Source organism: Vibrio sp. 3-2(1), assembly GCF_963887575.1.
Classification (GTDB): domain Bacteria; phylum Pseudomonadota; class Gammaproteobacteria; order Enterobacterales; family Vibrionaceae; genus Vibrio; species Vibrio anguillarum.
Genome location: NZ_CAWPGB010000055.1, coordinates 1 through 57,671, shown reverse-complemented (window position 1 = coordinate 57,671; position 57,671 = coordinate 1). Strand labels below are relative to the sequence as shown.

The window sequence follows — 57,671 nt, the reverse complement described above, 5'->3', positions numbered from 1 at the left end:
TCGTGGTCGTGGTCGTGGTCGTGGTCGTGGTCGTGGTCGTGGTCGTGGTCGTGGTCGTGGTCGTGGTGCTCACCATTTAACGTATGGGCGATACGACTTTCTTCTAAATGACACTTGGCCGGAGCGGGCAGTTGGAAAATGCCATCGGCGTGGCTGAACTGCTCCAGGACTTTATTTAAGCGCTGTTGTTGTTCATCATTTTGTGGTGCATGTTCAAAGCCGACTACATCAGAGCCGGGGGCGGTGATTTCAATCAGTAAATCTTGCCCATCTTGAGCAATATTGAACTCGACGTGGCCATGTACATGAGCCTCATGTTGGCGAAACTCTTCATTTGCCAGTGCTGGCGTGCTTAAGATTAGGCCGATAGAGAGAGCGAGTTTACGTTGGATAAACATTAGGTGATTCCTTTTAAACATCAAAATAGCCCTTAGCGCGTTGGCTTTGGGTAACAAATCATAAATAACTAGATAAGACGTCTAAAAGTGAGGAGGCGAGCGAGCAAGATAAGCGTAATGAACTGAGGGGCGACGCTGAGTTTTCTCTACTGATGATCGAATTTCGCTGCCACTAACGGCAGGAAGGATAGGCAGCGCACTGCTTAGACCATTTTGAAAGCCAGAAAAAAGTTGGCAATGATGCTGCGCGTGATGCGCAGGATTAGTATCGAGGTGATGATCTACAGAAGCGACATTCAACCATAGCATCAGCAGCATGGCACATAATGCAATGCTTTGAGCTCGGTAATGGGGGCAATGTAGACGGGTAAACATCAAACCAATACAGTAGTAAAATGATAATTGTTATAATATAACAATATTGTGAGAATAAAGCGTACTCTTATTTTTATAAAAGCACCTTTCACCACGATATGTTTAGCAAAGGCAGCCGTGTTATCGGCCACCTAAGGTTATTATAAATTCTGTTTGATCAAGCCTAAAACCGTTTGAATTTCCTCATCACTCAATGCACCTTCCTTAACAAACAGTACCTTACCTTGCTTGTCTTGAACGATGATCGCTGATGATTCCTCTTTTAAATCCCACGCTTTGGCTACATTTCCCGCTTCATCTAGCACCATGGAAGACCACGGAAACTCTTTCTTGCTGTCTTGAGCGGAAGATTTGACAAACGATCCTGTGCCCCAAATCGCATCATCTTGGTTGATGATCGAGGTGGTTTGATAACTTTCTGCGGGAAATTGTGCGGCCGTAATGGCGGCCATCAATGGTGCATTTAACGCTTTAGCACTGCTGCGACCAGCAATGGCTTGAATGACGCGCACTTTGCCTAGCAGTTGTCTGGTATCCCAAGTTTGAAAGGCCGTTTTATCATCTTGTAGGATGATTTCACCATATTTTTCCACTGAAACATCAGCAACTTGCTGACCTTGGGTAATGTTGTGTGCCATGGCAAGCGCTGGACAGCAGGCCATTAGAATGGCGATCACTCGTTTACTTTTCATTGTAGGGGTCCCTTTTAGTTGAGCAACAAAGGTATAGCATAGAATCAATAAAACCACGAAAAGAGGCCATTAAACGGTTAACAAAATGCTAACAAAGCCTCAATTCTACACGCTTTATTCGCTGAGCTGGGGTGGGAAGCAGATGCCTGTTCCTCCTAACCCACAATAACCATTCGGATTTTTAGCTAAATATTGTTGATGATAGCTTTCGGCGTAGTAGTAAGGACCAGCGGGTGCAATTTCGGTGGTAATTAAGGCTCGTTGACTGGCTGACAACGCCTGCTGGTATCGCTGCTTTGAGGCTTGTGCTATTTGCTGTTGTTGTTCTGAATAGGTATAGATAGCGGAGCGATACTGAGTGCCTTTATCGTTACCTTGACGCATGCCTTGGGTCGGATCGTGCTTTTCCCAAAAATGACTTAATAGCTTTTCTAATGGCAAGCGCTGTGGATCAAAGATTACGCGTACCACTTCAGTATGGCCAGTTTCACCACTGCATACTTCTTCGTAAGTTGGGTTTGGGGTAAAGCCGCCAGCATAGCCTACTGAAGTCGACACCACACCATCGAGTTGCCAAAATAAGCGTTCAGCGCCCCAAAAACAGCCCATGCCAATCACTATTTGTTGCTGATGCTCATTAGGCTGCTCAGTGATGTTGCTGTGGTTAACGTAATGAATTTCCTCCACTGACATAGGGGTTTCTCGTCCTTTCAGTGCTGTTTGTGCGCTGACCATTGTTTGTTTATTGAGCATGATCTTTCCTTTTGTGTACCGATTTTTGGCTTTATTTATTGTTGTTGAGCCACTGTTTCACATTCAGCCCGAATAATTGACTGATTTCATACAGACGGAGCGTGCTATTGGCGGTATGATTTCCATCCATTAACGATCTGTTTACTCAACTGTTCCTTTAATTAAGCATGAGACGAAAATCATTACCAGTTCTATTCACGATGCTACTTATTTCCACTTCGGCGTATGCCAAGGTGGCGTTAACCATTAATGGTTTAGAGGGTGAATTAGAAAACAACGTTGAAGCCTATTTATCGTCGATTCCAGATAGCGACTATTCAACGCATCTTCGTTTTCAATCTCGTTTAGAGAAAAGCATGACGGAAGCGCTTGTCGCGCTGGGTTACTACCATCCTCAATTTGAGTTTGTGGTGGTGAGCGATGAGCAAGAGCTGATGGTCAATATCAATCCTGGACCGCTAACAACCATTAAAGAGATGGATGTGGTGATCAGCGGGGAAGCTGAATCTGATGCTGATTTTGCCAATCTCATTAACCGCAATGCCCTTAAAGTGGGCGCGGCGGTTAATCATGGCCAGTACGATGCTTTGAAATCGGGTATCCGTAACTTAGCGTTGCAAAAAGGTTATTTTAACGGGAATTTTGAATTAAGCCGTTTGGAAGTTGCGCCAGAGTTGAATGAAGCTTTCGTACGCCTTCATTTTAACAGTGGTATTCGTTACCATTTTGGTCCCTCGCTCATTACTGGCAGCCAAATTGAAGATCAGCGAGTTCGCTCACTTCAGCCCTATAAAACCAATGATCCTTACCTTGTTTCCAAGGTAGGGGAATATAACCAAAACTTATCCAATACCGATTGGTTTTCCTCTGTTTTTGTTGAACCCGATCTTAGCCAACTGGAGAACGGTCGCGAACTGCCGATGAAGGTTTCCCTTGCACCGCAAGCTCGAAATCAGCTTGAAACCGGTTTAGGTTACTCAACGGATGTGGGAGTGCGTGGTTCATTCAAGTGGAAGAAACCTTGGGTTAACAGCCTCGGCCACAGTTTTGATAGCAGTTTCTCCCTTTCTGCCCCAGAGCAGACCATTACCGCTGGCTACAAAATACCGCTAGAAGATGTGCGGCGTGAATATTATCGAATTCAGTATGGAATGAAGAATGTCGATAACCGTGATACGAAGAGTTTGGAGTCTAACTTATCGTTTGAACGCCACTGGTTGCGTGATGGTGGTTGGCATCGAACCCTATTCGTTCGTTATTTGATAGAAAACTACGAACAAGGTTTGCAAAGCGATGTCGGCCAGTTTGTATTACCGGGAGCGACCTATTCTCGTTCGCGTGTTCGTGGTGGTTCAATGCCGATGTGGGGCGATAAACAGAGCATCACACTTGAGTATGGCGATCCAAATTTCGTCTCTGAAACGCGTGTGGTGCGGTTGTTGGCGGGCACGGCTTGGATACGCAGCGCTGGGCAAAACCATCGTGGTTTATTGCGTTTAGACGGCGGCGCAAACTTCAGTGAAGAGTTTGACAAACTCTCGCCTTCTCTGCGCTTCTTTGCTGGTGGCGATAACAATTTGCGAGGGTATAGCTATCAATCTATCTCACCTAAAGATGCCAGCGGCGCACTGACTGGGGCCAAATACATCGCCACCAGTTCGTTGGAGTATCAATATCGCTTGGTTGGAAATTGGTGGGGCGCACTGTTTGTCGATTATGGCGATGCCTTTAATGACTCGCCTGATTGGAAAACCGGTGTGGGAGCCGGGATTCGCTGGGCTTCTCCGGTTGGACCGATCCGCTTAGATTTTGCATGGGGGCTTGACGCTAATCCCGGCGATGAATTTCAGCTGCATTTCACCTTGGGGCCTGAACTATGACCAAAGTGATGTTGAAGATAACCAAATGGGTATCGGCGATTTTATTCACCTTGTTGGGCGCGGTATTTATTACACTCGCAGCCTTGTTGTTTACCAACACAGGGCTTAACGGCCTGTTGTGGGGAGCGCAAAAAGCGCTGCCACAACTGCAGGTTGTCAGCGCTCAAGGTGCAATTTTTCCACGTTTCACGCTCAACCAAGTCACTTTTTCCGATGAAGCATTAAAGCTCGATCTCGATGTGCAGCGCGTGACATTAGCCATAAGTGCTAGCTGCTTATTGGAGCCTTCAATTTGCTTAAATGAACTTGCGATCAGTGGCTTAAGGCTGGCACTGCCAGAGCTTCCCCCTTCGACGCAAGGTGAGCCTTCGTCTGCCTCTGATCCCATTACGTCAATCTCAACGCCGGTGCCAATTAAGGTTGGCCGTGTGGAGCTCAATGATATTCAGCTGGATATTTTGGGCAATACGCTGGCATGGAAGCAATTTTCTACCCATGCCTCATTTCAAGGTAATCGCTTACGAATTGGCAAAACCAGTTGGAGCGATATTCAACTGAAGCTTGCGACCAATGAAGATGTCGATTCAGCCTCAAGCGCACAATCTAAATCCACTCCATCCACAACCGTATCATCGACGGCGGCACCTGCGGTGAAAACGCCCATCACCTTGCCAGAGGTGATCATTCCGCTGCAATTGGAAGTGGAGCGTTTTGATATCAACCAGTTTACTCTTCAGCAAGCTGAGCCTTTGGTTGTCAAGCATCTTGGTTTGGTCGCCAATGCTTATCAGAGCAGTGTTTCATTAAAATCACTTGAGCTTGAGCTGCCACAATTGATTGCCAACCTAAAAGCTGATGCGCAGTTGAAGGGAGACTATCCGCTCAATCTCTCTTTAAAAAGCACGCTCAAAATGGCCGAAGCTCAGGGGCAAACACTGGCACTAGAGGCTTCGGGGAGCTTGGGTGATTTAACGCTCAACGCGAAACTGGGCGGGCTTGCACAAGCAAACTTAAATGCGCAATTGGTGCTACTGCAACCTGAGATCCCGTTTGATATTTCGTTAGATGATGTTCAAGCACAGTGGCCATTGATTGGGCAAGGAGACTATTTTGTTCGCGTGCCGAGCTTAAAAACTAAAGGCTCACTCGACGGATATAGCGTGGTGCTCAATGGCCAATTGCAAGGTAAAGATCTGCCCGATGTGACGCTGGATGTTGCTGGTAAAGGTACTTTACAGCAAATCAACTTAGATTCTTTGCTAATCGACACCTTAGGGGGGCAAATTGCTGGCCAAGTGATGGCCAACTGGCAAGCCCCAATTCACTGGCAAGCGGCGCTGAATTTAGAACAGATTCAGCCGGGATTACAGTGGCCGCAAGCCGAAGGCGTGATCAGCGGTAAGCTCGAAACTACGGGTGAGCTGACCGAGCAGGGCGGTTGGAACGTTGCGCTGCCTATTTTGGATATTGAGGGTGTGTTGCGTGGCTACCCACTGAATATTGAAGGTCAATTAAACGCATCAGATATGACAGGGAAAGGCGCTTTTACTGTGTCGACCAGCGGCTTAACGTTAGCCCATGGACCCAACCAGATTACGGCCAAAGGTGAGCTGGATAAAGAGTGGCGTATGGGCTTATCGGTTGATTTTGCGGATCTGGTGAAAAGTGTTCCTGATTTGCACGGCAAAGTAATTGGCGATATTTATCTGCGTGGTGATTTACAGCAGCCACAAATCAAGCTGCGCCTCAATGCAAATGATCTTGCTTGGCAGCAACAAGCGACCCTAAAGCAGGTGACTTTAACTGGTGATGTTACGCCACTTCCTGTGCCACAAGCCGAAGTGAAATTGCAGGCGAGCCAGTTGAGCTACCAGCAGCAGTTAGTTGATAGTGTGGACTTGCGTTTTTCAGGTACCCAAGCGCAGCATCAACTGAGCTTAGACGTCATTTCAAATCTGATTTCAACCAGCTTGGCGATCAGCGGATCTTTTGAAGATAAGCCGACGATGCAGTGGCAAGGTGCGCTGGAACGAGTACAACTGTCCACAGAACAAGGGCCGTGGCTATTAAACCAAGCGACACCTGTTGCGGTTAATATCGAGAAACAACAAGCCACGATTGCCGCGCATTGTTGGCAGCAAGAGGGAGCATCGCTCTGCTTAGATAAAGACGCGACTGTGGGGCAAAGTGGTGCGGCCGAGCTCTCTCTCAACCATTTTGATTTTCAGCAAATCGCAATGTTTTTACCGCAAGAGACTCAACTTAAAGGCCAAGCCGATGTCAGTCTCACAGCTCAATGGGCGCCCAATACTGCGCCTCAAGCGAAAGTGTCACTCAGCTTAAGCCAAGGTGCAGTCACGCAGCACATCGACCAAGCCATTACTTTAGGTTGGGATAGCGTCACTATTGAAAGTACGCTTGAACAGAACAAGCTGTTTGCTCGTTGGCTAGTGGATGTGACCGATAATGGCGATCTGTCGGGGCAAATCACTATTGCGGATCTAATGGCAAAAGAAAAAATGATGGATGGCGCATTAACGCTTTCCACTTTTAATATTGATTTTCTACAGCCGCTGCTTGGGGATTATAGCCAAGCGAAATCGAAGATTAGCAGTCAACTTGCCTTCAGTGGGCCGATGTTGCACCCGAAAGTGATGGGCAGAGTGGTGGTGGATGACATTGTCGTCAAAGGCGATATTTCGCCGCTGGATGTTACCTCGGGCCGAGTGGCGATGGACTTTAATGGTTACCAAGCCTTGCTCAATGCAGCGATTCAAACTGCGGATGGCGAGTTGAGTATCAAGGGGGATGCCGACTGGCAGAAAATGGAGCAGTGGCGTGCCAACCTGCGCGTGTTGGCCGATGAGCTATTGGTGGATCTGCCGCCTATCGTCAAGATTAAAGTTATCCCAGACATGAGCATCACACTAGAACCTCAACTGGCCACTGTGACAGGGAATATTAACCTGCCTTGGGGACGTATCGTGGTAGAAGAGTTGCCTCCGAGCGCGATTGGTGTCTCCAAAGATCAAGTGATATTGGACGCGGCTTTACAGCCTGTGAGCGAGCAAAGCGCCATGCCATTTAACGTTGAAACGAATGTAAACATCTCGATTGGTGATGATTTCCGGCTCAGTGCCTTTGGTTTGCAAGGCGGCTTGATTGGCCGCCTCAATGTGGCGCAAAAGGATAAAGGTCCTTTTATTACTGGAGAAGTAAACATCCAAAATGGTTCGTATCGATCCTTTGGACAAGATTTGCTGATCCAAGAAGGCAAAATTTTAATGAATGGACCGGTTGATCAACCTTATGTTTCGATTAAAGCGGTGCGCAACCCGGATAACACACAAGATGGCGTGATTGCAGGGGTAAAAGTGACCGGCTCTGCCGATGAACCCGCAGTCTCCATTTTTTCAGAACCCGCGATGCCACAAGCCAATGCACTTTCTTACCTACTTCGTGGTCAGAATATTGATGGCGAGGCGGGTGGCAATGCGATGACCACTGCACTGATTGGTTTGAGCTTGGCACAAAGCGGTAAGGTGGTGGGCGAAATTGGTCAAGCCTTCGGTGTGCAAGATCTACAATTGGATACGGCCGGTTCCGGTGATGATTCACAAGTGACGGTAAGCGGCTATATTTTACCGGGGCTACAAGTGAAATATGGTGTTGGTATTTTCAGCTCGGTGGGCGAATTTACCGTGCGTTACCGCTTGATGAGGGATTTGTACGTTGAAGCGGTATCCGGCTTAGATAGCGCGGTGGATCTTTTGTATCAGTTTGAATTTAACTAGGGACAGTCATATGCAACATCTGGTTTTTGTCTACGGCACATTACGCCGTGGTGAAAGTAATGCGCATCTGCTTGAGACAAGCGAAATGTTAGGATCGTTCTACACGCCAGCTGACTATGCGCTGTATGATCTAGGTCCATATCCTGGCTTGGCTCAGGGACAGCAATCGATAGTTGGTGAGGTATATCGAGTGGATGAGCAAACACTAGCAAAACTCGATCTTTTAGAAGATATTCCCATCGAATATCGCCGTGAAACGATCGAAACCCCATTTGGCCGTGCGTGGATTTATCTCTATCAAGATCACAGCCGTCTTACTGCTGTGATTAATTCTGGAGATTGGTGCCAACGGGTGTAACGAACGGCGTTGAAAATGGAAATAAAAAGCCACATCGCGCATTAGCAGGATGTGGCTTTTTATTTATAACGACACTTATACCCTTCCTACTTGAAGCTGCAGCGGTGTTGGCTACGTTCGTTCACCCCAATCACATAGTTTGCCTATGCTCATGGGGACTCACTCACTTGCCGCCTACCTGCAACTCCAAGTTGTTTGGGTATATAACTATCGTGACTGTTTAATTATGGTGGCTATTTTTGGGCGCGTTCAAATGAAGTCAGGATTTCAGCTCGCGCGGCAGCGGCATCTTCCCATCCATCGACTTTGACCCATTTGCCCGCTTCAAGCTCTTTATAGCGTTCAAAGAACTGTGTAATTTGCGCCTTCAGTAGTGCTGGCAGGTCATTTACGTCTTGAATGTGGTCGTACTCTTTGGTGAGCTTGGAGTGAGGAACCGCCACCACTTTGGCATCTTCACCAGACTCATCGGTCATCTTCAATACGCCAACTGGGCGGCAACGAATCACCGAGCCTGGCATGAGCGGATAAGGCGTGGGCACCAACACATCGACAGGATCGCCATCGAGCGATAAGGTGTGATTCACATAACCGTAGTTGCATGGGTAGAACATAGGTGAAGACATGAAACGGTCCACAAATACCGCGCCAGATTCTTTGTCGACTTCGTATTTGATTGGGTCGGCGTTGGCTGGAATTTCGATCACCACGTAAATATCATCAGGCAGTGATTTTCCTGCCGGAACGTTGTTTAAGCTCATTTAGCATTTCCTTTTTCGTCGCTGGACTTGAATTGTTTTGGGTTGATTAACAGAACGTAAACGCTTGTGTTGCAACTTTAGCGGTAAATAGGAAACGGTGTAAACCGTAAAAAGAGAGTCTTGCCTCATATTTATCGATAAAAAAAGCGCCTAGAGTTAGGCGCTCATTGAGCTGATTTAATCGCGATTGAGTTCCAAGAACTCTTCCAATTTATGGACCATATTTTTTGAACCGCAGAAGAATGGCACACGTTGATGCAGTTCTGTCGGCTTAATATCCAACACGCGATTGACACCGTCAGAAGCAATACCGCCTGCTTGTTCAATCAAAAACGCCATAGGATTGCATTCATACAATAGACGCAGCTTGCCGTTTGGATGGCTTTGCGTGCTTGGGTATAGATAGATCCCACCTTTGAGCAGGTTACGGTGAAAATCCGCCACTAGCGAACCAATGTAACGTGACGTGTAAGGGCGATTATCTTCAGGCACATTCTCTTGGCAATATTTAATGTATTTTTTGACGCCGGTTGGGAAGCGGATGTAGTTACCTTCATTGATGGAGTAAATTTTACCATCATCGAAGGTCATCATATTGGGGTGTGAAAGATAGAAAGTGCCGAGTGACGGATCATAAGTAAAGCCATTCACGCCGTTGCCAGTGGTATACACCAACATGGTTGAAGAGCCGTAAATAACATAACCAGCCGCAACCTGTTTATTACCGGGTTGTAAGAAGTCTTCTTGTGTTGGTGGCGTGCCGACTGGCGATACGCGGCGATAAATAGAAAAAATCGTGCCGACAGAGACATTGACATCGATGTTAGATGAGCCGTCCAGCGGGTCCATCAACACCACGTATTTTGCGTTTTTGTTGAGCTCCTTGCTGAACGCAACCGCTTCATCTTCTTCTTCACTGGCGACACCACACACTTGATCGCGCGCTTCAAGCGCCGCTTTAAATTTTTCGTTGGCGTACACATCGAGTTTTTGTTGTTCTTCGCCTTGAATATTATCCGTACCAACTGCACCGGTAATATCAGCAAGGCCTGCTTTGTTGATTTCTCTATTAACAATTTTTGCCGCAAGACGAATAGAGGACAACAGAGATGAAAGATCACCGCTTGCGTGGGGGAAGTCATGTTGTTTCTCAACAATAAACTCGCCAAGAGTGCGAATCTCAGACATGTTATTTCCTTAACATAGCTATATAGGGGGGAGTGATTGTTTCACAACGCATCCTCTTGTTGGGATGTCGGCCGAAACGAGTGACCCATTTGATAACGTTTGGGTAACACTGCGATTTTAGGGCTTAGATCTTTTTAATGGTAATGAAGTAACAGATTGAGATCTCAATTTGTTTGTCGACTTTTTAGAAGTTGCAAACATGCTCGCTTTTCTTAAATGGATGGTGATAATGGAGACAATCACTCACAACGCCATGTGCGAGGCTAGGATTTATGCATATTCACATTCTTGGGATTTGCGGTACGTTTATGGGCGGTGTTGCCGTTTTAGCGCGGCAATTAGGTCATAAAGTTACCGGCAGCGACGCCAACGTTTACCCACCGATGAGTACGTTATTGGAGTCTCAAGGGATCGAGATTATCGAAGGCTTTGACCCTGCTCAATTAGAGCCCAAGCCTGATTTGGTGGTGATTGGCAACGCCATGAGTCGCGGCAATCCGTGTGTTGAATATGTGCTGAACCACAACTTGCGTTACACCTCTGGCCCGCAATGGTTGCAAGAGTTCCTGTTGCATGACCGCTGGGTTCTTGCGGTGGCTGGTACACACGGTAAAACCACCACGTCGAGCATGTTGGCGTGGATCTTAGAAGATTGCGGTTACCAACCGGGCTTTTTGGTGGGAGGCGTACTTGGCAACTTTGGCATTTCTGCGCGTTTGGGCGAAAGCATGTTTTTTGTGGTTGAAGCCGATGAATATGACAGTGCTTTTTTCGATAAGCGTTCTAAGTTTGTCCATTATCATCCACGCACTTTAGTGTTGAATAATTTAGAGTTTGATCATGCGGACATTTTTGACGATCTTGAAGCGATTAAGCGCCAATTTCATCATCTAGTGCGTACTGTTCCGGGCAATGGTCGTATTTTTGCTCCGCAAAAAGAGCGCGCATTAGCGGATGTTCTCGCACGTGGCTGCTGGAGCGAAACCGAGTTTACCGGCGAGCAAGTGCAGTGGAAAGCTGAAAAAATCACGCGTGATGGTTCGCAATTTGATGTGTTCTTTGACAATGAACGCGTGGGGCGCGTGACTTGGGATTTGGTTGGCGATCATAATGTCGATAACGCCTTAATGGCGATTGGCGCGGCGCGTCACGTGGGGGTCACACCAGATTTAGCCTGTCAAGCTTTGGGCAAATTTATCAATACCAAACGTCGTTTAGAGCTCAAAGGTGAAGTGAACGGTATTACGTTGTATGACGATTTTGCTCATCATCCAACGGCCATTGAACTTACTTTGGGTGGTTTACGTAACAAGGTAGGCGATCAGAAAATTATCGCGGTTTTAGAGCCTCGTTCGGCTACGATGAAGTTGGGCGTACATAAGCAAACTTTAGCGGCGTCATTACAGCAAGCCGATTCAGTTTATCTCTATCAGCCGAACAATCTTGCTTGGTCGGTGCAGGATGTAGCTGATCAATGCTTACAACCAGCGCAAGTGCATGATGATATTGATGCTTTCGTCGCGCAAATTGCGCAGGAAGCCCAGCCGGGCGATCACATTTTGGTGATGAGCAATGGTGGCTTTGAAGGTATTCATAACAAGCTCCTACTTGCATTAAATTAAGCCATGTAATGCCAGCGACACAAACGAAATAGAGAGTTATGACAATACAACAGAAAGCCATCACTTTAGCCTTTACTGGCGCTTCAGGTGCTCCTTACGGACTTCGTCTGTTGGAGTGTTTATTGGCTGCAGATTACCGAGTGTATCTGCTGATCTCTTCGGCCGCGCGCGTTGTGCTTGCAACCGAGCAGGGTTTAAAGTTGCCCAGTGGGACTGAGGCAGCCAAAACAGCGTTGGTGGAACATTTACACTGTGATGCCTCACAGCTTGTCGTGTGCGGCAAAGAAGAATGGTTCTCTCCAGTGGCTTCGGGCTCTGCCGCGCCAAAACAGATGGTGGTGTGCCCATGTTCGGCAGGCAGCGTTGCGGCGATTGCCCATGGCATGTCCGATAATTTGATCGAACGTGCTGCCGATGTAGTGATGAAAGAGCGTGGCCAATTGGTGTTAGTGGTGCGCGAAACTCCGTTTTCCACCTTACATTTAGAAAACATGCTCAAGTTGTCGCAAATGGGCGTCACCATTATGCCCGCTGCCCCCGGTTTTTATCATCAGCCGCAGTCAATTGAAGACTTGGTCGATTTTATGGTGGCGCGTATTTTGGACCATTTAGGCGTTGAGCAAGGGCTTGTGCCACGTTGGGGATATGACTCACGCCCAACGGTGTAGCTTATTGCGTTAATTCCAATTACAATCCACCTCACTCAACGGGGAGCAAATCATTCATCTCAATGAATGCTGCTGAGATCAAGCGTGAGCTTGGGACCCGTAAACCTGAACCAGATAATGCTGGCGTAGGAATTGGGTTAGGATATCAGAATAGGAATAATGGAATATTCTCATCCTCCTCAAGCCTGTGCCGCTCAACCAAGGAGAGCGACCAGTTGAACACCACTCTTAATACCATTGCACTTGCCACCATCACCTCTTTTTCAGCGCATGCCGCTGACAATCTCCTTACCGTTTATACCTATGACTCGTTCGCATCAGAATGGGGCCCGGGACCGGCGATTGAAAAAGCATTCGAAGCACAATGCGCTTGCGATCTTCAGTTTGTGGCACTCGATGATGGGGTATCGATCCTAAACCGTTTGCGTCTTGAAGGTAATAACAGTAAAGCAGACATCGTACTCGGTTTAGACAACAACTTAATGGCCGAGGCCAAACAGACTGGCTTATTGGCAAATCATAATGTCGAGACGGGCCAAGTCACGCTACCCGGTGGTTGGAGTGATGAAACATTTGTTCCTTATGATTACGGCTATTTTGCCTTTGTTTACAATAAAGAGAAATTAGCAAACCCACCGAAAAGCTTAAAAGAGTTGGTAGAAAAGCGCGATGATCTTAAAGTGATTTATCAAGATTCGCGAACTTCAACACCCGGTCAAGGCTTACTGCTGTGGATGAAATCTGTCTATGGTGAGAAAGCCAATTTGGCATGGCAACAGCTCGCCAATAAGACGGTGACAGTCACCAAAGGTTGGTCAGAAGCCTATGCGATGTTTCTAAAAGGTGAGTCCGATCTGGTGCTCTCTTACACCACCTCTCCAGCTTATCATTTGATTGCGGAAAATGACGCTAAGTACGCGGCTGCCGATTTTGCCGAAGGACACTACATGCAAGTGGAAGTCGCTGCGAAAGTAAAACACAGTGATAACGGCAAATTGGCCGATGAGTTCATGCACTTTATTTTAAGTGATCAATTTCAGTCGGTGATGCCAACCGGAAACTGGATGTATCCTGTGACGTCTGTCGCGCTACCGAAAGGTTTTGAAACGCTGGTTGTGCCACCAAAGGCGCTTACCTTTAGCGCACAAGAGGTGTCTGAGATGCGTAAAGCGTGGATCCGTGAGTGGCAAACCGCCTTAACGTTTTAAGGTTCGATAAAGTTTGAATGCTATTCCTAAAATAGGCATTGGGGTCGCGATGCTTGTCGCGACCTTTGTCATCAGTGCGTTGGCGGCGTTGCTGTTACAAGCACCCAGCTTAAATGTGATGCACGTATGGCAAGACCCGTATTATCGCCATGTTACTCAATTTAGTTTTTACCAAGCCAGCTTGTCGATGCTGCTCAGTGTTGGTTTCGCGGTTCCTGTCGCTCACGCACTTTACCGTCGTCGATTTTGGGGACGCGCGCTGCTGATCAAATTGTTTGCAACGACCTTAGTGCTTCCAGTGCTGGTGGGCGTATTTGGTTTGTTGGCCATTTATGGTAATAGTGGTCTGCTCGCCTCGCTGCTCGCGTGGTTTGATAGCAAACTGCCGTTTTCCATTTACGGATTAAACGGTATTTTACTGGCGCATCTGTTTTTTAATCTCCCGTATGCCAGCCGTTTATTGCTGCAAGCGTTAGAGTCGATCCCGGCAGAACAACATAAGTTATGCGCGCATCTTGGCATGAGTCATTGGCACAAATTTCGTTGGGTTGAATGGCCGCGTTTGCGTCAGCAGCTTCCTCATGTCTGTGGTTTGGTGTTCATGCTCTGTTTTACCAGTTTTGCCACTGTGATGGCACTTGGCGGCGGGCCTAAATCCACCACAATTGAGCTGGCGATTTATCAAGCGATCAAATTTGATTTTGATTTACAAGCGGGCGCGCTGCTTGCGCTGTGGCAGATGCTGTTATGCGGTCTGCTGTCTCTATCCATTTCACGCTTAGCGAAGCCGTTAGCCATCACCACAGGGCGTCAAGCGAGTGATTATGTGGTTAGTCGAGACAATCGAAAAGCGCAATGTTGGGACGGCGGGTGGATTTTCCTTGCGTTGCTGTTAGTACTTCCGCCGCTGGTGATGGTCATCTTGAGCGGTTTAAATTCGCAGCTTTTTCACGTCTTGAGCGATGAGCAATTCTGGCGTGCGCTTTGGGCTTCACTGCAAGTGGCGTTATTGGCAAGCGTGGTTGCTGTTTCGGCTGGGGTTGCCATACTCATCACGACTCGCGCTTGGCGCCTACAGCAGCACAACCGTAAGGCGGACCAACTAGAGTTGATTGGCGCGATTATTTTGGTCACGCCAGGGCTTGTTATCAGTACAGGGCTTTTTCTGTTACTGCGTATTTGGACCGATGCATTTAGCCTAGCGTATTGGGTGGTTTTTTTCGTCAATGGCTTAATGGCATTGCCATATGTGTTGAAAACATTGGCGCAACCTATGCTGCATATTGCGCAGCAATATCAATGGTTATGTGCCAGCCTTGGCATTAAAGGGTGGCAGCGTTTGCAAGTGATTGAGCTGCGTGCGTTGCGTAAACCCTTAGCGCATGCCTTTGCGATCAGCTTTTTGCTCTCAATGGGGGATTTAAGTGCGATTGCTCTATTTGGTAGCCAAGAGTTTAGAACCTTACCGCTTTACCTGTTCCAACTGCTGGGCAGTTACCAAATGCAAGCGGCGGCGGTGGTTTCCCTTACGCTGTTGCTACTCAGTGTGGGTTGTTTTGCCCTCATTGAGCGGTTATTTCACTCACATTCAAAGGTAAAGCAATGTTAGAACTCAAGGCCGTGCACTATGAGTATCAACAGGAGTGGTTTGAATTTTCGCTCTCTGTACCGCGAGGGGCGATTCTCTCTTTGATGGGGCCAAGTGGCGCGGGCAAGTCGACTTTACTGAGCTTAGTTGCGGGCTTTATTGCACCGAAAAGCGGCGATATCCAAGTGCAAGGGCAATCTTTACTTGGGCAAGAGCCACACTTGCGTCCTTTTTCGATGCTGTTTCAAGAGCACAATCTTTTTGCCCATCTCACTGTGCGTGAAAATATTAGCCTTGGGCTACATCCGGGGCTGAAATTAACCCCTTCACAAAAGGCGTTGGTTGAGTGCGCCGCGCAGCAAGTGGGTTTGGCTGCGCTACTTGATCGCTTGCCTGAGCAGCTCTCAGGGGGGCAGCGTCAACGAGTTGCTCTGGCGCGCTGTTTTGTACAACCACATCCTATCTGGCTGCTGGATGAGCCCTTTTCCGCCTTGGATCCGCTACTCAGAGAAGAGATGCTGCTTTTGGTTAAGCAGTTAGCCGCAGAAAGAGAGATCACTGTTGTGATGGTGACGCACCATATTAGTGATGCCAAAGCGATTGCGAGCCATTTTGCGTTTATGGCTCAAGGACATGTGTTAGTGAGTGATCGCATTGAGGCACTTTCCGCGCAACACGCAGACGCGCAGCTCAGTGATTTTGTGCGTGCAGGGGAATAAAAAAAACCTCACACGTTTAGGTGAGGTTTTTGCGTCTAATCAGCACTATGACAGGTTAAACTGACTTATCGTTATGCTCTCTGAGCACTTGGAAAATCTCTCGTGATGCTCTTGGTGGTTTGCTGTTGGCTTTCTCTTTATTTGCTTGACGCGCTAATTGGCGCAGACGTTGACGATCCATCTCTGGATAGAGTGCCATCGCATCTTCAATCGCGCTGTCACCTTTCTCAACAATACGATCACGCATCTGTTCGAGCTTGTGCAGCATGGCGGTATTTTGTGAGTGCTTGTTACGCAGTTTATCCAATGCCGCTTGAATCGGTTCAGCATCGATGGTACGCATCATTTTACCAATGTATTGCAGTTGGCGGCGTCTGGCTTCCATGCTAAAACGCTGAGCATCTTTGATGGCATCCATCAAATCTTCAGACATCGGAATTTTTGCTAACTGAGATGGCTTCAGAGCAACCAGCTCTTCACCCAGTTTTTGTAGCTCAGTCATGTCGTTTTTCATTTCGGTTTTGCTAACCCAAATGATCTCCTCTTCTTCTTCCCAAGGAGCTTTTTGATTCTTACGCGCCATTTTCTTCATCTATTGAGTTATGTATGTCAGCTATTTTAGCAAGAATCGTGGGGAGAAAGCGAAATTCTTGTTATCCTAATGACATTGTTTGCTAATAATTGATGAGATATGGACGTAAAACAACAAGTTGCTCAGCAGCGCATCGAACTTGAAGCGGCGGTTGCTAAGGCATTAGAGATGGCTGCGCTCAGTTCTGATGCTGCCGAAGTGGCGATCACCAAAAGTACCGGCCTGAGTGTTTCGACGCGAATGTGTGAAGTTGAAAACGTAGAATTTAACAGTGATGGGGCATTAGGCATCACTGTGTATCGTGGGCAACGTAAAGGCAGTGCGTCGACGTCAGATCTCAGTGAAAAAGCAATTGCGCAGACGGTCGCTGCAGCGCTTGATATTGCGCTTTACACTTCTGAGGATCCTTATGCAGGCCCTGCACCTAAAGAGCTAATGGTGCGAAATATTCCTGATTTAGATCTCTTCCATCCGGATGAACCTAACCCGGACATGGCCGCTAAAATTGCCATTGCTGCAGAAGAGAAAGCGTTAGCTTACAGCAACAAGATCAAACAAAGTGATGGCGCAAGTTATGACAGCCATTACGGTGTGAAAGTGTATGGTAATAGCCATGGTTTGCTCGCGAGTTATGCCTCTAGCCGTCATAGCATTAGCTGCTGCGTGATTGGTGAGGGTAAAAATGGTGAGATGGAGCGTGATTATAGCTATACCGTTGCACGTCACCGCGACGATTTATGGTCGCCAGAGCTGGTCGGGCAACAAGCCGCAGAAAAAACCATCAGCCGTTTAGATGCAAAAAAACTGAAGACGGGCAAAGTTTCGGTGATGTTTGCCGCAGATGTAGCGACAGGTTTGATTGGCCATTTGGTGATGGCGATCAGTGGTGGCAGCTTGTATCGTAAATCTTCCTTTTTACTTGATAAGTTAGGCGAGAAAATTTTACCCGATTGGTTCAATATTGCCGAAAAACCCCATGTATTACGTGCGTTGGCATCAAGCCCATTTGATAGTGAAGGGGTATTTACGCAAGACCGCCAAATCATTACCGATGGTGTGCTCTCTACTTATCTTCTGAGCAGCTATGCCGCTCGTAAAATGAAGATGACTCCAACTGGTCACGCGGGTGGCATCCATAACTGGTATGTTCAATCCACAGGACAAAATTTTGAGCAGATGCTTAAAGCGTTAGGCACAGGCTTGTTAGTCACTGAAGTGATGGGCCAAGGTGTTAATGCAGTGACAGGTGATTATTCGCGTGGCGCCGCTGGTTTCTGGGTTGAAAACGGTGTGATTCAATACCCTGTATCTGAGATTACTATCGCGGGTAATTTGAAAGATATGTTCCAGCAAATGGTGGCGGTAGGGAGTGATGTCGAAACACGCTCGCAAATCCAAACTGGGTCTATTTTACTTGAATCGATGAAAATTGCGGGCGAATAATCGCTTAAGCTGAATATGAAAAAGCTTGGTATAACAACCAAGCTTTTTTTATGGGTGGTTTGGGTATGTATCACTATAGGGTTACATCAAAATAGGGCTACATCAAAATGGTCGCCAAGCCGAGAAAGACCGAAAGCCCAACCACATCGGTGACGGTTGTTAACGCCATTCCGCCAGCAAGAGCCGGGTCGATTTTCATTTTTTTCAGTAAAATTGGGATGGTGACGCCGGCGATCCCGGCAATGAGTAGGTTGGCCATCATTGCTGTGGAAATGATGCCGCCAAGCATCCAATTGCCTTTCCATGCCACCACAATGCCGCCAATGATGGTGGCCCACATGATGCCATTTAAAAAACCGATCGCCGCTTCTTTGAATAGCAATTCACGTTGGTTACTGTCACCGATATGTCCCAATGCTAAACCACGAATGACCAAGGCCACGGTTTGGTTACCTGCGACACCACCCATTGAGGGCACTATGGTCATTAGCACGGCAATGGCGGCCATTTGATCCAGTGTTGCTTCAAACATGTTAGAAACAGAGGCTGCGGCGAGGGCGGCCAAAACATTTGCCCCAAGCCAGATGGTCCGTTTACGTGCGGATTTGACTACCGGAGCAAAGGTATCTTCGTCATCGTTCATACCAGCCATACTCATCATTGAGTGTTCGGCATCTTCACGAATGATGTCAACGACGTCATCAATGGTGATCCGACCGACCAAGTGTTGGTTTTCATCCACCACAGGCGCGGACACCCAGTTGCGACGTTCAAACAGGCTGGCAACATCTGAGTCGCTGGTGGTGACCAAAATCGCCTCATCGGCATCATCCATGACTTCACTTACTGGAATATCCGGTTGCGTGGTCAGCAAGGTGGTGAGTGAGAGATGCCCAATCAGCTTACTTTCATCGTCAATCACGTAAAGTGCATCGGTTGCTTCGGGCAGATCGCCGCGCATGCGTAAATAGCGTAAAACCACGTCAATATCAACGTCACCACGAATGGTGATCACGTCGGTATTCATGATCCCGCCGGCTGTTTCCTCTGAATAGGAGAGCGCGGTTTCAACGCGCTGGCGATCAGCGCTGTCCATCTGCGAAAGCACTTCGCGTGACACGTCATCTGGCAAGCTACGCAGTACATAGGCCACGTCATCGGTGTCCATGCCTTCGGTCGCTTCTGCCAGTTTTTCGGGTGCCATTTTGGAAACTAGGGCATCTTTGACGTCTTCGTTGAGTTCATCAAGGATTTCACCGTAGTCTTCTGGGTCGGTGAGTTGCCATAACACCTCCCGGCTTTTACGTGGAGAGGCTTCTAAGAGGTGAGCAATATCTTCTGGCTCCATGTCCTGCAATTGGCGACGGACATGGACAAAACGACCATTTTCTAAAGCTTCGCTGACTTCTTGGAGGGTTAGGTGAGCTTGATCAAATTCAATTTGCTCGGCCATGGTTTCCCCCTACTTAGGATTCTTACAATGTATTGAATAGTAACTTAATTCTAGGCCTTATTTAATAAGTTCTTATTAAGCACTGAATTTATTTTGACTATCAGGGGCGCGCATGCGCTGTCTGTGGGAGAGTGGAGTGTAAGCCTTGTGCTTACTCGTCTTCATCAAATTTATGTTCAATCAGCGAACTAACCGCTTGCAAAGCAGGCTCTGCTTGTGAGCCTTCAGCATTGATGGTGATGTATTGACCTTGTGCGGATTCGAGCATCAATAAACCCATCACACTGTCTGCAGTGGCTTCTTTTCCTTCTTCACTTTGAATGGTGACCACCGCATCAAAAGATTGCGACAGTTCAACCAGCTTAACGGCTGCACGAGCATGAAGGCCCAAGCGATTTTGGATTAAAACCGTTTTACTTAATAGTGGCATACCATCGCTCCTATTGCTGTTTTTCTAATGATGTATGGCGTATCTGTACTTGGTGACCCAATTGAGCAAAGTACTCGCCAAGCTGTTGAGTCAGGTAAACGGAGCGGTGCTTACCACCGGTGCAACCAATCGCAATTGTGAGATAACTGCGGTTGTTTTTTTCGAGCATCGGCAGCCAGTATTCAACAAACTTTTGAATTTGTTGTTTAAGTTCAATTACTTCACTATGGCGTTCAAGAAACGACTTAATTGGTGCATCCAGGCCAGTTAATGGGCGAAGATCGGGTTCCCAGTGTGGGTTGGGTAAAAAACGCACATCAAACACGTAGTCTGCATCGCTGGGTAGTCCATATTTGAAGCCAAAAGACTGAAAGACCATCACCAGATCTTTGCGCTCACGTCCTTCAATTCGCATGCGTACGGTTTCGCTCAACTCATGCAACGATTGATTACTGCTATCGAGCACTAAATCGGCTTGCTCTTTGAGCGGCGCAAGCAGCGACTTTTCCAATTCAATCGCTTGCGCAAGTGAAGGTTTATCGGCGTTTAATGAGAGAGGATGGATACGACGCGTTTCGCTGTAGCGCTTGAGTAGTGTCTCTTTACTGGCATCGAGAAACAGCACACTAACGTCGTTATTCTGTTTTAGCTGCTCTAAAACATCCGCAACCAAACTAGGCTCCTGGGGCAAGTTACGGATATCAATACTCACCGCGACATTTTGTTTGCTGCCTTGGACTGATTGAATAAACGCATCCAACAAGTTGACGGGAAGGTTATCGACACAATAGTAGCCGAGATCCTCCAGTACTCGTAAAGCAACGCTTTTCCCTGCGCCTGATTGACCACTCACAACGATTAAACGCATAGTTTCGGCTCGGTGGTTATTGGTTAGTCATGATGTCGTACAGCTCTTGATCGCTTTGTGCACTTCGAAGCTGTTTTAAAACTTGTTTGTCATTGAGGCGCTCGGCCATACAAGCGAGCGTTTTTAAATGCTCTTTGCACTGCTCTTCAGGAACGAGCAACGCAAACAGTAGATCGACAGGTCGATTATCAATAGCATCAAACTCAATCGGTTCTTCACACTGCAGCAAAACGGCAATGGCACGATCACTGTTGGTCATTCTTGCATGAGGAATGGCGATGCCATTACCAATACCAGTACTGCCCATTTTTTCTCGGCTGAGCATGCATTCAAACAGCTCGGTGGAATTTTGACCTGAATACTCAGCAGCGATTTCGCTAATGATTTCTAGGGCTCTTTTTTTACTGGTGCATTGGACCGCACTTTTCGTGCAGTCCAATGAGAGTACTTCGCTTAATTGCATGATTAATGACTACTTAGCTTTTCTTTATGCTTGTTGAGTTGTCTTACGAGTTTATCCACTAAACTATCAATGGCAGCATACATATTTTCATTGTCGGCTACGGCGTGGATATCACCTTGATTTATGTGGAGCGTAGCTTCAGCGATCTGTTGTACTTTTTCAACACGTAAAACAACCTGTACGTTATTGATATGGTCAAAAAATCGCTCAAGTTTTTGAAACTTCGAGTTTACATAGTCTTGCATTGAATCGGTCAGATCAATGTGATGGGCATTAATGTTGATTTGCATAGACTTTCCTTCTCTATTTTGTGCCTTACAGTAGGCGTTTGCGCTGACTCGATGGAGCAATGCCCAACGATTCACGGTATTTAGCTATCGTCCGTCTAGCTACCTGAATCCCTTGGTCAGCCAGTAGATCTGCAATTTTACTGTCACTTAATGGTTTGGCTGTATTTTCAGCGGCCACCAGTTTTTTAATCAGTGCTCGTATTGCAGTCGATGAACACTCTCCCCCGCTGTCGGTACTGACATGGCTGGAGAAGAAGTATTTCAATTCGAAAATACCACGCGGAGTATGCATGTACTTCTGCGTTGTCACCCTTGATATGGTGGATTCATGCATTTCTACCGCTAAAGCAACGTCATTGAGTACCATTGGCTTCATCGCCTCTTCACCATACTCAAAGAAATCACGTTGATGTTCAACAATACACTTGGCAACTTTGAGCAGTGTCTCGTTTCTACTTTCTAAACTCTTAATTAGCCATTTTGCTTCTTGCAAATTGCTGCGAATGTAGTTGCTATCGGCACTGTTACCTTTGCCTAATGCTGCATATTGTTGATTTATCTTAAGTTTTGGTACGCTATCTGGGTTTATTGTTACCACCCATTTACCGTGATCTTTGTAAACAGACACGTCAGGCACAACGTATTCGGCGTGCTCGGTTGAAATATTATTTCCCGGTCTTGGGTCAAGTTGTTGAATGAGCTGCAATACCTCTCGCAGATCTTCTTCTTTTAACTTGGTTTCTTTGATGATCAACTTGTAGTCACGATTGCCGAGCAGATCAATGTGTTGGATCAGTAGCTGTTTAGCTTCTTCTAACCAAGGGGTACTGGCAGGGTAGGTCGCTAATTGTAAAAGCAGGCAGTCTTGAAGGTTGACTGAAGCCACACCGAGGGGATCAAACTGCTGAACACGTTTACGAACGGCTTCAATTTCATCAAGCTCGATATTTTCATCGGCAAAGCTTTCTAAAATATCATCCAAAGAAACGGTGAGATAACCGTAGTCATCGATGGCGTCAATCAAGGCAAGAGCAATGCTGCGGTCGGTGTCGCTAAACGGTGTGAGATCTAATTGCCACAGTAGATAATCTTGCAGGGTTTGCGTTGTTTCACCTTGGTACACGGGCATGTCATCATCAAGGGCGATCCCTGTGCTGCCTGTGTTCGCGCTGTAGACATCATCCCATGTGGTGTCGATCTCAAGCTCGCTGCTGATTTCGGATTTTTCAATTAAGTCAGAGCTGTCTTGTGGCTCAATATCTAACACCTCAGCACTGGCTTCTTTTTCCTCATTGATGCTATGAACATCGGCGGTGGCATTCTCTTCATAGGCCTCTTCAACATCCAATAATGGATTAGACTCTAGAGCCTCTTGGATCTCTTGCTGGAGTTCCAATGTGGAGAGTTGCAACAAACGAATGGCTTGTTGTAACTGCGGTGTCATCGCTAATTGTTGGCCGAGCTTCAGTTGTAATGAGGGTTTCATTCAGTGCCAGTTACCTTATTATTTTTAGAATTGATGTCACTCTCTACTTAATCATAGACGGAATTGTTCACCGAGATAAACTTGTTTTACCTCTTCATTATTGAGCACGTCATGTGGTGTACCTTCTGCGATCAAACGACCCTGGCTTACAATATAGGCTTTTTCACAGACGTCCAATGTTTCTCGAACGTTGTGGTCTGTGATTAAAACGCCTAAGCCACGATCTCGCAGGTGTTGGATGATCTTTTTAATGTCGATAACGGAAATGGGGTCGACCCCTGCAAAGGGTTCATCAAGCAAAATAAATTGTGGGTTTGCGGCAAGAGCGCGGGCAATTTCAACTCGGCGACGTTCACCACCCGATAGCGCCATCCCCGCACTATGGCGGATATGTTGAATGTGAAATTCTTCTAGTAGATCTTCGAGTTTATCTTGGCGCTCTTCACGGGTCATCGATTCACGGGTTTCAAGTACCGCCATGATGTTATCTTCGACCGATAATTTTCGAAAAATAGACGCTTCTTGAGGTAAGTAGCCGATCCCTAAGCGTGAGCGACTGTGCATAGGTAAAATGCTGATGTCGTGATCATCAATGCTGATCTTACCTTCATCACGAGCGACAAGGCCGACGATCATGTAAAACGATGTGGTTTTTCCTGCGCCGTTAGGGCCGAGTAAGCCAACAATCTGCCCCGATTCTACTTGCAAGCTGACGTCAGAGACGACTTTGCGTTTTTTATAGCTTTTCGCTAAATGTTCTGCTTTAAGTATGGCCATAATTATTCTTGTGTCGTAGTGGCTTGCGGTTGAAGCACGGTCGATACTCGCTCGTTAGAGTTACCATCAGCCATCAGCTTCTGTGACGAAATTTTGTAGCGAATTTTCGTACCACGGATGATGCTATCATCTTGTGACAACATGGCTTGATCGATCATCGTCAACTGATCATCGGCCAATTTGTAATAGAGCTCTTTCGCCTCACCATACAAGGTTTTGCCATCGTCGGTTAATTGCGAAAAAGTGGCGAGGTTGCCATATCCTTCAATTTCTTGAATGGAGCCATCTTTCGCATCACGGGTTACAATCACTTTGTCGGCGTTGATATTGATACTGCCTTGTTTGAGATTGACATTACCAAGGAGTGTCATTTGGTTGCTTTTCATGTCAAGCAGTTGGCTGTCTGCATTCAGATAAATCTGCTGAGCACTGTCGGTAGACAACGCGGATACGTGACCAGAAATCGCTAAACAAGCAATAAGACTAAGGTGTGAGAGTTTCATATCTACCTTGTACATGGTTATAAAGAATAGCGGTATTGTCGGCAAAGTTGCCTTTCATCGCTTGTCCTTGTGTTTCGAATTGTGGCCCAACCAAATCGACCTGATTATCGGCCCAAAAATCGCGATTATTGAGTTGAATGCTCATCTTAATGGTTGAAAGCGTATCAAAACTAGAATCTGCTAATAGGTTTTTTGCCAGTACGTCGTCATACAGTGTCAGAACTTGCTCTTCATCGAGTACGCCGCGTTTAGCGGTAATCTCCCACTCTTGCAAAATACCATCACGGAAGACTTTGAGTATCGGGTACTCGAAAATGGTGTCGCCACTTTTTGCGTAATGATCCAGATGCGTCGATTGAATGATGTAGCTGCGGATACCTTGCTCGTTATAGGTGGTGTTGTCGAGATTTTTTCCACTAAACGACGGTAACTCCAAGTTCGGAGCAACTTGTATATCGGTATTTTGTTCTTTATCGAACAAGTAATAGGCTGACCACGATGCGATAAAAATCAGTATCACATAGAGGACACGAGATAAACTCATACACTTAAGCCTTTGTGCACATCTAACTCACCGCGAGCTTGCAAAATCAAATCACACACTTCGCGTACAGCGCCATGCCCACCTTTTATATGGGTCACGTAGTTTGCGCGTTTAACTAATAGCGGGTGACCATCCGTGACACAGACTTTCAGCGCGACTTTTTCCATTACCGGCCAATCAATCAAGTCATCACCGATATACCCTGTGTGCTCTGGGGCAATATTGAGCTGGCGACAAATGTCGTTATAGGCTTTGACCTTGTCATCCTGACCTTGATAAACCAGTGTAATGCCTAATACGGCCATACGGTTTTCGACAATTTTTGACTGCCTACCTGTGATGATCGCCACTTCAATGCCAGCATTCATCAATGATTTTATGCCGTAGCCATCTCGAGTGTGGAAGGTTTTTAGCTCTTCGCCTTGATTGCCCATATAAACTAAGCCATCAGAGAAGACGCCATCCACATCGCAGATCAGCAGTTTTATCTGCTTAGCTATGTCGAGAATAGGCAGTGAGACCGGGCCGTAGAGTGTATCAATCATGGTCATCACATCACTCCTGCTTTGAGCAAATCGTGCATGTTTAATGCACCGACCAATGTGCCACTTTCGCACAGCATCAAGCCATTGATTCGTTTATCTTGCATTAGGTTTAACCCTTCGACCGCGAGCATGTTAGGGGTTGCTACCGTTGGGTTTTGCGTCATCACCTCGCTGATTGCTGCGCTGTGAATATCGATTCGTTTGTCTAAGATGCGGCGTAAATCGCCATCAGTAAAGATGCCAATAAGCTGCATGTTGCTGTCAACTACCGCGGTCATCCCCAAGCCTTTTTGACTGATCTCAAGTAAGGCATCGCGGATCAATGCATTTGGTTGCACTGTTGGTAATGCATCGCCAATGTGCATGATATCAGAGAGCTTGAGCAACAATTTTCGCCCTAAAGCCCCACCGGGATGAGACAGCGCAAAATCTTCAGCGGTAAAGCCGCGTGCTTGCAAGAGTGCGACGGCTAACGCATCGCCCATCACTAGCGTTGCGGTGGTGCTGGAGGTTGGCGCAAGGCCAAGCGGGCATGCCTCTTGTGGGACAGTGATTTGCAAATGAAGATCGGCCAACTTTGCCATATTCGATGACGGGTTGCCTGTCATGCTGATGATGCGAATATTGAGCCGTTTTAGCACAGTAAACAGTGATAAAATTTCCGAGGATTCGCCAGAGTTTGAAATAGCAATTACGATGTCGCCACGCTCGATCATACCAAGATCACCGTGCGCTGCTTCTCCTGGATGTACGAAAAATGCCGAAGTGCCAGTACTGGCTAAGGTCGCGGCAATTTTTTTACCGATATGGCCTGATTTACCCATACCCATCACCACCACTTTGCCGTGATCATTGGCAATGATCATTTCACACGCTTGGCAAAATGAGTCGTCAAAGTATTGCTCTAGCTGCTGTAAAGCCGCCATTTCGGTGGCGAGAACTTGCTGTGCAACACTGCGATAATCAAACTGATTCGACATTCGATACTCCGAATTTGGGTTAAGCGGTCATATTCATAAGTAGATAAGCTTGGTATCCGATAAAAGTGAGGAAGAGCACGCCTCCCTCAATACGGTTAATACTACGCGATTTCCCTAAAGCCATGGCAACGAGTAGCAGAGATACGCCAAGCATCACCCAAAAATCGCGTCCCATCGCATGCTCACTGAGTATCGATGGATTAAGAATGCCGGGTAAGCCCATCACGGCAAGAATATTGAATACGTTCGAGCCAATAATGTTGCCCACAGCCATATCATCTTCGCCTTTCAACACACTTGTGAGTGAGGCGGCCAATTCTGGCAAGCTGGTTCCAACAGCGATGATCGTCAGGCCAATGACCAAGTCGCTCATGCCAAAAAACTTAGCGATTATGACGGCGTTATCGACTAACACGCTGGCAGCAATCGGCAGAATGATAAGCCCAATTACTACCCAAATAGCCGCTTTTGCGTTGCTCACGCCTTGCGGTATTTCAGATTCCTGCTCGGCAAGTAGCGCGTCACCATTTTTTTGTTCGTTACGGCTAATGCGTAGCATCGCGATGATAAACACGGCGAAAAGTGCAAACAGCAACACACCTTCATAGAATCCTAAGTGGTTATCCCACAATAACGCACCCGCAAGTAATGTGACCGCAATCATCAGCGGCAGTTCACGGCGGAGCACCGCAGAACTAACTGACAGCGGTTTGATTAGAGCCGTAATACCCAAGATCAAAGCAATATTAGCGATGTTAGAACCGAGTACGTTACCGACGGCAGTATCGGTTTTTCCATCCAAAGCGGCCGTTGCCGATACCATCATCTCTGGTGCTGACGATCCCATTGCTAAAATAGTCATGCCGATCACTAATGGCGAGATGCCGAAGTTGCGAGCAAGCGCGGCAGAACCAAAGACTAACTTGTCAGCGCTCCAGACTAAAAACACCAAACCTACAATGAGAAACGCTACCGCTTCGATCATGATGATACCTAATTAATGAAATGAGTGAAAAAATGATGCAATTAACCGCTAATTTTGACGTGTTGGTTGCGAAAAGGGAAGCTGAAGATCCAATTAATTACGTTCAATTCATGGTTTAGTTAGCTATCCATCAATAAATGACCGGAAGATTGTTTTGGCGAAAGATGATGCTTTACTTTAGGATGTAATTGAACAGTGCTTTTAATTTTAGAACGTTATGCTTATGATTGCCCATCATTTTGGGGCGGACAACAATAGTGAAACACTCATGATGCCAATCAACGATCTTGTCACAATCAAGAATTTAACCTTCTCCCGTTCAGGACGGAAGATTTTCGATGACGTGAGTCTCAGCGTTCCGCAAGGAAAAATTACCGCCATTATGGGGCCATCGGGTATTGGTAAAACCACTTTGCTACGTCTTATTGGCGGACAACTGTTTCCTGAACAAGGTGAGATTTGGTTCGACAAACAAAACATCCCGATGCTCAGTCGCAAAAAGCTGTATCAAGCTCGTAAAAAAATGAGCATGTTGTTTCAGTCGGGCGCGTTATTCACCGATTTAAATGTGTTCGATAATGTGGCTTTCCCTTTACGTGAACACACTCAATTAGATGAATCGCTGATTAAGACATTAGTTTTATTAAAATTAGAAGCGGTTGGTCTGCGCGGTGCCGCTTTGCTCATGCCGAGCGAATTATCCGGTGGTATGGCAAGAAGGGCTGCATTAGCGCGCGCGATTGCGCTGGATCCGGAACTGATCATGTATGATGAGCCGTTTGTGGGGCAAGACCCGATCACCATGGGCGTGCTGGTGGAATTGATCCGCAATTTGAATCAAGCTTTGGGGGTGACCTCGATAGTGGTCTCTCATGATGTTCCTGAAGTGATGAGCATTGCCGATTGGGTTTATTTGCTGGCTGACGGCAAAGTGATTGCCAAAGGAACGCCAAACGATCTTTATCAAAATAGCGATCCTCGCGTACAACAATTTTTACAAGGCGAGGCTGATGGCCCAGTACCATTTCGCTTTCCAGCGCAAAGCCTAGAAAAGGATTTATTCTCATGATGTCTACATTGACTGACTGGATTGAAGGGCTCGGTCGCCGTACGCTCGAATTTTGCCAAGCCTTTGGCAAAGCTAGCTTGATGCTGTTTGGCGCATTAGTGAGCCGCCCACGGCCTATTCAGAATTTTCCATTGTTAGTGAAGCAGCTCTACAGTGTTGGTGTTCAGTCGCTGGCGATTATTGTCGTTTCTGGCTTGTTCATTGGCATGGTGTTGAGCCTGCAAGGCTATGTGATTTTGGTCGATTACGGCGCGGAAGGTAGCCTTGGGCAGATGGTTGCGCTCTCTTTATTGCGTGAACTTGGGCCCGTGGTGACTGCGCTGCTGTTTGCTGGGCGTGCTGGTTCTGCACTTACCGCTGAGATCGGCCTGATGAAAGCCACCGAGCAGCTTTCCAGTTTAGAGATGATGGCGGTTGATCCGCTCAAACGTATTATCGCTCCTCGCTTTTGGGCTGGGCTAATATCAATGCCGTTGCTAGCGATGATTTTTATGGCGGTCGGAATTTGGGGAGGCCAGCTTGTTGGCGTGGATTGGAAAGGGATTGATCACGGCAGTTTTTGGTCTGCGATGCAGTCATCGGTAGAGCTAGGGCAAGATATTGGCAACAGTATGATCAAGTGCGTGATGTTTGCCATCACAGTGACTTGGATTGCACTGTTTAACGGTTACGATGCTATTCCAACCTCGGAAGGTATTAGCCGTGCCACCACAAGAACCGTAGTGCATTCGTCTTTAGCTGTATTAGGGCTAGACTTTGTACTCACCGCATTGATGTTTGGGAATTAATCATGCAGCAAACACGAAAAATAGAACTTTGGGTCGGTAGCTTTGTCCTTGCTGGAATTTGCGCAATTCTGGTGATGATTTTTCAGGTCGCTGACGTAAAAGGGTTGGGTTCCAACCATACTTACCAATTGAAAGCAGAATTTGACAATATCGGTAGTTTAAAAGTGCGCTCGCCAGTCAAAGTGGGCGGTGTAGTCGTTGGGCGAGTGGCCGAGATTAAACTCGATAGAGAGAGCTTGCTGCCTGTGGTTACTATGGCTATTAACAGTCAATATGATCAATTTCCAGAAACGTCGAGTGTGCAAATTCTAACTTCTGGATTGATTGGTGAGCAGTACATTGGGCTTGTGCCCGGGTTTGTCTTTGAAGATGAACAGATGTTAAAAGAGGGCGACTTAATTGAAGACACAAAATCCGCCCTCGTATTAGAAGATTTGATTGGCCAAGTGCTGTATAGCGTCGGTGGTGGCTCACAAGAAAAAGGTAAGGAGTGACAACAGTGTTTATAAAAACAGTGTTTAAACGGATGTTGATTTTTGTATTTACCCTCTTTGCCGCTATGTCTGTGCAAGCGGCCAATGTGGATAAAACCCAGCCCTATACCATGATGAAGCAGGTGTCTGAAACGGCATTTACTCGTTTGAAAGCAGAACAAGAAGCGATTCACCACCATCCTGAATATTTGAAAGAAATCGTGGAACAGGAGCTGATGCCTTACGTCAATGAGCAGTATGCGGCACTGAAGTTATTGGGCCCAAACTTAAAAGGGGCCAAGCGTGAAGATGTCGCCACTTTCATCACCGCATTTCGTGCCTATCTTGTCAGTGCATATGCGCAAGTATTGACTCAGTACAGTAACCAAATTATTGAGTTCGAGCCTGAACAGGCGGTGTCGGATGATAAACGCATTACCAGCGTGAAGGTGGATATTATTGATACGCCACGACCGAACATCAAACTTGAGTTTAAATTGCGCAAAGAGAAGAATGGCGAATGGCAAGTCTTTGATATGATTGCAGAAGGAGTGAGTTTGCTCTCCAGTAAGCAATCTGAATGGAGCGGTAAAATTCGCCAAGATGGCATCTTAGCGGTTGCCAATGAACTGCAACAATTGGCGGATCAGCCGATCCGTTTTGAAGGTAAAGCGCAATGATTCATCCGCAGTGGCATCAAACTGATATGCCGATTGCGGCTTTGTCGGGCGCATTAGACAGAGAGCATGTGCCTGATTTATGGGCGTTTATCCAAAAATGGAACCCGGTGAGTACACAGTTTGAGATTGAACTGAAAAACGTTGAACGCATAGACTCTGCCGGAATGGTGATGTTAATCCACCTAATAGAGCATGCAAAAAAACGAAACTGTCATATAATGCTCAGTTTCGTGCCAGAGCAACTGCGCACACTATTCCAATTGAGCAACATTGATCGTTTAATGGCTCAACATATAAAGAATTAAGCAGGGGAACATTGTGGATAGCGCAAAAGTACAACAGTTATTAGAACAAGCACTAAACCTTGAAGAGATCCACGTCAAAGGTGAAGGTAGCCACTATGAAGTTATCGCTGTTGATGCTTGTTTTGCAGGGATGAGTCGCGTTAAAAAACAACAACTTATTTATGCTCCACTGATGGAGTACATTCAAAGAAACGACATTCATGCCCTTTCTATTAAAGCGTTCACACCAACAGAGTGGGCTCGTGATAAAAAGTTGATGTCGCTGTAAGGTTTATTGATGGAAAAGTTTCGAGTTATTGGGTCAACACAACCTCTTCAAGGTGAAGTGACCATTTCAGGTGCCAAAAACGCTGCACTGCCTATTTTATTTGCGTCTATTTTGGCCTCTGAGCCAGTAGAAGTGGCCAATGTGCCACACCTTCGTGATATTGATACCACAATGGAACTGCTCAAACGTTTAGGCGCTAAAGTCGAACGTAATGGCTCAGTTCATGTCGACCCTAGTCAAATTGATGAATATTGCGCGCCGTATGATTTAGTCAAAACGATGCGTGCTTCTATTTGGGCTCTCGGTCCATTAGTGGCTCGTTTTGGTTATGGCCAAGTTTCGCTACCTGGAGGCTGTGCCATTGGCGCTCGTCCTGTCGATCTGCATATTCACGGTTTAGAGCAGCTTGGTGCCACCATCACCTTAGAAGATGGCTACGTGAAAGCCAGTGTCGAAGGTCGTCTACAAGGTGCACACATCGTCATGGATAAAGTGAGCGTGGGTGCCACCATTACCATTATGTGCGCCGCAACCCTTGCCGAAGGCACAACCGTGCTCGACAACGCTGCGCGTGAGCCTGAAATTGTCGATACCGCACTGTTTTTGAATAAGCTGGGTGCAAAAGTGTCCGGTGCAGGCACCGATACCATTACCATTGAAGGTGTTGAACGTTTAGGTGGTGGTAAACACGCTGTTGTGGCTGATCGCATTGAAACGGGCACGTTTTTAGTCGCGGCGGCTGTTTCTCGCGGGAAAATTGTTTGCCACAACACTCACTCGCATTTGTTAGAGGCCGTGTTAGCAAAACTGGAAGAAGCGGGCGCTGAGATTGAAACAGGCGAGGGCTGGATAAGCCTTGATATGACCGGAAAAGAGCTTAAAGCGGTTTCGATTCGCACTGCGCCTCATCCTGGCTTTCCAACCGATATGCAAGCACAATTTACCCTACTCAATATGATGGCAAAAGGTGGTGGCAAGATCACTGAAACCATCTTTGAAAACCGTTTTATGCACGTTCCTGAACTGATGCGTATGGGAGCAAAAGCGGAGATTGAAGGGAATACCGTGATTTGTGGTGATGTGGAATCGTTGAGTGGCGCGCAGGTGATGGCGACCGATCTACGTGCCTCAGCCAGCCTAGTGATTGCCGGTTGTATCGCAAAAGGTGAAACCATCGTCGATCGCATCTACCATATCGATCGCGGTTACGAAAGAATTGAAGATAAACTGTCGGCTCTTGGCGCTAATATTGAGCGCATTCAAGTCAGCAGTTAAACTCTCGCTCATGCAATGGAGCCGAAATCTCTGGGTTTCGGCTTTTTTATCCTTGCTCGTTTTTTATCTTTGTTCCATGGAGAACTGAAATGATTGCTCTTTTGCGTCTATTGGCAGTCGCACTGTTTGCCATTGTGATGTTTGTTTTTGGATGTGGTTACTGCTTATTTAGCCCACGCAATCCAAAACATGTATTTACGTTTGGGCGTTTATTCGCCCGTATGTCAAAATTGATGGGTATTAAATTAGAACTGCGTATCCCAGAAGATGCTTATCAACGTGGCCAGCACATCTACATTGCGAATCATCAAAATAACTGGGATCTGTGTACTGTTGCTGCGGCGGTAACGCCGAAAGTCGTGACAGTAGGGAAAAAAAGTTTAGTTTGGACACCTGTGTTTGGTCAGTTGTATTGGTTAGCAGGGAATATTTTAATTGATAGATCCAATCGCAACAAAGCCAAAGGCACCATTGATCAAGTTGTCGATAGCATAAAAACCAGTGATGTGTCTGTGTGGATGTTTCCAGAAGGTACTCGCTCGCGTGGCCGTGGCATGCTGCCCTTTAAAATGGGTGCATTTCATGCGGCAATTGGCGCAGGTGTACCGATTATCCCCATCGTTTGCAGCTCAACTAATGATATTAAGCTTAACCGTTGGGACAATGGTCATGTGATTGTTGAGATGCTGCCACCGATCGGTATTGAAGGATATGGAAAAGAAAATTTACGGGAATTAGCGACATTATGCCGTGAGCAGATGATGGCCAAATTAGCGCAGCTGGATGAAGAGGTCGCGATGCTTGATGGTAAGCAGGTCACATCACGCAGTCAGTAACTGCTTTACTAAATGGTGGGAAAAAGAAGTATGAAGGTGGTGCCTTGTCCCACTTCAGATTCGACCTGCATTTTCCCACCATGCTTTTCAACAATACTGTATGAAATCGATAAACCCAACCCCGTCCCTACGCCGACAGGTTTGGTGGTGAAGAAAGGATCAAACACCTTGTTGATGATGTCTTGATTCACGCCATGCCCATTATCTGCCACTGTCACCCTCACCCAGCGTTTCCCTTTTTCGACCACAGAATCTGTGCTAATCGTTAACTTTCCTTGTGCTTCGCAAGCGTGAGAGGCGTTAATAAATAGGTTCATAAACACTTGTTGTAGCTCTGCTGATATCCCATTGATTTTCGGCAAAGCCTCATCCAACCGCTGCTCGACCTCCATCGTATATTTAAATTGGTTCCAGACCATGTGTAGTGTTGATTCAATACACGAATTTAACTCACACTCGACAAATCGGCCATCACTGGAGTGAGAAACGCTTTGTAGGCTAGTGACAATATCTTTTACGCGGAGCAATCCACCCGAAGTCTCTTGAAGCATGTCAGTTAAATCACTTTCGACAAAACCAATATCATGGCGTTGATAATAATCTTGATAATTGCGGTAGAAATCCGTGTTAGCAATTTCGGCTTTGTGCTGTGCTACCAAAGCGACAATTCCTATATAGGCGTGAGAGTAATCACGCAGCGTATTTAAATTACTCAGACAAAAACCGATTGGGTTATTGATCTCGTGAGCAACGCCAGCCGCCAGCAGACCGACGGAGGCCATTTTTTCTGATTGTACAAGCTGTGCTTGCGCGCTATGAAGTTGATCCAGAGTCTCTTGCAGCTCTAAAATTTTATCGTAGAGCTCGCGGCTTTTTTCTTGCAGTAACCGCTCTGCCAGCAAACGAGCCTGACGCTCACGCTCATAAATGCGTTGGTATTGCTCTATTTCACTCATGTTTGCCCTTAAAGGTGACAACAATTTCACAAAATGAAGCACCATGATGCATGCATTGGGGCTGCTCGATTTCGACTTCTTCACCAAATTGTTCTGAAGCGCCGATGATGAGTCCTTCTGCCGCAGCGCACAATTTTCTTTTCGAGGTGTAATACATGGTTAATCGATCGCCCTCGCTTTTACATTGAAATTGCGGCAAATAGGCATCGGGGTAGAGCCGCTTCACTTCTTTATGGATCACTTGGTCGACCGAAATCAAAAACTCTAATAAGTTGTTTTTATTCGGGTAATTTTCAGGAAGGCTGTTGTACAGGCGAGAAAATAGGTATTGCCCATAAAGCCGGACTAAATCATCGGTGGGGATGTTTTTCTGCTCGCTCAAATAAGCCACCATTGCAAGCAGTTCGTCATCGGAGTATTGCTCTCCAGCGGTGTAGATGCCTTGAGAGCTAGGTTTTAAATCCTCGAGCATTTGATCCCAAAACAGTGCGCCAAATTTTTCGATGACTAAATCAGAAAGAACGGTATAGATAATCCCTTGCATCTCACTACCTCGAACGGTTCAAAAGTACGATAAGTGTTGGTGACTAACCCTAAAGTAGCAAGTATGAGGTGTAAAAATTGATTTTTTTTGGATTAAACAAAAACCTCGAACGGGGTTCGAGGTTTGAAAAAGCACATTCACGTCAGAGTGGCATGCTGGTGGTGCTTACACTGTGCTGATTATGAGCAATGCTTACTTACGTACCGCAATCGCTTCAATTTCAATACCCACATCTTTAGGTAAGCGAGCGACTTCTACGCATGAACGCGCAGGGTAGTTTGCCACGTTATGCTCATCAAAAAATTTACCGTAGACTTCATTCACCGTGCCAAAATCATTCAGATCTTTAACAAATACAGTCATTTTTACGATGTCAGAAACCGTTAAGCCAGAAGACTCCACCACGGCTTTTACGTTGTCGAGAGATTGACGAGCCTGCACTGCGATATCTGCTGACACTTCGCCGGTGACTGGGTTGACTGGAATTTGCCCTGAAGTGAGCACCATATTGCCAAGATCGACACCTTGTACATAAGGGCCAATTGCGGCAGGAGCGGATTCGGTATGAAGTACTTTAGTCATGATTGTGTTCCATCTGTTTTTATGGGAAGGGTAGGCGTCAGTTTGCCTTTAAAGAAACGGCAGGTAAAGTGCAAAATGCCCCACTAAAGTGAGGCATCGATAGACTTAAACGGGGTTAATTATGACTCGCGTTCGGTCACAATCTCACGTGAGTAAACTTTCTCACAATACTTACATTTCAAACGAATATCGTTTTTCTTTTCGAAAACCTTAAAGCTGCTTTCGACCGGTTCATTGTGGGAAATACAGTTGCTGTTTGGGCAGGCAAAAACATCATTGATCTGCTCAGGCAGTGTCAACGCTAGCTTTTTCACCACTTGGTAGTTTTCGATTTGGTTGACAGTCGCATGCGGTGCATAAAGTGCTAATTTATTGGCTTGGGCTTCATTAATGAACACATTTTCAATCTTCAGCAGATCTTTTGCGCCCAGCGCGGAAGAGGGTAAATTTAAGCCAATCGTGACACGTTGATGAGAATTGTGCATATCGAATAACTTTAATACTTTAATACCGATTTGCGCAGGAATGTGGTCGATAACCGTGCCGTTTTTAATGGCTTCAACCTGCAATTGAGTCTCTTTAGTCATGGTTGGGGCTCCTTTATTACAGGGTTTCGTTTAACACAAGCGCCAGCAAAGCTTCACGGGCGTAGACCCCGTTTTCTGCTTGTTGGAAAAAGTAAGCGTGCTTCGTTTTGTCCACATCAACGGTGATTTCATCCACGCGCGGAAGCGGATGCAGCACTTTTAAGTTATCGCGCGCACCTTCAAGCATGGCGGCTGTTAAAATATACGCCGATTTTATGTGCGCGTACTCTGATTCATCAAAGCGCTCTTTTTGGACGCGCGTCATATACAGAATATCTAACTGTGGAATAACGCTTTCCATATCGGTGTGCAGGCTGTACTCAATGCCTGCATCATCTAACTCTTCGCAAATATAGTCAGGCATAGCCAGCGCATCCGGCGCAACAAAGAAGAAGCGAATGTGGTTAAATTTAGCCAAAGCTTGAGTTAAAGAATGGACGGTTCGGCCATATTTCAAGTCGCCAACAAAGGCGATATTAATGTTATCTAAACGGCCTTGTGTTTCGGCAATGGTGAATAAATCGAGCAGTGTTTGAGTTGGGTGTTGGTTAGCGCCGTCGCCAGCGTTAATCACAGGAACGCCGTTTGAAAATTCAGAGGCTAAACGTGCTGCGCCTTCTTGGGGATGGCGCATCACAAACGCATCCACATAAGAGGAGATCACTTGTACTGAATCGGCCAGTGTTTCGCCTTTTTTCGCCAGTGACGTATTGCCACCATTATCAAAGCCAATCACGCTGCCGCCGATGCGTTGAATAGCGGTTTCAAAAGACAAACGAGTACGAGTCGACGGCTCAAAAAAGCAGCTTGCCACCACTTTGTGCTTAATCAGCTCTGGTTTTGGTTCCGCTTTGAGTTGGCCAGCGGTTTTCACAATCAATTCCAGCTCGTCACGAGAGAGCTCCGGAATCGAAATAATGTGCTTTTGATAAAGCGAATTCACCATGGTCGTCTTCCCTATAATTTTCTAGTAGCCATAAAAAAGCCCCCCAATAGGGAGGCTTTAAAAATCAAGAGAGGGGAAAAATAACGCGCCCAGTAAGTCAGCACGCTGACCTACATTGAATCGAATTGCGTTGTAGATGTGAATAACAACGTCCGTTTTCATGGCTACCCCTCAGACAAATTGCTGGGAATTATACGCTTTCGTTGTGTGAGCACAAGCGATTACCTCATAATCCTCTTCATCATTGGTACTGTCGCGGCGTTAGCTGCTTTCACCCACCCGAATCACTTACTCATGTAAGCTCATCGGGCTTCGATCCATTGTTGCCTTGTTTTTTTAAGCGCCGAGAGTTGCAACCATCACAGCTTTGATGGTGTGCATTCGGTTTTCAGCTTCATCAAACACAATCGAATATTCAGACTCAAACACCTCTTCGGTGACTTCCAACCCTTTCATGCCATATTTTTCCGCCACCTCTTTACCTACGGTGGTTTCGTCGTTATGAAACGCAGGCAAGCAGTGCATAAATTTTACCTGTGGATTACCAGTTTGCTTGATCACATTCATATTGATTTGGTAAGGCGTCATTAAGGCCACGCGTTCATCCCATGCATCGGCTGATTCGCCCATCGAGACCCAAACGTCGGTATAGAGAAAATCGCATCCTTGCACGCCTTCTTGTACATTTTCAGTGAGCGTGATTTTGGCTCCCGTCTGCTTGGCAATTTCTTGGCAAGTGGTGACGAGTGATGCTTCTGGCCAAAACTGTTTGGGTGCCACAAGGCGAATATCCATGCCCATTTTTGCTGCGCCCACCATCAGGGAATTGCCCATGTTATTGCGCGCATCGCCTAGATAAGCCAGTGACACTTGGTGTAACTGCTTACCACGGCCATGCTCAATCATGGTTAAAAAGTCAGCTAAAATCTGTGTTGGGTGGAACTCGTTGGTGAGCCCGTTCCATACAGGAACGCCAGCATGTGCGCCAAGCTCTTCGACAATTTCTTGTCCAAAACCGCGATATTGGATGCCATCGTACATTCTTCCGAGTACGCGAGCGGTGTCTTTCATCGACTCTTTATGACCAATTTGCGACCCTGATGGCCCGATGTAAGAGACTTGAGCGCCTTGATCAAACGCGGCCACTTCAAATGCACATCGCGTCCGTGTTGAGGCTTTCTCAAAAATCAGCGCAATATTTTTACCCGCTAATCTTTTCTGTTCTGATCCGGCGTATTTCGCTTTTTTGAGATCAGCAGAGAGATCGAGCAGAAATTGGATCTCTTTCGGCGTGAAATCGAGCAGTTTGAGAAAGTTGCGGTTGCGTAAATTGAAAGCCATATCCCAGTCCTAAACGGTGAATGATGAATGGCCTTAGTAAAGCATATAAATGCTAAATTTGTGAATAATTATTTTAAAGTAAAGGCGAGATATTAATAATTATCTCGCCTAATGTGACTATAAATTCTCTTCAGCGAATTCGGCCAAGCGGCTGCGAACGACGCCGTTTAAGTGAATGTTGGCGCTGCCTTCAAAGTTTTTAAAGCGCTCAACCATGTAGGTCAAACCCGAGGTCACCGGGGTTAAGTAGTGGGAGTCAATCTGCGCTAAGTTACCAGAACAGACAATTTTAGTGCCCTCACCACAGCGCGTGATGATGGTTTTGATTTGAGAAGCGGTTAAATTTTGACACTCATCGAGTAGCACAAAGGCATTTTGGATTGAGCGCCCACGCATAAAGTTGATCGATTTAAACTGGATATTGGCTTTATCGCAGATGTATTTGAGTGAACCTTCGGTGCAGTGATCGTTTTTGTGCAAGGCTTCCAATGTATCCGTAACCGCCGCCAGCCACGGCATCATTTTCTCTTCCTCTGTTCCGGGTAAGAAGCCGATCGATTCTCCGATATCTGGCGTGTTACGGGTGACGATAATCTTATCGAACATCTTCTTCTCAATGGTTTGTTCAAGAGCGGCGGCCATCGCGAGCAGCGTTTTCCCGCTACCAGCGGCTCCGGTTAAAATCACCAAATCAATGCTTGGATCAAGCAAGGCATCAAGCGCCATCGCTTGGTAGATATTTTTTGGGGTGATGTCCCATGCTTTGCGGTGCATCATTCTCTCGCGGCCAATATCAAGCAGCGTAATTTTTTCTGCGTTGATTTCATGCACGCGTGCCGAAAAATCACTTTCTTCATCAATGACATACTGGTTGATAAAGGTTGGATCAAACGGCGTTTTATCTAACGTATGGAAGGCTTTTCCGCCGACGGTTCTACTCTCAACTTCATCGACGTTGTTCCAAAAATTTCCTTCACGAACTTGGAAGCCTTTGGTCAGGTACTGCACATCATCAATCAATTGGTCAGTGCGGTAATCTTCAACATAGCGCACGCCTGCACCTTTAGCGCGCAATCGCATGTTGATGTCTTTGGTGATGAGAACCACAGAACGTGGCGCTCGTTTCGCTTGCAGGTAAAGTACAGCGTTGAGGATACGGTTGTCGCCAGCTTTGTCAGCAAAGGCTTTGACGGTTTCTTGCAACTCAAAGTCGGCAAGGATCGAGATAGTTCCCGTCTTGCTGGCCTCTTTAGAAAATGGAATACCTTCGGTAATTTCGTCTGGGGTGGCATCGTGGAATAAGTGCTCTAAAGCACGAATAGCGACCCGCGCATCTCGTGCAACATCGCGTTTGCTGTCTTTGATCCGGTCAAGTTCTTCAAGAACGGTCATCGGAATGACCACATCATGCTCTTGGAAGGAGTAAATGGCTAAAGGTTCATGAAGCAGGATGTTGGTATCAAGTACAAACAGTTTCCGATCGGTATCGCCCATAAGCGTCTCCTTGCTGCTGTGCAGCGTGCTTAACAAAAGGTGCTAGCAAGTAGAGGTTATCGATCAATGGATGCCGGTAGTGACTCGATTGCTCGATGACTTACTGCAAGCCTGTGTTGATACTCATTGTCTGTTTGGTCTGCATGCTTCGTGCCAGAGTCATCCTTTTGACTGGCAAAGCAAGCATCGTTACAACAAGTATAGCAACCTTGTTTACTACAAATGCCACCGATTTCTTACAGTTTGATGTCAACCAAAAGTTGAAGAAAAAAATCTTGGTTATCCTTCGCTTTACACGTGACCTGTATCACGCCATCAAGTAAGATTAGCGACCTTTTTCTGCACCACACTCCAACAACAATCATAATTAGGAGTTGCCTTCACGTGGTAGCAGATCGATACAATCCATTCCAAATAAATAAGGTAGTCGATTCATGAGTTTTGCTTTGGGGCAACGCTGGATAAGCGATACAGAAAGTGATCTTGGTTTAGGTACTGTGGTAGCGCTTGATGCGCGTACTGTGACCTTGATGTTTGCTGCATCAGAAGAAAACCGCGTTTATGCACGCAGTGACGCCCCGGTAACACGAGTGACGTTCAATAGCGGTGATGTGGTTGAAAGCCAAGAAGGCTGGTCGCTACGCGTTGAGCAAGTTGTTGAAGAACAAGGACTACTCACTTATCTCGGTACGCGCGAAGACAACGATGAAAGCGGCGTGGCACTACGTGAAATTTTCTTAAGCCACCAAATCCGTTTCAACAAACCGCAAGATAAATTGTTCGCAGGTCAAATTGATCGCATGGATAATTTTGTGTTGCGTTATCGCGCCCTGACTAACCAATATCAACAACACAAAAGCCCAATGCGTGGTTTATGTGGCATGCGCGCGGGCCTGATTCCTCATCAGCTTTATATCGCACATGAGGTTGGCCGTCGCCATGCGCCCCGCGTGTTATTAGCCGATGAAGTGGGGTTAGGTAAAACCATTGAAGCGGGGATGATCATTCATCAACAAGTGCTTTCTGGCCGCGCGGAACGTATTTTGATTGTGGTGCCGGAAACCTTGCAGCACCAATGGCTGGTGGAGATGATGCGTCGCTTTAATCTTCATTTCTCCATTTTTGATGAGGAGCGCTGTGTTGAAGCGTTCGCTGAAGCACACAACCCTTTTGATACTCAGCAATATGTGCTTTGTTCGCTCGATTTTCTGCGTAAAAGCCGTCAACGTTTTGAACAAGCACTTGAGGCGGAGTGGGATCTATTGGTGGTGGATGAAGCGCACCATCTAGAATGGAGCCAAGATAAACCAAGCCGCGAATACCAAGTGGTCGAAGGGCTAGCGCAAAACACCCCAGCGGTACTGCTGCTAACGGCAACGCCGGAGCAATTGGGCCGTGAAAGCCACTTTGCGCGTTTGCGTTTGCTCGATCCCGATCGTTTTTACGATTACGAGGCGTTCGTTGAAGAAGAAGAGCAATATGCGCCCGTAGCCGATTCCGTCAGTGCCTTGTTTTCGGGTGAGAAGTTGCAAAACGAAGCCAAAAACCAAATCACTGAGCTACTTTCAGAGCAAGATGTTGAGCCGCTGTTTCGCATTATTGAAAGCGATGCCGATGAAGAGAGCAAAGCCTCTGCTCGCCAAGAGCTGATTGATAATCTGATGGATCGCCATGGCACAGGCCGCGTGCTGTTTAGAAACACCCGCGCTGCGATTAAAGGGTTTCCTGTGCGTAATGTGCACTTGATGCCGATGGAAATCCCTGCGCAATATACCACCTCGATGCGTGTGGCTGGCATGATCGGCGGTAAGCTCAGTGCTCAGGCTCGCGCGATGAAAATGCTCTATCCCGAAGAGATTTTCCAAGAGTTTGAAGGCGATGATGCAAGCTGGTGGCAGTTCGATTCTCGCGTGAATTGGCTGCTTGAAAAAGTGAAAGAAAAACGCAGCGAAAAGATTTTAGTGATCGCTTCTCGCGCTAGCACCGCGTTACAACTGGAGCAAGCACTGCGTGAGCGTGAAGGCATTCGCGCTACCGTTTTTCATGAAGGTATGTCGATTTTAGAACGTGATAAAGCCGCCGCTTATTTCGCACAAGAAGAGGGTGGCGCGCAAGTATTGATCTGTAGTGAAATCGGCTCTGAAGGGCGTAACTTCCAATTTGCTAACCAGTTGGTGATGTTTGATCTGCCGTTTAACCCAGATCTTTTAGAGCAACGCATTGGCCGTTTGGATCGTATTGGTCAACACCGTGATATCGATATCCATGTGCCGTACCTTAAAGGCACATCGCAAGCGATTTTGGCGCGTTGGTTTGATGAAGGCTTGAATGCATTTGCTGAAACCTGCCCAACAGGCCGCGCTGTGTATGATAAATATGCCGATGATCTGATTGACATGCTGGCTTCGGGAAATATCGATACGTTGGATGAGATCATTGAACAGTCAGCAACGCTCAACAAAACGTTGAAGGCTCAGCTTGAACAAGGGCGTGACCGACTGCTTGAAATGCATTCAAACGGTGGCGAAAAAGCATTGAAAATCGTCGAAAGTATAGCATCAACGGATGGCGATACTAACTTGGTTACTTTCGCTTTGAGCTTATTTGATGCGATCGGTTTAAACCAAGATGATCGGGGTGAAAACGCGCTGGTGGTCACACCATCAGAGCACATGATGGTGCCAAGCTACCCCGGTTTGCCCTATGAAGGAGCGACCATCACTTTTGATCGTGATACGGCATTATCGCGTGAAGATATGAATTTCATCAGTTGGGAACACCCGATGATTCAAGGCGGGATCGACCTACTGATGAGCGAAGGCGTGGGAACATCGGCGGTTTCTCTGCTGAAAAATAAAGCTCTGCCTGTTGGGACTTTGCTGCTTGAGTTGATCTATGTGGTGGATGCACAAGCGCCAAAACGCAGTGGTATCAGCCGCTTCCTTCCTCAAACGCCAATCCGTTTGATGATGGATGCGCGTGGTAATGATCTCTCCGCTCAAGTTGAGTTTGAAAGCTTCAATCGCCAATTAAGCCCAGTGAATCGTCATTTGGCCAGCAAGCTCGTTACGTCGGTACAAAATGATGTGCATAGCTTAATTGCTGCCAGTGAAAGCCAAGTTGTGAGCCGTGTTGAAGTGATTCGTGAACAAGCGCAGAAAGAGATGCAGTCGAGCTTAAACGGTGAACTGGAGCGCTTATTGGCGCTTAAAGCAGTCAACCCGAACATTCGTGATGAAGAGATCAGCGCGATTGAAGAGCAGATTAACGAGTTAAGCGGTTACATCGGTAAAGCGCAATTCCAACTGGATTCGTTGCGTTTAATCGTTGTGACGCATAACTGATCCCTTTACTTGGCCCTTGTGGCGTTACATTAAAAATAACAAAGGCCTTTGTCGATAAGGCCTTTGTTTTATCTGCTGTTACATAATCCACTTCCACCAAATAAATAGCGCTAAAAAGCCAAACAGATAAACAAGCCCTACGATAGATAGTGCTTTGAGTTTTTTTCCTACTGCGAGTTCAGCCGGTAAAGGTGTTTTAGTCACCAGAATATAGTTGAGCAGCGCAAAAATTGGCGTGGTCATAAATGCCATGATCATCGCAAAATTCAGCATTGGCATCAGTGCTGAAGCCCAAAAGGCAATGATGGCTAGCGCTAAAGCCGATACCACGAGGACCCAAGCTTGGTAGCAACGTGGGCTTTGGCTCTCTTTGTTTTGCAAAAGACGTTGTGATTCTGTAATCACCCGTGAATAGCCATCAATGACGGTGATGGTGCTGCCAAAAATACAGAAAAAGGCGATCACTGCAATTAAATAACGTGACCACTCACCTATGGTTGAAGCGTACAATCCGACCAATTGATGCGAAAAGCCGACGCCAGATTTCGAGAGCTCAACGCCTGTTCCGTGTAGTACTAAGGCACCGAGCGACAAAAATACAATCGCCAAGATTGCAGTACCGATATAGCCCACATTGAAATCAAATAGTGCGGATTGCGGCGTCACTTGCTGCTCTTGGCATTGACGTTTGAGCCACACCGAAGTGATGCTCGGAATCTCAATGGGTGCGGGCATCCAGCCCATAGTCACCACCAAAAAACCGATCGCGGCGAGTGTCCAAGGTGAAGGCGAAATGGTTTCTACCACTATCTGCGCTGGGGTTGCGACGGCAATCACCACGGCGAGTAAGGTGGCGATTGTCAGTACTGCCATAATCATTTTAGAAAGTGAGTCGAGCGCGCGAAAGTGGCCTGCAAAAAGGATCAGCAAACAAGTGGTCAGCACAATCACTGAAAGAACAATATTGCCTAGCTCAAAAGGGACAAAATAGGCCAGTAAGCTGGCGCTAAACAGCAGTAACGCGGCGGTGTTTATAATGGCCGATACCACGCTTAAGAGGGCAAAAACCCATAAGTAAGCGCGCCCGAGATGAGCATAGCCTTGTACTAAACTTTTGCCTGTCCCCATGGTGTATTGAATGCCAGCCTTAAAAAAGGGGTATTTTAATAAGTTGACTAGCAAAATGAGGCCTGCGAGTTGCCAGCCATAAATTGCACCTGCTTGAGTTGATGCGACGAGGTGAGAGCCGCCGACGGCTGCTGCTGCCATCATAATGCCCGGCCCGAGTGAACGAAGCAGTTGTGGCAGGGTTAAACGTTTGGCCGATTGATAAGGGACGCTGTGTTCCATTCTTGTTCCTTAGACTTGATGTTGTGTTATTTATAATTTTTGCTTTTGAAGCTGACTTTAATGTCAAGCTCATCAATCAATATCACACCCAGTTAATCTGTCAATTTTAAGTTACATTTCAAGTGATATTTCTAAGCAAGGCTAACTTACTGACGATTTCGTGATTTAACGAAACTAAGATGACTCTTCTCTATTGGCTTGGCGGAGAGGTTGGTATAATGCGCCGATTTTTTTAGGAGAAACCTTCGATGGCTATGCTTGAATACACGCCGCCCACAGATCCTTGGATTGATATTGTCTATGAAGATGATCAGATTCTCGCGGTGAATAAACCTTCAGGTCTGCTGTCGGTTCCAGGACGCTTGCCTGAGCATCACGACAGTATGTGGAGTCGTTTGGCTGAGCAATATCCAGAGATCCAAGTTGTGCATCGTTTGGATATGTCGACTTCTGGCTTGATGGTGCTGGCAAAAAATAAATATGCGGAAGGGGCATTGAAAAAGCAGTTTCAATACCGTTTAACGCATAAAATTTATTACGCTCGCGTGTGGGGCGTAATGGAACTTGACGAGGGGGCGGTTGAATTACCCCTGATTTGCGATTGGCCAAATCGGCCTAAACAGAAAGTCTGCTTTGAAGATGGGAAACCATCAAAAACTTTATATCAAGTAGCGAAAAGAGAAGAAAAAACGACAATTGTACGTCTTTTTCCTGTGACTGGCCGTTCGCATCAATTACGTGTGCACATGCAAGCTTTGGGGTATCCGATTGTGGGTGATGAGTTTTATGCCCCGCAAGAAGCGCAAGATTTTTCCGATCGCTTAGCGCTGCATGCCGCAGAGCTCAGTTTTTATCACCCAAAGAGTCATTGGCTGCGCAATATTTTTGTCGGCTGTGATTTTTATCCCGAAGCACAAGAGCAAATTTTGCAACACTTTGATCCTGAGCGAAAATTACCAGATTACAAAACGTTGCCCCGACCTTAGTGTGATGTGGGTGGCGACAAGGAGCTAATATGTCACTACCCACGGTTGTCTTTCTCGATAGGGCCACAATCCCTGCTTATATTCGATTGCCGAGCTTACCTTTTGCTCATCATTGGCTTGAGTTTGACTTTACTTCTGCCGAACAAGCGCTCGATCGCCTATCTCAAGCCGATATCGTAATCACCAATAAAGTGGTGCTGGATAGGGCGCTACTCTCACAATGTCCGAAATTGCGCTTGATTGCTGTGTCGGCCACAGGCGTCAATAATGTCGATGTCGATTACTGTCGTGAAGCAGGCATCGTACTGGTGAATGTTCAAGGCTATGCCACCCGTTCTGTTCCGGAACATGTAGTTGGGATGATTTATGCCTTAAGGCGTAACTTGTTTGCTTATCATCAAGATATTGCCAATGGCGAGTGGCAGCGCAATCAACAATTTTGCTTTTTTACTCATCCGATAGGGGATGTTGCAGGTTCAACGCTTGGTATTGTGGGGAGTGGCGCGCTCGGACAGGCAACCGCAACGTTGGCACGAGCGATAGGCATGCAGGTGATATTTTCTGAACGAAAGGGGGCCAAGGTATGCCGACAAGGTTTTATGCCTTTTAAACAAATGTTAGCGGAGGCGGATGTTGTGAGCTTACATTGCCCACTGAGCGAGCAAACCCGAAATCTGATAGGTGAGAACGAATTAAAGATGATGAAGCCTAATGCATTGTTGATTAACGCAGGCCGTGGTGGTTTGGTTGATGAGCAAGCACTTGTGACAGCATTGAAATCTGGGCAAATTGCTGGCGCTGGAGTGGATGTATTCAGTCGAGAACCAGCGGATAAAACAAATCCCTTACTAGCCAATATGGATTTGCCAAATTTGTTGCTTACACCACACGTGGCATGGGGTAGTGACTCAGCTATTTCACAATTGGCAACGATTTTGATGGATAACATTGCCGCGTTTGAGCGTGGAGAGCACAAAAATCGCGTCTGCTGATGGCGTGAATAAATAAAAAAGGTCGGTATTTTCACACCGACCTTTTTAATGATAACGCAATCGCGATTATAGCGCGGCTATGGTCGCTTTCTGTTCTTCCAGTTTAACCAAGGTATCTTGATAGCCATTCAGCTTTTGACGCTCGATAGCGACAACGGCTTCGGGTGCTTTAGCGACGAACCCTTGGTTATTGAGTTTGCCTTCAATGCGTTTGATTTCGCCTTGAGTTTTAGCAATCTCTTTTGCTAAGCGCTCTAGCTCCGCATCTTTATCAATCAAACCAGCCATTGGGATCATCAGTTCAGATTGACCAACCAGCGCCGTTGCACAAGCAGGAGTCTCTTCACCCTCTTCAAGAACGCGTAGTGCCTCCAGTTTAGCCAGTGACAACAGTACCGCTTTGTTCGCTTCTAAACGTGCCACTTCTTGCTTGTTGGCGGCTTTTAGCATCACGTTAAGAGGTTTGCCTGGGTTGATATCGTACTCGGCACGTAGGTTGCGAATGCTAGTAATAAAGGCTTTCACCCATTCGATATCATCCAGCGCTGCTTGGTTGAAGTTAGCTTCATCATACTGAGGCAACGCTTGCAGCATGATGGTGTTACCTTCAACGCCGTCCACTAATGGCTTAATGCTTTGCCAAATAGTTTCAGTGATATACGGGATTACTGGGTGCGCGAGGCGTAATGTTTTCTCTAATACCGTAATTAATGTACGGCGCGTTGCGCGTTGCTGCGCTTCACTGCCTTTCCATAATACGGGTTTAGTCAGCTCTAAGTACCAGTCGCAGAATTGGTTCCAGATGAATTCGTAAAGGGTATTTGCCGCCATATCTAAACGGAAGTTGTTGATATGGTTGTTGAACTCTTTAGCCGTCAATTCAAATTGAGATTCGATCCATTTATCGGCTAACGAATACTCAAGCTGGCTACCTGCGTTGAAGCCACAATCAAGATCTTCGGTATTCATCAACACGTAACGGCTCGCGTTCCAGAGTTTGTTACAGAAGTTGCGGTAACCTTCTAGGCGTTTCATGTCCCAGTTGATATCACGACCGGTTGAAGCCATCGCTGCTAGCGTGAAACGCAGTGCGTCGGTTCCATAAGGTTCGATACCATTTTCAAAGGTTTTACGTGTATTTTTCTCGATCTTGGCTGCAAGCTGTGGCTGCATCATGTTGCCACAACGTTTTTCAACCAGAGATTCAAGATCAATACCATCGATCATGTCGATAGGATCAAGCACGTTGCCTTTAGATTTTGACATTTTGTCGCCGTTTTCATCACGGATAAGGCCTGTGACATAAACAGTTTTAAATGGCACTTGTGGTTTACCATTCTCATCTTTACAGAAGTGCATGGTCATCATGATCATGCGTGCAACCCAGAAGAAGATGATGTCAAAACCAGTAACAAGAACGTCAGACGGGTGGAATGTTTTTAGTGCCTCAGTATTTTCTGGCCAGCCTTGTGTACCAAAAGTCCAAAGAGCAGAGGAGAACCAAGTGTCCAATACATCATCATCTTGGCGCAGTACCACCACTGGTGCTAGGTTGTTTTGTTCGCGCACTTCTTCTTCGTTACGGCCGACATAAACGTTGCCGTCGTTGTCATACCAAGCAGGAATACGATGACCCCACCAAAGTTGGCGTGAGATACACCAATCTTGCACGTCACGCATCCATGAGAAGTACATGTTTTCGTACTGCTTAGGCACAAATTGAATCTCGCCATCTTCAACGGCTTTGGTTGCGACTTCCGCTAGTGGCGCTGTGCGTACGTACCATTGGTCGGTCAGCATCGGTTCGATAACCACACCACCACGGTCACCGTAAGGAATGGTGAGGTCGTGATCTTTGATTTCTTCAAGCAGGCCGAGAGCTTCAAATTCAGCTACGATGGCTTTACGTGCCGCAAAGCGCTCCATGCCTTGGTATTTAGCAGGAAGATCGCTGCTGTAAGCGTCACTTGGTTCACCATTGGTGTTGAACACTTCGGCGGCGTCACGAATGTTGGCATCAAAGGTGAAAATGTTGATCATCGGCAGTTGGTGGCGCTTACCGACTTCATAGTCATTGAAATCGTGAGCAGGGGTGATCTTCACACAGCCTGTGCCTTTTTCCATGTCTGCGTGCTCATCGCCCACGATAGAAATGCGGCGATTGACGATTGGCAGCATGATCTCTTTACCGATCAGAGCTTGGTAGCGTGGATCTTCAGGGTTAACCGCTACACCTGTGTCACCCAGCATGGTTTCAGGACGAGTGGTCGCAACAACAATGTAGTCTTTACCGTCTGCTGTTTTTACGCCGTCAGCCAGTGGGTAACGGAAGTGCCACATGTGACCTTTGACGTCTTTGTTTTCTACTTCTAGATCAGAAATTGCAGTGTGCAGTTTTGGATCCCAGTTCACAAGACGTTTACCACGGTAGAGTAAATCTTCTTGGTAAAGGCGAACAAACACTTCTTGAACGGCATTGGATAGGCCCGCATCCATAGTGAATCGTTCACGATCCCAGTCTACCGATGCGCCAAGGCGGCGAAGCTGTTTAGTGATGGTGCCACCTGATTCGCCTTTCCATTCCCAAATTTTGTCGATAAACGCTTCGCGACCGTAGTCATGCTTGGTTTTGCCTTCTTCAGCAGCAATTTTACGTTCAACCACCATTTGGGTAGCAATACCGGCGTGGTCTGTACCCACTTGCCATAAGGTATTTTTGCCTTTCATGCGTTCGCAGCGGATCAAAGTATCCATAATGGTGTCTTGGAATGCGTGACCCATATGAAGGCTACCAGTGACGTTCGGCGGTGGGATCATGATGCTGTACGCTTCTTTTGATGTATCACCGTGAGGCTTAAAGTAGCCGTTCTCTTCCCAAGTCTGATACAGAGCTTGTTCGATTGCTGTTGGGTTATATGTCTTTTCCATAGTGCTCTTAAATGGATACTGTGAATGGTTAATCTTAGTCAAACTTCATAAGTGAAGGATCTTGTTAAAGATCGCCTTAACTATAAGGTTTGACCTATGGATGTTGGATCTCGATTGTTTGCAATTGGTAGCCAGCTTGACGGTAGATTTTATACCTTTCGCGTGCTCGTTGCTTTGCTTTTTCTTCGCAGGGGACGAAGTCTACCACCTCAGCAAAGGCGTTCGCAAAGGTTGTATGATTATCCGCCACATTTATTACCAGTTGACGATTCCAATTGGGTTTGACGTTGGGGTAGCCAATCTCGATATGAGTTGAGTATTTCGGACCTTCACCCACCAGATTGTGCGCGACAAACTGTTCTGCAGGCACTTGCCATAAATGTTCAGCAAACTGTTCAGCGTGAGTTTTATCATCACAATGCAGATAAATTTTTGCCCCTTGTTTGGCGAAGTGATGAGCCAGAAATAGGACATATTGCTCAAAGCCTGCCAGCGTTGCTTGAGGGCTTTCTTCGTTCACAATGTAAAAGGTGGCTCGCTGCATGTTGTCACCTACTATCTAATCGCTCATCAACAAAAAAGGGCCTTGCGGCCCTTTTCACATTTTGAGGTTATTCCTCAGACTCTTGGCCGCTGCGGTTCAATAAGAACTGGACGAGCAATGAGACGGGACGACCTGTTGATCCTTTTGCTGCTCCTGACTTCCATGCCGTGCCAGCAATATCCAAATGCGCCCAGTTATATTTCTTAGCAAATTTAGATAAGAAGCAGCCAGCGGTAATCGTACCACCAGGGCGACCACCGATGTTTGCCATATCAGCAAATGGACTCTTTAGCTGCTCATGGTACTCGTCGGCCATTGGTAGACGCCATGCGCGATCGCTTGCTTGTTCTGAAGCATTAACCAATTCATGCGCTAATGGGTTGTGGTTTGAAACCACGCCACTGATGTGGTGACCTAATGCAATCACACAAGCGCCAGTTAGTGTTGCCACATCTACCACGCAATCGGGTTCAAAACGCTCAACGTAAGTGAGTGCATCACATAGAACTAAGCGACCTTCGGCATCGGTATTGAGTACTTCAACCGTTTGGCCAGACATAGTCGTGAGAATGTCACCAGGGCGATAGGCATTGCTGCCTGGCATGTTTTCACAACCGGCTAAGATACCCACGACATTTAATGGCAATTTCAATTTAGCCAATGCTTTCATTGCGCCAAAGACTGACGCCGCACCGCACATGTCATACTTCATTTCATCCATGCCTTCGCCTGGTTTTAATGAAATACCGCCGGAATCAAACGTTAGGCCTTTACCCACCAACACAATTGGTTTTGCATCTGGATCTGGGTTGCCTTTGTACTCAATGACCGACATCATCGACTCATTTTTTGAGCCACGACCGACGGCGAGATAAGAGGTCATGCCCAACTTTTCCATCTCTTCTTCACCAATGATTTTGGTGGTGACGCTCTCGTAGTCGTCCGCTAAGCGGCGCGCTTGAGATGCAAGATAAGCTGGGTTGGCAATGTTGGGTGGCATATTGCCAAGATCTTTCGACGCTTTCACACCGGATGCAATCGCAAGGCCGTGTGTAATCGCGCGCTCACCTAAGTTAAGCTCACGGCGAGTCGGTACGTTAAAGACAAGTTTGCGCAGTGGGCGGCGAGTCTCCGGTTTCACGCTCTTGAATTGATCAAAGGTGTACAGACCATCTTTCGTTGCTTCAACCGCTTGGCGTACTTTCCAATAAGTATCGCGGCCTTTAACGTGTAGTTCAGTCAGAAAACATACGGCTTCCATTGAACCCGTTTCGTTCAGTGTGCTGATGGTTTTTTGAATGATTTCTTTGTACTGACGTTCGCCTAATTCGCGCTCTTTACCACAACCTACCAGTAAAACGCGTTCAGACAGAACACCAGGGACTTGATGCAGCAGTAGCATCTGGCCGGGTTTACCCTCGAGATCACCACGGCGAAGTAGTGAACTAATATAGCCGTCGCTGATTTTATCAAGCTGCTCTGCTACTGGAGAAAGGCGGCGTGGTTCGAACACTCCAACAACGATACATGCGCTACGTTGTTTCTCTGGACTGCCACTTTTTACACTGAACTCCATGCGTACTCCTACATCCTGAAGACAAATAGAACTAAATGTTAGATAATGCGCTCTTAGTGGTTGAATCCGAGTTTGGATCTACTTTTAATTGAACGCCCAACAGTTAGTGAAAATTTTAAAAATAAAAGGTTCAACGGGAAATTATAGTGATTCAATCAAAAAAACAAGTTTTGTATAGGTAATTTCAGCGTGATTATTGTTAGATATTTGATCCGCGAGACACTCAAGAGCCAATTTGCGATCTTTTTCGTACTGTTTCTCGTGTTTCTTAGCCAACGATTTATTCGCGTTTTGGCTGAAGCTTCCGATGGTGACATTCCAGCACGAATGATCTTATCTATTGTAAGTTTAAATATGCCCGCAATGGGGTTATTAATGCTGCCTTTGAGTTTGTATATCGGCATCTTACTGACTTTTGGGCGTTTGTACGCAGAAAGCGAAATTACGGTGATGAATGCCACTGGCATCGGCAATAAATTTTTGATCCGTGCTGCACTCTATTTGGCTTTGATCACTTCAGGTGCTGCAGCATTTAACGCATTCTGGTTGGCACCTTGGAGCCAAGATAAAGAAGCACAATTAATGGAGCAGCTCGCAGCAGAAAATAGTGTTGATTTGCTACAGAAAGGACAATTTCAACGCACACCAGATGGTTCCTCGGTGGTTTTCATCGAAAATATTGAAAACAAAAAACTGCATAATGTGTTTGTTGCGCAGCTTGCACCAAAGGATTCGATACTCCCAAGTGTGATGTTCTCTAATTCTGGTGATGTTAAAGAGCTCAGTGATGGCCGTCAGATGATCACCATGTATGACGGGATTCGCTATGAAGGCGTGCCAACACGCGTTGATTATATGATCACAAAATTTGACGAATACGAAGGTTTAATTGGGCAGCGTGAAGTTAAACCCAAAGGACGCGATTGGGAGGCGTTACCGACATCCAATCTGCTTTCCAACCCGGATCGAAGAGCGAAAGCTGAGTTGCAATGGCGAATTTCTCTGGTGATTTGTATTCCGTTACTCACCATGCTGGTGGTCCCTTTGTCGGCGGTTAACCCTCGGCAAGGACGCTTTGCGAAAATGGGACCTGCAATCTTAATTTATTTGGCCTATTTTATGGCCATCAGCGCAACCAAGTCCGCCATTGAAGATGGCTCACTTGCTACGGTGATCGGTATGTGGCCAATCAATGCTGCATTACTTTTAGCGGCGATTTCAGTGAATATCATGGACAGTGTGCCAGTGCGGCGCTTCAAAGATAAACTAAGACTAAAGAAGGCAGCATAACGCGTGTTTAAGATTTTAGATTTATACGTCGGCCGTACTATTGTTGCGACAACCTCGCTAGTGCTGGCGACCTTTGTTGGTTTGTCCGGCATTATCAAATATGTTGAGCAATTGAGAAAAGTCGGGGAAGGAAGCTACGATTTACTGCAAGCTTTACTGTTTGTGGTGTTGAGCATTCCTCGTGATATCGAGATGTTTTTTCCTATGGCCGCCTTACTCGGTGCGTTGATTGGGTTAGGTATGTTGGCATCAAGTTCTGAGCTCGTTGTCATGCAAGCTGCGGGGTTTTCTAAGCTTAATATCGGTATGTCGGTATTAAAAACCGCAGTGCCATTAATGATCATTGTCACCTTGCTTGGCCAATGGGGAGCCCCCCAAGCGCAGAAGATGGCGCGAGATCTGCGCGCTTTTTCTCTCTCTGGCGGTAGTATTGTTTCAGTGCGCAGCGGTGTGTGGGCGCGCGATGTGAATGATTTTATCTTTATTGGTAAAATTGATGACAACAAACTCTATGGCTTAAATATGTGGCGCTTTGATAACAATAAGAGTTTGCAAAACATCCTTTTTGCCGAAGAGGTGGATTACGATAAAGACAATCAATGGGTAATGAAAAATGTTCAAATCACCGACATGCGCGATGATGTATTGATAACAAAGCAAACATTACCTGAATACCGTTGGACGACTTCATTAGCTCCAGACAAACTGGCGGTTGTCACGGTCAAGCCTGAAGAGTTGTCACTGAGTGGCTTGTATGATTATGTCAGCTATTTAAAAACGTCGGAGCAAGATGCTTCACGGTACGATCTGGCGTTGTGGCGTAAAATTACTCAACCTTTTTCTATTGCTGTGATGATGCTAATGGCACTGTCGTTTATTTTTGGGCCATTGCGCAGCGTTACTATGGGCGCAAGGATTTTGTCAGGCGTGATTGCAGGCTTTACATTTTATATTTCCAGTGAGTTTTTCGGCCCACTGAGTCTTGTTTATGGTATCCCACCAGTGTTTGGTGCCGTCGCACCCAGTTTGGTGTTTCTCAGCGTTGCCGTAATGTTGTTAAGACGAAAACTCTAAAAATGACAGGTAAGAACTATCAACAAAAAGGAAGGGCAAACCTTCCTTTTTGTTATTCCGGCTCAATTAACTTTAGGAAGTACCACTACTTTCGTTTTGGCCCAAATATCTTGGAACCCTCTTTTTTGCTGATCAAAGGGTACGGTGAGGTTTGCCAAGCCAAAGCCTGAGGTGAACAAACGTATTAAAGCTTGCGTGGCGCTGATTGAATTTCCATCTTGTTCGTTAATTATCAAAAGTCGCCAAGCACGCATCCCTAATGTCTGGCCTGCTCTTGTCCAGAAAAAGACGAAGAAGTAGACCCAGACAGCGGCAAGGTAAAATGTGTAAACATAGCTCCAAATGGGATGACGAGTGAGAAGGTCGCTGACATCTGCATACGAGCCATAGCTCATCACATTCAACGCAACGAGAGCTTCTAATATAGCAACGACAACACCAGCAGCCATCATCTCAAGAGCAATGATGATTAATGCATCGTAAATGAGCGCACCAAATCGGCGTAGTAATCCGGCAGGCGGTAGAGAAATAGAGTTACTCATCATATCTAAACATCTTTTGTATTCGCGAAATTGCAGCAGCATATAGCCTCGAAGAGGATCTGAAAAGAGAAGAGACGCACAGCTTGAAGGTTTGTGGCGAAAATATCGGCAAACGATTTGTATTTCAATATTTTGTTATTGCGCCAATAACTTTCTTACGTATAATGCCAACCATCAAAGGGCAATGCCCAAGATGCCGGTGTGGTGAAATTGGTAGACACGACGGATTCAAAATCCGTTTCCTTCGGGAGTGGCGGTTCAAGTCCGCCCACCGGTACCATAATTTAAACAACAAAGCCTCGACGAAAGTCGGGGCTTTGTTGTTTTTGTCCTCGAAATAATAGTCCACTATCTTAGATAAATGGGACTCTTTTGATAGCCTTCACATACTTCTATATTGAACAGCGCACATTTCTCGCTTCTAGCCATACACATTTATATCAACACTACTAATATGTAGTTGATGAACTTTTGAGTGGCTTCTTTTAAACTCATTAACTACTTAGTACTTAAGGTGTTATATAAATTGTGGCAAGCATAAAAATCACAGTAGATAGATTGCAGCCTGGCCTGCACATTAAGTTGCCCGTAAAGTGGAACGAACACCCCTTTCTTTTTAATAGCTTTAAGATTAAATCCCAAGAACAGATTCAATTGATAAAACACTTGGGGATTCAACATGTTTATATCAATCCTGCGCAAAGCGATACTCAACCCTTACCTGTCAATACGCAGCCGGAAGCCATAGAAGAATCTTCAGAGATGGAGAGTGAGGCTGAAAAATTGTGGGAAGAGAAGCAGAAACGGATTGAAAAGTTGAACGCATATCGTAGGCGAGTTCTAAACTGTGAAAAAGAGTTTGAGCGTTCTCTATCCCGTATGCGTGCGGTAATGAACAAGATACGCAATCGGCCAGAGGATGCGATAGATGAAGCTTCAATTTTGGTTGAAGATATCGTCGATAAGCTACTGAGTGAAGATAGCGTTACGCTGCATTTAATGAATGGCAAAAGTGAGTTTGAAGACATCTACTTTCATTCACTCAACGTTTCGGTCATTGCAATGATGATAGGAAAAGCGAAAGGGTATGATGCTCAAAAAATCAAAGAACTTGCTTTTGCTGCGCTGTTTCATGATATAGGCAAAATTAAGGTTCCCACCGCGATTGTTAGAAAGAAAACAACACTGACAGAGCCCGAACAAAATTATCTCAAATTACATACTAAGTATGGTTTGGATATTGCGAGTCATATCGATAGCTTTCCAGAAAGTGCAAAGAGAGTAATAGAACAGCATCATGAACTTAATGACGGCAGTGGGTATCCGCTTGGTTTAAAGGAAGCGGCTATTGATGAGCTTTCACAGGTCATTACGGTCGCGAATGTATTTGATAATTTGTGTCATCCCAATATCGTTGCAGAGCAGAAGATTCCTTATATTGCACTTTCCTATATGTATAAGCATTGTAATCACTTATATAGTAACGAAAACTTAAACGTATTGGTTAAATTTATGGGCGTTTTCCCTCCAGGAACCGTTGTTCAGCTTTCTAACAATATGGTTGGGTTAGTCATCTCCGTAAACGCCAGCCACTTACTATATCCTAATGTATTGATTTACGACCCTTCGGTTCCGCGAACCCAAGCGCCCATTATTGATTTAGCTGATCGAGATTTGAAAATTGTTAATGCCATTCTTCCGCATAAACTTCCGGATAAAATCCGAGACTATCTTAACCCACGCTCTAGAATCTCTTATTTCTTCGATAGTGATGAGTAATATGCTTCTTTGTACTGCCTCAGTGCGAGCTTTCATTGACGAAGAAAAGCACGCAATATTAAGTGTGTCACCTCAATGCTCTGGTGATAACAAGGAGATTTAGAGAGGGAAATAGGTCGCTAATTAATCGATATTTAACGCTTTGGTGTCTTTTTGTTCACTTGAGCTATCAGAAGGTACTTTTTTCTAAAAACTGCTTGCACTCATCTTCGTTCTCCCTATAATGCCGCCTCACTGACACGGCACAGCCAGTAAGGGTTTAAGCCCAACCAGCAGCCAATCAGTAGGTCAAATCGGTAAGACGAAATAATTTAATAAAGTGTTTGACACTTTCCATTATCTCGCTAGAATGGCCGCCTCTTCAAAGGAAGCCTCGGCAACCCAGAGAAGAACGCTCTTTAACAATATAAACCTATCAATCTGTGTGGGCACTCGTTGATGATAATCAAAAAAGATTTATCAATGAACTGAGTGACCAATCAGAATCAAGTTTACTTGATTTTGGCACAGTCAATTCATTGTTGTTCTGTTGGAACAACAATAGCTTTAAAATTACTTTTTTACTTTCGAGTAAAAACAGTTTTGAAGTCAGTATTCATTGAGCCGGTCTTAGGACCAACAAAACTTTAATTGAAGAGTTTGATCATGGCTCAGATTGAACGCTGGCGGCAGGCCTAACACATGCAAGTCGAGCGGCAGCACAGAGGAACTTGTTCCTTGGGTGGCGAGCGGCGGACGGGTGAGTAATGCCTAGGAAATTGCCCTGATGTGGGGGATAACCATTGGAAACGATGGCTAATACCGCATGATGCCTACGGGCCAAAGAGGGGGACCTTCGGGCCTCTCGCGTCAGGATATGCCTAGGTGGGATTAGCTAGTTGGTGAGGTAATGGCTCACCAAGGCGACGATCCCTAGCTGGTCTGAGAGGATGATCAGCCACACTGGAACTGAGACACGGTCCAGACTCCTACGGGAGGCAGCAGTGGGGAATATTGCACAATGGGCGCAAGCCTGATGCAGCCATGCCGCGTGTATGAAGAAGGCCTTCGGGTTGTAAAGTACTTTCAGTCGTGAGGAAGGTGGTGTTGTTAATAGCAGCATCATTTGACGTTAGCGACAGAAGAAGCACCGGCTAACTCCGTGCCAGCAGCCGCGGTAATACGGAGGGTGCGAGCGTTAATCGGAATTACTGGGCGTAAAGCGCATGCAGGTGGTGGATTAAGTCAGATGTGAAAGCCCGGGGCTCAACCTCGGAACCGCATTTGAAACTGGTTCACTAGAGTACTGTAGAGGGGGGTAGAATTTCAGGTGTAGCGGTGAAATGCGTAGAGATCTGAAGGAATACCGGTGGCGAAGGCGGCCCCCTGGACAGATACTGACACTCAGATGCGAAAGCGTGGGGAGCAAACAGGATTAGATACCCTGGTAGTCCACGCCGTAAACGATGTCTACTTGGAGGTTGTGGCCTTGAGCCGTGGCTTTCGGAGCTAACGCGTTAAGTAGACCGCCTGGGGAGTACGGTCGCAAGATTAAAACTCAAATGAATTGACGGGGGCCCGCACAAGCGGTGGAGCATGTGGTTTAATTCGATGCAACGCGAAGAACCTTACCTACTCTTGACATCCAGAGAAGCCAGCGGAGACGCAGGTGTGCCTTCGGGAGCTCTGAGACAGGTGCTGCATGGCTGTCGTCAGCTCGTGTTGTGAAATGTTGGGTTAAGTCCCGCAACGAGCGCAACCCTTATCCTTGTTTGCCAGC

At 46.4% G+C, this 57,671-nt stretch carries 54 protein-coding genes, 1 tRNA gene, 1 rRNA gene and 1 riboswitch (1 of these 57 running past the window's edge); of the genes, 25 read left to right on the top strand and 31 right to left on the bottom strand.

Features of this window, described 5'->3' with window-relative positions:
* The 4 genes from zrgA to msrA all read right to left on the bottom strand — a co-directional run.
* Positions 1-398 carry the 5' portion of a zinc uptake protein ZrgA gene (gene zrgA / locus AACQ79_RS14580; RefSeq protein WP_170899301.1) on the bottom strand. The gene continues 292 nt to the left of window position 1, outside the view, so the window shows 398 of its 690 coding nt (coding positions 1-398); the start codon lies at positions 396-398; its stop codon lies off the left edge, out of view.
* 81 nt (positions 399-479) lie between these two features.
* The gene (locus tag AACQ79_RS14575; RefSeq protein WP_170899300.1) at positions 480-773 is read right to left on the bottom strand and encodes a DUF2607 family protein; all 294 of its coding nucleotides are present in this window, start codon (positions 771-773) and stop codon (positions 480-482) included.
* A 140-nt stretch (positions 774-913) separates the two neighbouring features.
* Positions 914-1,465, bottom strand: coding sequence for a YtfJ family protein (locus AACQ79_RS14570; RefSeq protein ID WP_026027485.1), 552 nt, complete (start codon positions 1,463-1,465; stop codon positions 914-916).
* A 114-nt stretch (positions 1,466-1,579) separates the two neighbouring features.
* Positions 1,580-2,218: a peptide-methionine (S)-S-oxide reductase MsrA gene (msrA, locus tag AACQ79_RS14565; protein ID WP_088729165.1), complete on the bottom strand. Its 639-nt coding sequence runs from the start codon at positions 2,216-2,218 to the stop codon at positions 1,580-1,582.
* Between the two features lie 167 nt (positions 2,219-2,385).
* On the opposite strand from msrA, the gene tamA reads away from it, so the two are divergent.
* Genes tamA through AACQ79_RS14550 form a run of 3 tightly spaced genes read left to right on the top strand, consistent with a single transcriptional unit; the run spans position 2,386 to position 8,250 of the window.
* Positions 2,386-4,098, top strand: a complete 1,713-nt coding sequence (gene tamA, locus AACQ79_RS14560; RefSeq protein WP_170899299.1) for an autotransporter assembly complex protein TamA — start codon at positions 2,386-2,388, stop codon at positions 4,096-4,098.
* The gene (gene tamB, locus AACQ79_RS14555) at positions 4,095-7,892 is read left to right on the top strand and encodes an autotransporter assembly complex protein TamB (protein ID WP_170899298.1); all 3,798 of its coding nucleotides are present in this window, start codon (positions 4,095-4,097) and stop codon (positions 7,890-7,892) included. Before tamA ends, tamB begins: the two co-directional genes overlap by 4 nt.
* Before the next feature lie 10 nt (positions 7,893-7,902).
* Positions 7,903-8,250 carry a gamma-glutamylcyclotransferase family protein gene (locus AACQ79_RS14550; RefSeq protein ID WP_170899297.1) on the top strand — a complete coding sequence of 116 codons (348 nt, stop codon included), beginning with the start codon at positions 7,903-7,905 and terminating at the stop codon, positions 8,248-8,250.
* A gap of 233 nt (positions 8,251-8,483) precedes the next feature.
* Here AACQ79_RS14550 and ppa read toward each other — a convergent pair whose 3' ends face one another.
* Positions 8,484-9,011, bottom strand: a complete 528-nt coding sequence (gene ppa / locus AACQ79_RS14545) for an inorganic diphosphatase (protein ID WP_010318803.1) — start codon at positions 9,009-9,011, stop codon at positions 8,484-8,486.
* A 177-nt stretch (positions 9,012-9,188) separates the two neighbouring features.
* Complete coding sequence (gene fbp / locus AACQ79_RS14540) at positions 9,189-10,199, bottom strand: class 1 fructose-bisphosphatase (protein ID WP_013855958.1); 1,011 nt, start codon at positions 10,197-10,199, stop codon at positions 9,189-9,191.
* Positions 10,200-10,471: 272 nt separating this feature from the next.
* Here fbp and mpl point away from each other — a divergent pair, with 272 nt between their 5' ends.
* From mpl to thiQ, 5 genes are all read left to right on the top strand, one after another.
* A complete protein-coding gene (gene mpl / locus AACQ79_RS14535) occupies positions 10,472-11,821 on the top strand; it encodes a UDP-N-acetylmuramate:L-alanyl-gamma-D-glutamyl-meso-diaminopimelate ligase (RefSeq protein ID WP_170899296.1) in 1,350 nt (449 codons plus the stop codon).
* A 38-nt stretch (positions 11,822-11,859) separates the two neighbouring features.
* Positions 11,860-12,489, top strand: a complete 630-nt coding sequence (locus tag AACQ79_RS14530; RefSeq protein ID WP_170899295.1) for a flavin prenyltransferase UbiX — start codon at positions 11,860-11,862, stop codon at positions 12,487-12,489.
* A gap of 29 nt (positions 12,490-12,518) precedes the next feature.
* Positions 12,519-12,638, top strand: a riboswitch (TPP riboswitch).
* 66 nt (positions 12,639-12,704) lie between these two features.
* Positions 12,705-13,697 (top strand): thiamine ABC transporter substrate binding subunit, encoded by a 993-nt coding sequence (thiB, locus tag AACQ79_RS14525; protein ID WP_170899294.1) that lies wholly within the window; start codon positions 12,705-12,707, stop codon positions 13,695-13,697.
* A gap of 13 nt (positions 13,698-13,710) precedes the next feature.
* Complete coding sequence (thiP, locus tag AACQ79_RS14520; RefSeq protein WP_170899293.1) at positions 13,711-15,306, top strand: thiamine/thiamine pyrophosphate ABC transporter permease ThiP; 1,596 nt, start codon at positions 13,711-13,713, stop codon at positions 15,304-15,306.
* Entirely contained in the window at positions 15,300-16,004 is a 705-nt protein-coding gene (thiQ, locus tag AACQ79_RS14515; protein WP_010318809.1) for a thiamine ABC transporter ATP-binding protein, read from the top strand. The genes thiP and thiQ overlap by 7 nt, the downstream gene beginning before the upstream one ends.
* Positions 16,005-16,059: 55 nt before the next feature.
* On the opposite strand, the gene yjgA is transcribed toward thiQ, so the two are convergent.
* Positions 16,060-16,587, bottom strand: a complete 528-nt coding sequence (gene yjgA, locus AACQ79_RS14510; protein ID WP_010318810.1) for a ribosome biogenesis factor YjgA — start codon at positions 16,585-16,587, stop codon at positions 16,060-16,062.
* 108 nt (positions 16,588-16,695) lie between these two features.
* Between yjgA and pmbA the strand changes: the two genes are divergently transcribed.
* Positions 16,696-18,039: a metalloprotease PmbA gene (gene pmbA, locus AACQ79_RS14505; RefSeq protein ID WP_170899292.1), complete on the top strand. Its 1,344-nt coding sequence runs from the start codon at positions 16,696-16,698 to the stop codon at positions 18,037-18,039.
* A gap of 97 nt (positions 18,040-18,136) precedes the next feature.
* On the opposite strand, the gene mgtE is transcribed toward pmbA, so the two are convergent.
* The 12 genes from mgtE to AACQ79_RS14445 form a co-directional block, all read right to left on the bottom strand.
* A complete protein-coding gene (mgtE, locus tag AACQ79_RS14500) occupies positions 18,137-19,492 on the bottom strand; it encodes a magnesium transporter (protein ID WP_170899291.1) in 1,356 nt (451 codons plus the stop codon).
* Positions 19,493-19,643: 151 nt separating this feature from the next.
* On the bottom strand, positions 19,644-19,922 hold the full coding sequence (locus tag AACQ79_RS14495) for an HPr family phosphocarrier protein (protein WP_013855967.1): 279 nt from the start codon (positions 19,920-19,922) through the stop codon (positions 19,644-19,646).
* Between the two features lie 10 nt (positions 19,923-19,932).
* The gene (gene rapZ / locus AACQ79_RS14490) at positions 19,933-20,790 is read right to left on the bottom strand and encodes an RNase adapter RapZ (RefSeq protein ID WP_010318814.1); all 858 of its coding nucleotides are present in this window, start codon (positions 20,788-20,790) and stop codon (positions 19,933-19,935) included.
* A 16-nt stretch (positions 20,791-20,806) separates the two neighbouring features.
* A complete protein-coding gene (ptsN, locus tag AACQ79_RS14485) occupies positions 20,807-21,253 on the bottom strand; it encodes a PTS IIA-like nitrogen regulatory protein PtsN (RefSeq protein WP_013855968.1) in 447 nt (148 codons plus the stop codon).
* A 2-nt stretch (positions 21,254-21,255) separates the two neighbouring features.
* Entirely contained in the window at positions 21,256-21,543 is a 288-nt protein-coding gene (gene hpf, locus AACQ79_RS14480; RefSeq protein ID WP_013855969.1) for a ribosome hibernation promoting factor, read from the bottom strand.
* A gap of 25 nt (positions 21,544-21,568) precedes the next feature.
* Entirely contained in the window at positions 21,569-23,029 is a 1,461-nt protein-coding gene (locus tag AACQ79_RS14475) for an RNA polymerase factor sigma-54 (RefSeq protein WP_013855970.1), read from the bottom strand.
* 51 nt (positions 23,030-23,080) lie between these two features.
* Positions 23,081-23,806 carry an LPS export ABC transporter ATP-binding protein gene (gene lptB / locus AACQ79_RS14470; RefSeq protein ID WP_013855971.1) on the bottom strand — a complete coding sequence of 242 codons (726 nt, stop codon included), beginning with the start codon at positions 23,804-23,806 and terminating at the stop codon, positions 23,081-23,083.
* 2 nt (positions 23,807-23,808) lie between these two features.
* A complete protein-coding gene (lptA, locus tag AACQ79_RS14465; RefSeq protein WP_017046455.1) occupies positions 23,809-24,309 on the bottom strand; it encodes a lipopolysaccharide transport periplasmic protein LptA in 501 nt (166 codons plus the stop codon).
* Positions 24,290-24,853, bottom strand: coding sequence for an LPS export ABC transporter periplasmic protein LptC (gene lptC / locus AACQ79_RS14460; RefSeq protein ID WP_017046456.1), 564 nt, complete (start codon positions 24,851-24,853; stop codon positions 24,290-24,292). The genes lptA and lptC overlap by 20 nt, the downstream gene beginning before the upstream one ends.
* A complete protein-coding gene (kdsC, locus tag AACQ79_RS14455) occupies positions 24,850-25,407 on the bottom strand; it encodes a 3-deoxy-manno-octulosonate-8-phosphatase KdsC (protein WP_170899290.1) in 558 nt (185 codons plus the stop codon). Before kdsC ends, lptC begins: the two co-directional genes overlap by 4 nt.
* Entirely contained in the window at positions 25,404-26,378 is a 975-nt protein-coding gene (gene kdsD / locus AACQ79_RS14450) for an arabinose-5-phosphate isomerase KdsD (RefSeq protein WP_170899289.1), read from the bottom strand. The genes kdsC and kdsD overlap by 4 nt, the downstream gene beginning before the upstream one ends.
* 19 nt (positions 26,379-26,397) lie before the next feature.
* Positions 26,398-27,363: a calcium/sodium antiporter gene (locus AACQ79_RS14445; RefSeq protein ID WP_170899288.1), complete on the bottom strand. Its 966-nt coding sequence runs from the start codon at positions 27,361-27,363 to the stop codon at positions 26,398-26,400.
* Between the two features lie 271 nt (positions 27,364-27,634).
* Between AACQ79_RS14445 and mlaF the strand changes: the two genes are divergently transcribed.
* From mlaF to AACQ79_RS14405, 8 genes are all read left to right on the top strand, one after another.
* Complete coding sequence (gene mlaF / locus AACQ79_RS14440) at positions 27,635-28,432, top strand: phospholipid ABC transporter ATP-binding protein MlaF (protein WP_026029128.1); 798 nt, start codon at positions 27,635-27,637, stop codon at positions 28,430-28,432.
* On the top strand, positions 28,429-29,220 hold the full coding sequence (mlaE, locus tag AACQ79_RS14435; protein ID WP_013855979.1) for a lipid asymmetry maintenance ABC transporter permease subunit MlaE: 792 nt from the start codon (positions 28,429-28,431) through the stop codon (positions 29,218-29,220). The genes mlaF and mlaE overlap by 4 nt, the downstream gene beginning before the upstream one ends.
* Before the next feature lie 2 nt (positions 29,221-29,222).
* Positions 29,223-29,714 (top strand): outer membrane lipid asymmetry maintenance protein MlaD, encoded by a 492-nt coding sequence (mlaD, locus tag AACQ79_RS14430; protein WP_010318826.1) that lies wholly within the window; start codon positions 29,223-29,225, stop codon positions 29,712-29,714.
* 65 nt (positions 29,715-29,779) lie between these two features.
* A complete protein-coding gene (locus AACQ79_RS14425; RefSeq protein WP_373433377.1) occupies positions 29,780-30,373 on the top strand; it encodes an ABC transporter substrate-binding protein in 594 nt (197 codons plus the stop codon).
* On the top strand, positions 30,370-30,678 hold the full coding sequence (locus AACQ79_RS14420; protein WP_010318828.1) for an STAS domain-containing protein: 309 nt from the start codon (positions 30,370-30,372) through the stop codon (positions 30,676-30,678). The genes AACQ79_RS14425 and AACQ79_RS14420 overlap by 4 nt, the downstream gene beginning before the upstream one ends.
* A gap of 13 nt (positions 30,679-30,691) precedes the next feature.
* Positions 30,692-30,946: a BolA family iron metabolism protein IbaG gene (gene ibaG, locus AACQ79_RS14415; protein WP_013855981.1), complete on the top strand. Its 255-nt coding sequence runs from the start codon at positions 30,692-30,694 to the stop codon at positions 30,944-30,946.
* A 9-nt stretch (positions 30,947-30,955) separates the two neighbouring features.
* Positions 30,956-32,221, top strand: a complete 1,266-nt coding sequence (gene murA, locus AACQ79_RS14410) for a UDP-N-acetylglucosamine 1-carboxyvinyltransferase (protein WP_026029130.1) — start codon at positions 30,956-30,958, stop codon at positions 32,219-32,221.
* Between the two features lie 89 nt (positions 32,222-32,310).
* Positions 32,311-33,057: a 1-acylglycerol-3-phosphate O-acyltransferase gene (locus AACQ79_RS14405; protein WP_170899287.1), complete on the top strand. Its 747-nt coding sequence runs from the start codon at positions 32,311-32,313 to the stop codon at positions 33,055-33,057.
* An 8-nt stretch (positions 33,058-33,065) separates the two neighbouring features.
* Here AACQ79_RS14405 and AACQ79_RS14400 read toward each other — a convergent pair whose 3' ends face one another.
* From AACQ79_RS14400 to AACQ79_RS14370, 7 genes are all read right to left on the bottom strand, one after another.
* Positions 33,066-34,013, bottom strand: a complete 948-nt coding sequence (locus tag AACQ79_RS14400) for a sensor histidine kinase (RefSeq protein ID WP_170899286.1) — start codon at positions 34,011-34,013, stop codon at positions 33,066-33,068.
* On the bottom strand, positions 34,006-34,557 hold the full coding sequence (locus AACQ79_RS14395; RefSeq protein WP_013855985.1) for a heme NO-binding domain-containing protein: 552 nt from the start codon (positions 34,555-34,557) through the stop codon (positions 34,006-34,008). The genes AACQ79_RS14400 and AACQ79_RS14395 overlap by 8 nt, the downstream gene beginning before the upstream one ends.
* 192 nt (positions 34,558-34,749) lie before the next feature.
* Positions 34,750-35,139 carry a RidA family protein gene (locus AACQ79_RS14390; protein ID WP_013855986.1) on the bottom strand — a complete coding sequence of 130 codons (390 nt, stop codon included), beginning with the start codon at positions 35,137-35,139 and terminating at the stop codon, positions 34,750-34,752.
* A 119-nt stretch (positions 35,140-35,258) separates the two neighbouring features.
* Entirely contained in the window at positions 35,259-35,726 is a 468-nt protein-coding gene (pyrI, locus tag AACQ79_RS14385; protein ID WP_010318833.1) for an aspartate carbamoyltransferase regulatory subunit, read from the bottom strand.
* A gap of 16 nt (positions 35,727-35,742) precedes the next feature.
* Positions 35,743-36,672 carry an aspartate carbamoyltransferase gene (gene pyrB, locus AACQ79_RS14380; protein ID WP_013855987.1) on the bottom strand — a complete coding sequence of 310 codons (930 nt, stop codon included), beginning with the start codon at positions 36,670-36,672 and terminating at the stop codon, positions 35,743-35,745.
* Between the two features lie 336 nt (positions 36,673-37,008).
* A complete protein-coding gene (gene argF / locus AACQ79_RS14375; protein WP_013855990.1) occupies positions 37,009-38,013 on the bottom strand; it encodes an ornithine carbamoyltransferase in 1,005 nt (334 codons plus the stop codon).
* Positions 38,014-38,130: 117 nt separating this feature from the next.
* Complete coding sequence (locus AACQ79_RS14370; RefSeq protein WP_094127413.1) at positions 38,131-39,507, bottom strand: PhoH family protein; 1,377 nt, start codon at positions 39,505-39,507, stop codon at positions 38,131-38,133.
* 434 nt (positions 39,508-39,941) lie between these two features.
* On the opposite strand from AACQ79_RS14370, the gene rapA reads away from it, so the two are divergent.
* Positions 39,942-42,851, top strand: coding sequence for an RNA polymerase-associated protein RapA (gene rapA / locus AACQ79_RS14365; protein WP_170888811.1), 2,910 nt, complete (start codon positions 39,942-39,944; stop codon positions 42,849-42,851).
* Positions 42,852-42,929: 78 nt separating this feature from the next.
* Here the strand turns inward: rapA and AACQ79_RS14360 are convergent, their stop codons facing one another.
* Positions 42,930-44,201 (bottom strand): NRAMP family divalent metal transporter, encoded by a 1,272-nt coding sequence (locus AACQ79_RS14360; RefSeq protein ID WP_170899285.1) that lies wholly within the window; start codon positions 44,199-44,201, stop codon positions 42,930-42,932.
* A gap of 248 nt (positions 44,202-44,449) precedes the next feature.
* On the opposite strand from AACQ79_RS14360, the gene AACQ79_RS14355 reads away from it, so the two are divergent.
* Positions 44,450-45,187, top strand: coding sequence for an RluA family pseudouridine synthase (locus AACQ79_RS14355; protein ID WP_010318839.1), 738 nt, complete (start codon positions 44,450-44,452; stop codon positions 45,185-45,187).
* 29 nt (positions 45,188-45,216) lie between these two features.
* Positions 45,217-46,179 (top strand): D-2-hydroxyacid dehydrogenase, encoded by a 963-nt coding sequence (locus AACQ79_RS14350; RefSeq protein ID WP_170899284.1) that lies wholly within the window; start codon positions 45,217-45,219, stop codon positions 46,177-46,179.
* A 66-nt stretch (positions 46,180-46,245) separates the two neighbouring features.
* On the opposite strand, the gene AACQ79_RS14345 is transcribed toward AACQ79_RS14350, so the two are convergent.
* The 3 genes from AACQ79_RS14345 to pepA form a co-directional block, all read right to left on the bottom strand.
* Positions 46,246-49,107 carry a valine--tRNA ligase gene (locus AACQ79_RS14345; protein ID WP_170899283.1) on the bottom strand — a complete coding sequence of 954 codons (2,862 nt, stop codon included), beginning with the start codon at positions 49,105-49,107 and terminating at the stop codon, positions 46,246-46,248.
* Between the two features lie 94 nt (positions 49,108-49,201).
* Positions 49,202-49,651 (bottom strand): DNA polymerase III subunit chi, encoded by a 450-nt coding sequence (locus AACQ79_RS14340; protein WP_017043380.1) that lies wholly within the window; start codon positions 49,649-49,651, stop codon positions 49,202-49,204.
* 67 nt (positions 49,652-49,718) lie between these two features.
* On the bottom strand, positions 49,719-51,227 hold the full coding sequence (pepA, locus tag AACQ79_RS14335) for a leucyl aminopeptidase (RefSeq protein ID WP_010318842.1): 1,509 nt from the start codon (positions 51,225-51,227) through the stop codon (positions 49,719-49,721).
* A 189-nt stretch (positions 51,228-51,416) separates the two neighbouring features.
* Between pepA and lptF the strand changes: the two genes are divergently transcribed.
* Positions 51,417-52,517 (top strand): LPS export ABC transporter permease LptF, encoded by a 1,101-nt coding sequence (gene lptF, locus AACQ79_RS14330; RefSeq protein WP_013855997.1) that lies wholly within the window; start codon positions 51,417-51,419, stop codon positions 52,515-52,517.
* 3 nt (positions 52,518-52,520) lie between these two features.
* A complete protein-coding gene (gene lptG, locus AACQ79_RS14325; RefSeq protein WP_013855998.1) occupies positions 52,521-53,591 on the top strand; it encodes an LPS export ABC transporter permease LptG in 1,071 nt (356 codons plus the stop codon).
* A 62-nt stretch (positions 53,592-53,653) separates the two neighbouring features.
* On the opposite strand, the gene AACQ79_RS14320 is transcribed toward lptG, so the two are convergent.
* Positions 53,654-54,175: an RDD family protein gene (locus AACQ79_RS14320; protein WP_013855999.1), complete on the bottom strand. Its 522-nt coding sequence runs from the start codon at positions 54,173-54,175 to the stop codon at positions 53,654-53,656.
* Positions 54,176-54,328: 153 nt separating this feature from the next.
* Here AACQ79_RS14320 and AACQ79_RS14315 point away from each other — a divergent pair.
* The 3 genes from AACQ79_RS14315 to AACQ79_RS14305 all read left to right on the top strand — a co-directional run.
* A tRNA-Leu gene (locus tag AACQ79_RS14315) sits at positions 54,329-54,413 on the top strand.
* A gap of 248 nt (positions 54,414-54,661) precedes the next feature.
* On the top strand, positions 54,662-55,912 hold the full coding sequence (locus AACQ79_RS14310; RefSeq protein ID WP_017045406.1) for an HD-GYP domain-containing protein: 1,251 nt from the start codon (positions 54,662-54,664) through the stop codon (positions 55,910-55,912).
* Between the two features lie 627 nt (positions 55,913-56,539).
* Positions 56,540-57,671: ribosomal RNA gene (locus tag AACQ79_RS14305) — 16S ribosomal RNA — on the top strand; the annotation flags it as partial.

What these genes read in the sequence shown, in the direction of transcription:
- AACQ79_RS14575 (WP_170899300.1), bottom strand. Translation starts at nt 773, where the DNA reads ATGTTTACCCGTCTACATTGCCCCCATTACCGAGCTCAAAGCATTGCA.
- AACQ79_RS14570 (WP_026027485.1), bottom strand. Translation starts at nt 1,465, where the DNA reads ATGAAAAGTAAACGAGTGATCGCCATTCTAATGGCCTGCTGTCCAGCG.
- msrA (WP_088729165.1), bottom strand. Translation starts at nt 2,218, where the DNA reads ATGCTCAATAAACAAACAATGGTCAGCGCACAAACAGCACTGAAAGGA.
- tamA (WP_170899299.1), top strand. Translation starts at nt 2,386, where the DNA reads ATGAGACGAAAATCATTACCAGTTCTATTCACGATGCTACTTATTTCC.
- tamB (WP_170899298.1), top strand. Translation starts at nt 4,095, where the DNA reads ATGACCAAAGTGATGTTGAAGATAACCAAATGGGTATCGGCGATTTTA.
- AACQ79_RS14550 (WP_170899297.1), top strand. Translation starts at nt 7,903, where the DNA reads ATGCAACATCTGGTTTTTGTCTACGGCACATTACGCCGTGGTGAAAGT.
- ppa (WP_010318803.1), bottom strand. Translation starts at nt 9,011, where the DNA reads ATGAGCTTAAACAACGTTCCGGCAGGAAAATCACTGCCTGATGATATT.
- fbp (WP_013855958.1), bottom strand. Translation starts at nt 10,199, where the DNA reads ATGTCTGAGATTCGCACTCTTGGCGAGTTTATTGTTGAGAAACAACAT.
- mpl (WP_170899296.1), top strand. Translation starts at nt 10,472, where the DNA reads ATGCATATTCACATTCTTGGGATTTGCGGTACGTTTATGGGCGGTGTT.
- AACQ79_RS14530 (WP_170899295.1), top strand. Translation starts at nt 11,860, where the DNA reads ATGACAATACAACAGAAAGCCATCACTTTAGCCTTTACTGGCGCTTCA.
- thiQ (WP_010318809.1), top strand. Translation starts at nt 15,300, where the DNA reads ATGTTAGAACTCAAGGCCGTGCACTATGAGTATCAACAGGAGTGGTTT.
- yjgA (WP_010318810.1), bottom strand. Translation starts at nt 16,587, where the DNA reads ATGGCGCGTAAGAATCAAAAAGCTCCTTGGGAAGAAGAAGAGGAGATC.
- pmbA (WP_170899292.1), top strand. Translation starts at nt 16,696, where the DNA reads ATGGACGTAAAACAACAAGTTGCTCAGCAGCGCATCGAACTTGAAGCG.
- mgtE (WP_170899291.1), bottom strand. Translation starts at nt 19,492, where the DNA reads ATGGCCGAGCAAATTGAATTTGATCAAGCTCACCTAACCCTCCAAGAA.
- AACQ79_RS14495 (WP_013855967.1), bottom strand. Translation starts at nt 19,922, where the DNA reads ATGCCACTATTAAGTAAAACGGTTTTAATCCAAAATCGCTTGGGCCTT.
- rapZ (WP_010318814.1), bottom strand. Translation starts at nt 20,790, where the DNA reads ATGCGTTTAATCGTTGTGAGTGGTCAATCAGGCGCAGGGAAAAGCGTT.
- ptsN (WP_013855968.1), bottom strand. Translation starts at nt 21,253, where the DNA reads ATGCAATTAAGCGAAGTACTCTCATTGGACTGCACGAAAAGTGCGGTC.
- hpf (WP_013855969.1), bottom strand. Translation starts at nt 21,543, where the DNA reads ATGCAAATCAACATTAATGCCCATCACATTGATCTGACCGATTCAATG.
- AACQ79_RS14475 (WP_013855970.1), bottom strand. Translation starts at nt 23,029, where the DNA reads ATGAAACCCTCATTACAACTGAAGCTCGGCCAACAATTAGCGATGACA.
- lptB (WP_013855971.1), bottom strand. Translation starts at nt 23,806, where the DNA reads ATGGCCATACTTAAAGCAGAACATTTAGCGAAAAGCTATAAAAAACGC.
- lptA (WP_017046455.1), bottom strand. Translation starts at nt 24,309, where the DNA reads ATGAAACTCTCACACCTTAGTCTTATTGCTTGTTTAGCGATTTCTGGT.
- lptC (WP_017046456.1), bottom strand. Translation starts at nt 24,853, where the DNA reads ATGAGTTTATCTCGTGTCCTCTATGTGATACTGATTTTTATCGCATCG.
- kdsD (WP_170899289.1), bottom strand. Translation starts at nt 26,378, where the DNA reads ATGTCGAATCAGTTTGATTATCGCAGTGTTGCACAGCAAGTTCTCGCC.
- AACQ79_RS14445 (WP_170899288.1), bottom strand. Translation starts at nt 27,363, where the DNA reads ATGATCGAAGCGGTAGCGTTTCTCATTGTAGGTTTGGTGTTTTTAGTC.
- mlaF (WP_026029128.1), top strand. Translation starts at nt 27,635, where the DNA reads ATGCCAATCAACGATCTTGTCACAATCAAGAATTTAACCTTCTCCCGT.
- mlaE (WP_013855979.1), top strand. Translation starts at nt 28,429, where the DNA reads ATGATGTCTACATTGACTGACTGGATTGAAGGGCTCGGTCGCCGTACG.
- mlaD (WP_010318826.1), top strand. Translation starts at nt 29,223, where the DNA reads ATGCAGCAAACACGAAAAATAGAACTTTGGGTCGGTAGCTTTGTCCTT.
- AACQ79_RS14425 (WP_373433377.1), top strand. Translation starts at nt 29,780, where the DNA reads ATGTCTGTGCAAGCGGCCAATGTGGATAAAACCCAGCCCTATACCATG.
- AACQ79_RS14420 (WP_010318828.1), top strand. Translation starts at nt 30,370, where the DNA reads ATGATTCATCCGCAGTGGCATCAAACTGATATGCCGATTGCGGCTTTG.
- murA (WP_026029130.1), top strand. Translation starts at nt 30,956, where the DNA reads ATGGAAAAGTTTCGAGTTATTGGGTCAACACAACCTCTTCAAGGTGAA.
- AACQ79_RS14405 (WP_170899287.1), top strand. Translation starts at nt 32,311, where the DNA reads ATGATTGCTCTTTTGCGTCTATTGGCAGTCGCACTGTTTGCCATTGTG.
- AACQ79_RS14400 (WP_170899286.1), bottom strand. Translation starts at nt 34,013, where the DNA reads ATGAGTGAAATAGAGCAATACCAACGCATTTATGAGCGTGAGCGTCAG.
- AACQ79_RS14395 (WP_013855985.1), bottom strand. Translation starts at nt 34,557, where the DNA reads ATGCAAGGGATTATCTATACCGTTCTTTCTGATTTAGTCATCGAAAAA.
- AACQ79_RS14390 (WP_013855986.1), bottom strand. Translation starts at nt 35,139, where the DNA reads ATGACTAAAGTACTTCATACCGAATCCGCTCCTGCCGCAATTGGCCCT.
- pyrI (WP_010318833.1), bottom strand. Translation starts at nt 35,726, where the DNA reads ATGACTAAAGAGACTCAATTGCAGGTTGAAGCCATTAAAAACGGCACG.
- pyrB (WP_013855987.1), bottom strand. Translation starts at nt 36,672, where the DNA reads ATGGTGAATTCGCTTTATCAAAAGCACATTATTTCGATTCCGGAGCTC.
- argF (WP_013855990.1), bottom strand. Translation starts at nt 38,013, where the DNA reads ATGGCTTTCAATTTACGCAACCGCAACTTTCTCAAACTGCTCGATTTC.
- AACQ79_RS14370 (WP_094127413.1), bottom strand. Translation starts at nt 39,507, where the DNA reads ATGGGCGATACCGATCGGAAACTGTTTGTACTTGATACCAACATCCTG.
- rapA (WP_170888811.1), top strand. Translation starts at nt 39,942, where the DNA reads ATGAGTTTTGCTTTGGGGCAACGCTGGATAAGCGATACAGAAAGTGAT.
- AACQ79_RS14360 (WP_170899285.1), bottom strand. Translation starts at nt 44,201, where the DNA reads ATGGAACACAGCGTCCCTTATCAATCGGCCAAACGTTTAACCCTGCCA.
- AACQ79_RS14355 (WP_010318839.1), top strand. Translation starts at nt 44,450, where the DNA reads ATGGCTATGCTTGAATACACGCCGCCCACAGATCCTTGGATTGATATT.
- AACQ79_RS14350 (WP_170899284.1), top strand. Translation starts at nt 45,217, where the DNA reads ATGTCACTACCCACGGTTGTCTTTCTCGATAGGGCCACAATCCCTGCT.
- AACQ79_RS14345 (WP_170899283.1), bottom strand. Translation starts at nt 49,107, where the DNA reads ATGGAAAAGACATATAACCCAACAGCAATCGAACAAGCTCTGTATCAG.
- AACQ79_RS14340 (WP_017043380.1), bottom strand. Translation starts at nt 49,651, where the DNA reads ATGCAGCGAGCCACCTTTTACATTGTGAACGAAGAAAGCCCTCAAGCA.
- pepA (WP_010318842.1), bottom strand. Translation starts at nt 51,227, where the DNA reads ATGGAGTTCAGTGTAAAAAGTGGCAGTCCAGAGAAACAACGTAGCGCA.
- AACQ79_RS14320 (WP_013855999.1), bottom strand. Translation starts at nt 54,175, where the DNA reads ATGCTGCTGCAATTTCGCGAATACAAAAGATGTTTAGATATGATGAGT.